Annotated in this window: 70 protein-coding genes (2 of these 70 running past the window's edge); 16 read left to right on the forward strand and 54 right to left on the reverse strand. The window is 35.3% G+C overall.

Features of this window, described 5'->3' with window-relative positions; translation table 11 throughout:
• The 11 genes from BUA89_RS04450 to BUA89_RS04500 form a co-directional block, all read right to left on the reverse strand.
• Positions 1–1015 carry the 5' portion of an NAD(P)-binding protein gene (locus BUA89_RS04450; protein ID WP_083531599.1) on the reverse strand. The gene continues 572 nt to the left of window position 1, outside the view, so only the first 1015 of its 1587 coding nucleotides appear in the window; its start codon is at positions 1013–1015; its stop codon lies off the left edge, out of view.
• Positions 990–2504: a polyamine aminopropyltransferase gene (locus tag BUA89_RS04455; RefSeq protein WP_072953513.1), complete on the reverse strand. Its 1515-nt coding sequence runs from the start codon at positions 2502–2504 to the stop codon at positions 990–992. Before BUA89_RS04455 ends, BUA89_RS04450 begins: the two co-directional genes overlap by 26 nt.
• Entirely contained in the window at positions 2497–2712 is a 216-nt protein-coding gene (locus BUA89_RS04460; RefSeq protein ID WP_072953515.1) for a DUF350 domain-containing protein, read from the reverse strand. Before BUA89_RS04460 ends, BUA89_RS04455 begins: the two co-directional genes overlap by 8 nt.
• 10 nt (positions 2713–2722) lie before the next feature.
• Entirely contained in the window at positions 2723–2920 is a 198-nt protein-coding gene (locus BUA89_RS04465) for a hypothetical protein (RefSeq protein ID WP_228420521.1), read from the reverse strand.
• Between the two features lie 3 nt (positions 2921–2923).
• Positions 2924–4396, reverse strand: coding sequence for a DUF4178 domain-containing protein (locus BUA89_RS04470; RefSeq protein ID WP_072953517.1), 1473 nt, complete (start codon positions 4394–4396; stop codon positions 2924–2926).
• A 2-nt stretch (positions 4397–4398) separates the two neighbouring features.
• Positions 4399–4758: an S-adenosylmethionine decarboxylase family protein gene (locus BUA89_RS04475; RefSeq protein WP_072953519.1), complete on the reverse strand. Its 360-nt coding sequence runs from the start codon at positions 4756–4758 to the stop codon at positions 4399–4401.
• A 26-nt stretch (positions 4759–4784) separates the two neighbouring features.
• Positions 4785–5708 carry a citrulline utilization hydrolase CtlX gene (gene ctlX / locus BUA89_RS04480; protein ID WP_072953521.1) on the reverse strand — a complete coding sequence of 308 codons (924 nt, stop codon included), beginning with the start codon at positions 5706–5708 and terminating at the stop codon, positions 4785–4787.
• A gap of 60 nt (positions 5709–5768) precedes the next feature.
• On the reverse strand, positions 5769–6164 hold the full coding sequence (locus BUA89_RS04485; protein ID WP_072953523.1) for a four helix bundle protein: 396 nt from the start codon (positions 6162–6164) through the stop codon (positions 5769–5771).
• 89 nt (positions 6165–6253) lie between these two features.
• Entirely contained in the window at positions 6254–7168 is a 915-nt protein-coding gene (locus tag BUA89_RS04490) for a dimethylarginine dimethylaminohydrolase family protein (RefSeq protein ID WP_072953525.1), read from the reverse strand.
• Positions 7169–7556: 388 nt separating this feature from the next.
• Positions 7557–8381 carry a hypothetical protein gene (locus BUA89_RS04495; protein ID WP_143152261.1) on the reverse strand — a complete coding sequence of 275 codons (825 nt, stop codon included), beginning with the start codon at positions 8379–8381 and terminating at the stop codon, positions 7557–7559.
• A gap of 264 nt (positions 8382–8645) precedes the next feature.
• Positions 8646–9713 (reverse strand): helix-turn-helix domain-containing protein, encoded by a 1068-nt coding sequence (locus BUA89_RS04500; protein WP_072953529.1) that lies wholly within the window; start codon positions 9711–9713, stop codon positions 8646–8648.
• A gap of 420 nt (positions 9714–10133) precedes the next feature.
• Between BUA89_RS04500 and BUA89_RS04505 the strand changes: the two genes are divergently transcribed.
• The 3 genes from BUA89_RS04505 to BUA89_RS04515 are packed head-to-tail and all read left to right on the forward strand — an operon-like array spanning position 10134 to position 12698.
• On the forward strand, positions 10134–11603 hold the full coding sequence (locus BUA89_RS04505; protein WP_143152262.1) for a hypothetical protein: 1470 nt from the start codon (positions 10134–10136) through the stop codon (positions 11601–11603).
• Between the two features lie 14 nt (positions 11604–11617).
• Complete coding sequence (locus tag BUA89_RS04510) at positions 11618–12148, forward strand: hypothetical protein (RefSeq protein ID WP_072953534.1); 531 nt, start codon at positions 11618–11620, stop codon at positions 12146–12148.
• Positions 12126–12698 carry a hypothetical protein gene (locus tag BUA89_RS04515; protein ID WP_072953536.1) on the forward strand — a complete coding sequence of 191 codons (573 nt, stop codon included), beginning with the start codon at positions 12126–12128 and terminating at the stop codon, positions 12696–12698. Before BUA89_RS04510 ends, BUA89_RS04515 begins: the two co-directional genes overlap by 23 nt.
• Before the next feature lie 34 nt (positions 12699–12732).
• Here BUA89_RS04515 and BUA89_RS04520 read toward each other — a convergent pair whose 3' ends face one another.
• The 6 genes from BUA89_RS04520 to BUA89_RS04550 all read right to left on the reverse strand — a co-directional run bounded on the left by BUA89_RS04520 (position 12733) and on the right by BUA89_RS04550 (position 18826).
• On the reverse strand, positions 12733–14019 hold the full coding sequence (locus BUA89_RS04520; protein ID WP_072953538.1) for a citrate synthase: 1287 nt from the start codon (positions 14017–14019) through the stop codon (positions 12733–12735).
• An 89-nt stretch (positions 14020–14108) separates the two neighbouring features.
• Positions 14109–15401, reverse strand: a complete 1293-nt coding sequence (eno, locus tag BUA89_RS04525; protein WP_072953540.1) for a phosphopyruvate hydratase — start codon at positions 15399–15401, stop codon at positions 14109–14111.
• Between the two features lie 142 nt (positions 15402–15543).
• Positions 15544–15867, reverse strand: a complete 324-nt coding sequence (locus tag BUA89_RS04530) for a hypothetical protein (RefSeq protein WP_072953542.1) — start codon at positions 15865–15867, stop codon at positions 15544–15546.
• 134 nt (positions 15868–16001) lie between these two features.
• A complete protein-coding gene (locus BUA89_RS04535) occupies positions 16002–16802 on the reverse strand; it encodes a sensor histidine kinase (RefSeq protein ID WP_072953543.1) in 801 nt (266 codons plus the stop codon).
• 621 nt (positions 16803–17423) lie between these two features.
• On the reverse strand, positions 17424–18188 hold the full coding sequence (locus tag BUA89_RS04545) for a hypothetical protein (RefSeq protein ID WP_072953547.1): 765 nt from the start codon (positions 18186–18188) through the stop codon (positions 17424–17426).
• Positions 18189–18193: 5 nt separating this feature from the next.
• The gene (locus BUA89_RS04550; RefSeq protein WP_072953549.1) at positions 18194–18826 is read right to left on the reverse strand and encodes a response regulator; all 633 of its coding nucleotides are present in this window, start codon (positions 18824–18826) and stop codon (positions 18194–18196) included.
• A 185-nt stretch (positions 18827–19011) separates the two neighbouring features.
• On the opposite strand from BUA89_RS04550, the gene BUA89_RS04555 reads away from it, so the two are divergent.
• Entirely contained in the window at positions 19012–19431 is a 420-nt protein-coding gene (locus BUA89_RS04555) for a hypothetical protein (RefSeq protein WP_072953551.1), read from the forward strand.
• 55 nt (positions 19432–19486) lie between these two features.
• On the opposite strand, the gene rplQ is transcribed toward BUA89_RS04555, so the two are convergent.
• The 29 genes from rplQ to BUA89_RS04700 form a co-directional block, all read right to left on the reverse strand.
• A complete protein-coding gene (gene rplQ / locus BUA89_RS04560) occupies positions 19487–20014 on the reverse strand; it encodes a 50S ribosomal protein L17 (RefSeq protein WP_072953553.1) in 528 nt (175 codons plus the stop codon).
• 6 nt (positions 20015–20020) lie between these two features.
• Positions 20021–21016 (reverse strand): DNA-directed RNA polymerase subunit alpha, encoded by a 996-nt coding sequence (locus BUA89_RS04565; protein ID WP_072953555.1) that lies wholly within the window; start codon positions 21014–21016, stop codon positions 20021–20023.
• 33 nt (positions 21017–21049) lie between these two features.
• Entirely contained in the window at positions 21050–21658 is a 609-nt protein-coding gene (gene rpsD / locus BUA89_RS04570; RefSeq protein ID WP_072953557.1) for a 30S ribosomal protein S4, read from the reverse strand.
• 19 nt (positions 21659–21677) lie between these two features.
• Complete coding sequence (gene rpsK, locus BUA89_RS04575) at positions 21678–22067, reverse strand: 30S ribosomal protein S11 (RefSeq protein ID WP_034694697.1); 390 nt, start codon at positions 22065–22067, stop codon at positions 21678–21680.
• Positions 22068–22079: 12 nt separating this feature from the next.
• Positions 22080–22457, reverse strand: coding sequence for a 30S ribosomal protein S13 (gene rpsM, locus BUA89_RS04580; RefSeq protein ID WP_002983260.1), 378 nt, complete (start codon positions 22455–22457; stop codon positions 22080–22082).
• A 7-nt stretch (positions 22458–22464) separates the two neighbouring features.
• Positions 22465–22581 carry a 50S ribosomal protein L36 gene (gene rpmJ, locus BUA89_RS04585; protein ID WP_007839480.1) on the reverse strand — a complete coding sequence of 39 codons (117 nt, stop codon included), beginning with the start codon at positions 22579–22581 and terminating at the stop codon, positions 22465–22467.
• Between the two features lie 64 nt (positions 22582–22645).
• Positions 22646–22861 (reverse strand): translation initiation factor IF-1, encoded by a 216-nt coding sequence (gene infA, locus BUA89_RS04590; RefSeq protein ID WP_029297754.1) that lies wholly within the window; start codon positions 22859–22861, stop codon positions 22646–22648.
• A gap of 3 nt (positions 22862–22864) precedes the next feature.
• Complete coding sequence (secY, locus tag BUA89_RS04595) at positions 22865–24244, reverse strand: preprotein translocase subunit SecY (protein WP_072953559.1); 1380 nt, start codon at positions 24242–24244, stop codon at positions 22865–22867.
• A gap of 9 nt (positions 24245–24253) precedes the next feature.
• Positions 24254–24703, reverse strand: a complete 450-nt coding sequence (gene rplO / locus BUA89_RS04600) for a 50S ribosomal protein L15 (RefSeq protein ID WP_072953561.1) — start codon at positions 24701–24703, stop codon at positions 24254–24256.
• 19 nt (positions 24704–24722) lie between these two features.
• Positions 24723–24899: a 50S ribosomal protein L30 gene (gene rpmD / locus BUA89_RS04605; RefSeq protein WP_029297759.1), complete on the reverse strand. Its 177-nt coding sequence runs from the start codon at positions 24897–24899 to the stop codon at positions 24723–24725.
• 10 nt (positions 24900–24909) lie between these two features.
• On the reverse strand, positions 24910–25431 hold the full coding sequence (gene rpsE, locus BUA89_RS04610) for a 30S ribosomal protein S5 (protein ID WP_047401284.1): 522 nt from the start codon (positions 25429–25431) through the stop codon (positions 24910–24912).
• Between the two features lie 20 nt (positions 25432–25451).
• On the reverse strand, positions 25452–25805 hold the full coding sequence (gene rplR, locus BUA89_RS04615; RefSeq protein ID WP_072953563.1) for a 50S ribosomal protein L18: 354 nt from the start codon (positions 25803–25805) through the stop codon (positions 25452–25454).
• Positions 25806–25820: 15 nt separating this feature from the next.
• Positions 25821–26366, reverse strand: a complete 546-nt coding sequence (gene rplF / locus BUA89_RS04620; RefSeq protein ID WP_072953565.1) for a 50S ribosomal protein L6 — start codon at positions 26364–26366, stop codon at positions 25821–25823.
• 17 nt (positions 26367–26383) lie between these two features.
• Positions 26384–26782 carry a 30S ribosomal protein S8 gene (gene rpsH, locus BUA89_RS04625; protein WP_039364085.1) on the reverse strand — a complete coding sequence of 133 codons (399 nt, stop codon included), beginning with the start codon at positions 26780–26782 and terminating at the stop codon, positions 26384–26386.
• A 147-nt stretch (positions 26783–26929) separates the two neighbouring features.
• A complete protein-coding gene (rpsN, locus tag BUA89_RS04630) occupies positions 26930–27199 on the reverse strand; it encodes a 30S ribosomal protein S14 (protein WP_029297771.1) in 270 nt (89 codons plus the stop codon).
• Between the two features lie 3 nt (positions 27200–27202).
• The gene (gene rplE / locus BUA89_RS04635) at positions 27203–27754 is read right to left on the reverse strand and encodes a 50S ribosomal protein L5 (protein WP_072953567.1); all 552 of its coding nucleotides are present in this window, start codon (positions 27752–27754) and stop codon (positions 27203–27205) included.
• A gap of 13 nt (positions 27755–27767) precedes the next feature.
• The gene (gene rplX, locus BUA89_RS04640) at positions 27768–28094 is read right to left on the reverse strand and encodes a 50S ribosomal protein L24 (RefSeq protein ID WP_072953568.1); all 327 of its coding nucleotides are present in this window, start codon (positions 28092–28094) and stop codon (positions 27768–27770) included.
• Positions 28095–28114: 20 nt separating this feature from the next.
• Complete coding sequence (gene rplN, locus BUA89_RS04645) at positions 28115–28483, reverse strand: 50S ribosomal protein L14 (protein WP_007839504.1); 369 nt, start codon at positions 28481–28483, stop codon at positions 28115–28117.
• A 2-nt stretch (positions 28484–28485) separates the two neighbouring features.
• Complete coding sequence (rpsQ, locus tag BUA89_RS04650) at positions 28486–28740, reverse strand: 30S ribosomal protein S17 (protein ID WP_034678021.1); 255 nt, start codon at positions 28738–28740, stop codon at positions 28486–28488.
• 12 nt (positions 28741–28752) lie between these two features.
• A complete protein-coding gene (gene rpmC / locus BUA89_RS04655; RefSeq protein ID WP_027381309.1) occupies positions 28753–28938 on the reverse strand; it encodes a 50S ribosomal protein L29 in 186 nt (61 codons plus the stop codon).
• Positions 28939–28950: 12 nt separating this feature from the next.
• Complete coding sequence (gene rplP / locus BUA89_RS04660; RefSeq protein WP_072953570.1) at positions 28951–29376, reverse strand: 50S ribosomal protein L16; 426 nt, start codon at positions 29374–29376, stop codon at positions 28951–28953.
• Positions 29377–29473: 97 nt separating this feature from the next.
• Positions 29474–30229: a 30S ribosomal protein S3 gene (gene rpsC / locus BUA89_RS04665; RefSeq protein ID WP_072883925.1), complete on the reverse strand. Its 756-nt coding sequence runs from the start codon at positions 30227–30229 to the stop codon at positions 29474–29476.
• An 8-nt stretch (positions 30230–30237) separates the two neighbouring features.
• A complete protein-coding gene (gene rplV, locus BUA89_RS04670; RefSeq protein WP_072953572.1) occupies positions 30238–30636 on the reverse strand; it encodes a 50S ribosomal protein L22 in 399 nt (132 codons plus the stop codon).
• Positions 30637–30638: 2 nt separating this feature from the next.
• Positions 30639–30917 (reverse strand): 30S ribosomal protein S19, encoded by a 279-nt coding sequence (gene rpsS / locus BUA89_RS04675; RefSeq protein ID WP_002983209.1) that lies wholly within the window; start codon positions 30915–30917, stop codon positions 30639–30641.
• A 2-nt stretch (positions 30918–30919) separates the two neighbouring features.
• Positions 30920–31741: a 50S ribosomal protein L2 gene (gene rplB, locus BUA89_RS04680; protein ID WP_072953574.1), complete on the reverse strand. Its 822-nt coding sequence runs from the start codon at positions 31739–31741 to the stop codon at positions 30920–30922.
• A 22-nt stretch (positions 31742–31763) separates the two neighbouring features.
• On the reverse strand, positions 31764–32054 hold the full coding sequence (gene rplW, locus BUA89_RS04685; RefSeq protein WP_042720941.1) for a 50S ribosomal protein L23: 291 nt from the start codon (positions 32052–32054) through the stop codon (positions 31764–31766).
• A 3-nt stretch (positions 32055–32057) separates the two neighbouring features.
• Entirely contained in the window at positions 32058–32687 is a 630-nt protein-coding gene (gene rplD, locus BUA89_RS04690) for a 50S ribosomal protein L4 (protein WP_072953576.1), read from the reverse strand.
• Positions 32678–33301, reverse strand: coding sequence for a 50S ribosomal protein L3 (rplC, locus tag BUA89_RS04695; RefSeq protein WP_072953578.1), 624 nt, complete (start codon positions 33299–33301; stop codon positions 32678–32680). The genes rplD and rplC overlap by 10 nt, the downstream gene beginning before the upstream one ends.
• A gap of 251 nt (positions 33302–33552) precedes the next feature.
• Positions 33553–34317 (reverse strand): DeoR/GlpR family DNA-binding transcription regulator, encoded by a 765-nt coding sequence (locus tag BUA89_RS04700; RefSeq protein ID WP_072954250.1) that lies wholly within the window; start codon positions 34315–34317, stop codon positions 33553–33555.
• A 115-nt stretch (positions 34318–34432) separates the two neighbouring features.
• Between BUA89_RS04700 and BUA89_RS04705 the strand changes: the two genes are divergently transcribed.
• The 9 genes from BUA89_RS04705 to BUA89_RS04745 all read left to right on the forward strand — a co-directional run bounded on the left by BUA89_RS04705 (position 34433) and on the right by BUA89_RS04745 (position 44612).
• Positions 34433–36022: a glycerol-3-phosphate dehydrogenase/oxidase gene (locus tag BUA89_RS04705; RefSeq protein ID WP_072953580.1), complete on the forward strand. Its 1590-nt coding sequence runs from the start codon at positions 34433–34435 to the stop codon at positions 36020–36022.
• Between the two features lie 19 nt (positions 36023–36041).
• Positions 36042–37538: a glycerol kinase GlpK gene (gene glpK, locus BUA89_RS04710; RefSeq protein WP_072953582.1), complete on the forward strand. Its 1497-nt coding sequence runs from the start codon at positions 36042–36044 to the stop codon at positions 37536–37538.
• Positions 37539–37553: 15 nt separating this feature from the next.
• Entirely contained in the window at positions 37554–38294 is a 741-nt protein-coding gene (locus BUA89_RS04715; protein WP_262487534.1) for an MIP/aquaporin family protein, read from the forward strand.
• Between the two features lie 18 nt (positions 38295–38312).
• Positions 38313–39113 (forward strand): hypothetical protein, encoded by an 801-nt coding sequence (locus BUA89_RS04720; protein ID WP_072953586.1) that lies wholly within the window; start codon positions 38313–38315, stop codon positions 39111–39113.
• Positions 39114–39264: 151 nt separating this feature from the next.
• On the forward strand, positions 39265–39687 hold the full coding sequence (locus BUA89_RS04725; protein ID WP_072953588.1) for a hypothetical protein: 423 nt from the start codon (positions 39265–39267) through the stop codon (positions 39685–39687).
• Positions 39684–40667, forward strand: coding sequence for a hypothetical protein (locus BUA89_RS04730; protein WP_072953590.1), 984 nt, complete (start codon positions 39684–39686; stop codon positions 40665–40667). The genes BUA89_RS04725 and BUA89_RS04730 overlap by 4 nt, the downstream gene beginning before the upstream one ends.
• 208 nt (positions 40668–40875) lie before the next feature.
• Positions 40876–43578 carry a hypothetical protein gene (locus tag BUA89_RS04735; RefSeq protein WP_072953592.1) on the forward strand — a complete coding sequence of 901 codons (2703 nt, stop codon included), beginning with the start codon at positions 40876–40878 and terminating at the stop codon, positions 43576–43578.
• Positions 43579–43662: 84 nt separating this feature from the next.
• Positions 43663–44097 carry a hypothetical protein gene (locus BUA89_RS04740; protein WP_072953594.1) on the forward strand — a complete coding sequence of 145 codons (435 nt, stop codon included), beginning with the start codon at positions 43663–43665 and terminating at the stop codon, positions 44095–44097.
• A gap of 23 nt (positions 44098–44120) precedes the next feature.
• Complete coding sequence (locus tag BUA89_RS04745) at positions 44121–44612, forward strand: DUF6843 domain-containing protein (protein WP_143152263.1); 492 nt, start codon at positions 44121–44123, stop codon at positions 44610–44612.
• A gap of 68 nt (positions 44613–44680) precedes the next feature.
• Here the strand turns inward: BUA89_RS04745 and BUA89_RS04750 are convergent, their stop codons facing one another.
• Positions 44681–45181, reverse strand: coding sequence for a low affinity iron permease family protein (locus tag BUA89_RS04750; protein WP_072954254.1), 501 nt, complete (start codon positions 45179–45181; stop codon positions 44681–44683).
• 170 nt (positions 45182–45351) lie between these two features.
• On the opposite strand from BUA89_RS04750, the gene BUA89_RS04755 reads away from it, so the two are divergent.
• Entirely contained in the window at positions 45352–46362 is a 1011-nt protein-coding gene (locus BUA89_RS04755) for a terpene synthase family protein (protein ID WP_072953598.1), read from the forward strand.
• A gap of 72 nt (positions 46363–46434) precedes the next feature.
• Here BUA89_RS04755 and rpsJ (BUA89_RS04760) read toward each other — a convergent pair whose 3' ends face one another.
• The 7 genes from rpsJ (BUA89_RS04760) to BUA89_RS04790 form a co-directional block, all read right to left on the reverse strand.
• A complete protein-coding gene (rpsJ, locus tag BUA89_RS04760) occupies positions 46435–46668 on the reverse strand; it encodes a 30S ribosomal protein S10 (RefSeq protein WP_083531600.1) in 234 nt (77 codons plus the stop codon).
• A 37-nt stretch (positions 46669–46705) separates the two neighbouring features.
• A complete protein-coding gene (locus BUA89_RS04765) occupies positions 46706–48727 on the reverse strand; it encodes a leucine-rich repeat domain-containing protein (protein WP_072953602.1) in 2022 nt (673 codons plus the stop codon).
• 117 nt (positions 48728–48844) lie between these two features.
• A complete protein-coding gene (gene rpsJ, locus BUA89_RS04770) occupies positions 48845–49150 on the reverse strand; it encodes a 30S ribosomal protein S10 (protein ID WP_002661363.1) in 306 nt (101 codons plus the stop codon).
• A 17-nt stretch (positions 49151–49167) separates the two neighbouring features.
• Entirely contained in the window at positions 49168–51285 is a 2118-nt protein-coding gene (gene fusA / locus BUA89_RS04775; RefSeq protein WP_072953604.1) for an elongation factor G, read from the reverse strand.
• Between the two features lie 6 nt (positions 51286–51291).
• Positions 51292–51768, reverse strand: coding sequence for a 30S ribosomal protein S7 (gene rpsG / locus BUA89_RS04780; protein WP_027371737.1), 477 nt, complete (start codon positions 51766–51768; stop codon positions 51292–51294).
• 23 nt (positions 51769–51791) lie between these two features.
• The gene (rpsL, locus tag BUA89_RS04785) at positions 51792–52205 is read right to left on the reverse strand and encodes a 30S ribosomal protein S12 (RefSeq protein WP_002983146.1); all 414 of its coding nucleotides are present in this window, start codon (positions 52203–52205) and stop codon (positions 51792–51794) included.
• Positions 52206–52297: 92 nt separating this feature from the next.
• Entirely contained in the window at positions 52298–53410 is a 1113-nt protein-coding gene (locus tag BUA89_RS04790) for a hypothetical protein (RefSeq protein WP_143152264.1), read from the reverse strand.
• 245 nt (positions 53411–53655) lie between these two features.
• Here BUA89_RS04790 and BUA89_RS04795 point away from each other — a divergent pair, with 245 nt between their 5' ends.
• Both BUA89_RS04795 and pncB read left to right on the forward strand, forming a co-directional pair.
• Complete coding sequence (locus BUA89_RS04795; protein ID WP_072953608.1) at positions 53656–54132, forward strand: Dps family protein; 477 nt, start codon at positions 53656–53658, stop codon at positions 54130–54132.
• Positions 54133–54308: 176 nt separating this feature from the next.
• Positions 54309–54917: the 5' portion of a nicotinate phosphoribosyltransferase gene (gene pncB, locus BUA89_RS04800; RefSeq protein ID WP_072953610.1), read on the forward strand. 570 nt of this gene lie beyond the right edge of the window; the window shows 609 of its 1179 coding nt (coding positions 1–609); the start codon lies at positions 54309–54311; its stop codon lies off the right edge, out of view.

Raw genomic sequence — 54917 nt, forward strand, 5'->3', positions numbered from 1 at the left:
TTGTCTTTTTTTGAATATGATCAAAACTTAAAACCTCAACTTTACTACCGATTTTCACATCAAAAACTAAATGATTCGGTGAAGATTTTCCTTGGGTATAGGGCAAAAAATGCTTCACTAATCTTGCATTTCCTTCCGGCCAGGTGAACACCTGATCCTTGTATTTTTTGCTCCAGTTGTTTTTTCTCCCTGAAAAATAATGAATTCCTGCCCAAGCCGAAACATAATCGATCCCCAAACCGTAATCGTCCCGACATGAGTAATCCAGAAGCCAAAGCAATTCTTCAGACATAAAATTCTCATGATGCAGCCAATCTTTAAAAACAATTTTCTCCAATTGTAAAATCTCATCACTCCGACTGGAATCATGAACCGGAATCGCAAACCAATATTTTCCTTCTGAATCTTTCTGATCCCGACAATGATCCATCATTTTAAAAAACCGATCTAGTTCTGCTTTAGTTTCCTGAGAAATCCCATTTTGCGGAACGATATCATTTTGCCATGAATTTTTGAAAAACAATCGTTCCTGCTGAGGAAAAGTCATTTGATATTCATCTAAAATCGGATCGCCGTTTTCATCATCACCTTGATAGACCCCGGATTCTTTCAGAAAATCGATGATTTCCGTATTTTCCTTATTGGGTAACGGTAAATAATGTGCACCCAGCGGAAATTTCGAAAACTTATTTTGTCCGTTGGATGAATTTCCGCCCAAATGATTTTCCATTTCCAGCAACAGATAGTCATTTTCATTATTCTGACTGAAAAATCTACATGCCGAAAGTCCGGAAATTCCCCCGCCAACAATAAGATATTTTGTATGGATTTCTTCCGTAGGCTTGGGAAAATCTTTAGCCCAAAGCTTATGGCCTAAAACGTGATTGGTACCTGAGATTTTAAGCAACAGTGATTTTGCTTTCTTACTGCAATATTGTAAAAAAGGGAGCATCAGACTGCCTAAAAATAATGTTTTCAGGAAATCTTTTCTACTGTACTTTTCCCCACTCTTCATCAAAATATCTCACTAAAATCTGGTTATCCAAACGGTTGATTTCAATATCTTTTGCCTTCATATCCTGTGTAAAATAAGAAAGCTGGGAAAAATTATAATCGTAGAATTTTAGGTTTGGAATTTTTCTGTAAATCTTATTGTTAATCGGTTCAAAAGAAGCCATCGAAAATCCCCATTCCCCAAACGATGGAACGTAGGTATGATACGCTGAAGTAAAAGGAAAAATCTGATTGATTGTTTTCTCGATACACCAGAAAGATTTTGGCGCAAAATATGGAGAAGTGGTCTGAACGATAATTTTTGTATCTAAAGTCGTTAATCTTTCCAACTCTTTGTAGAACTGTAAAGAATATAATTTTCCTAAGCTGTAATTGGAAGGATCCGGAAAATCGATGATAATGACATTGTATTTTTTCGTGTTCTCTTTTACCCAAATATAGGCATCTTTGTTGATAACTTTCAGTTTAGGATTGGAAAGAGAACTCTGATTCAGTTGACGCATCGTTTCATTGTTTTTGAAGAAATTGGTCATTTCTCCGTCCAGATCGACAAGCGTGATGTCTTTCACTTCTTTGTATTTCAAGACTTCACGAACAGCAAAACCGTCGCCTCCCCCTAAAATTAAAATATGATCAATCTTTTTAGCCATCGACATCGCAGGATGAACCAATGCTTCGTGGTAACGGTATTCGTCTACAGAAGAAAACTGTAAGTTATTGTTTAAATATAACCGAAATTCACGGTTGTTTCGGGTTAATACAATTCTTTGATACGGTGAACTTTTGGTATACACCACATTTTCACCATATAACTTCTCCTCTGAAAACGATAAAATTTTATCCGAAAAAATAAAAAGACCAACCAACAATACAAAAGCTCCGATGGATTTTACCTTTAAAGAAATCGGTTTCGAAAGCTCTTTTTTAAGATAGAAACATAAAAATATAGCAATCAAAATATTAATCAGTCCAAAAAACAAAGGTGTTTTTACAATACCCAACTGTGGAATTAAAACCAGCGGAAACAAAATGGAAGCCAACAAAGCCCCGATATAATCAAAGGCGAAAACATTTGATACGAGATCTTTGAACTGAACTCTATCTTTTAAAATATTCATCAGGAGCGGAATTTCTACTCCAACCAGACAACCTGTGAAGAAGACGAAAAGATATAAAACCGCCTCAAAATGTGCCAGGGTATTAAATAAGATGAATAGAACCACCGAACTGATTCCGCCGATAATACCAACCAGAATCTCGATCTCAATGAATTTATCAATTAAATTTCCTTTGATGAATTTCGCAAAATAAGAACCCACCCCCATAGAGAAAAGGTAAACTCCGATGATGAAGGAAAACTGTTTTACAGAATCTCCTAAAAGGTAGCTTGCCAAAGCTCCCGCAACCAACTCGTAGATCAGGCCGCAAGTCGCAATGACAAACACAGAGAACATCAAAAGCAGTTCAAGAGGAATCCTCTTTTTATCCATGAATTGCTGCGCTTATGATAATTGAAATCCCTATGATAAAAGCGCCGAAAATAATTGCCAAAGCAGTATTTTTATTCTGAGCGATCTCGTGCCATGTTTTTTCCGGTGTTAACTTTTCGATAATGACATAGCACACCAATAAAATAGCAATTCCCAAAAAAGAATAAATTACTGAATTGATGATGGGTAAAAAGTTGATCTGATCCATAGTTTATATTTTATTTGTGATAATATCTGTAATAGCCGACTCCTGAAGAATGATGTCTTCTTGTGGTTCCGTCGCGGTATGTCTCCGTTTTTTCGCAGTCGCAGAACTGGTTTCCGTTGTAAGTAAGGTAAGTGAACCAACTCAGAAAAAAGACTCCGATGAGGCACAGCATCCAGTTTTCTCTTATATAATTAATAATATTTGTCATGGTTTAGGATTGTGGATAAGGTGAATTTGAGCTGTTGGCCCATTTGTTCGTTTCAAAGATTTTTCTTCCCAGATAGCAGGCTCCTACGAAAATAATCAGTATAATCAGTACAATGGTAAAATTCCAGAAAGAAACGGGGAGCCACTCAGCTTTTATCTTTACTGTAGGATTGTTATCCGGTTTCATTTCATAATTGTATTCTGTAGGAATGGCATTGGAAAGAATCGAATCTATTTTCAGGATTTCTTGAGGTTTGCCGAGTATATTATTCATCGTCATCAATTCACTTTGCAGGAAAAATTTATCTGCATATGTTTTGATTTCAGAAGTCTTATTGTCTTTCATATAATAAGAGCCTTTACCATCCTGAATAACAGAATAATTGCCATTATCAAACTGATAGCCTTTCTTAAAAGGGTCTGAAGCATTTCCTTCTTTGTCCGCCGAAATTAAAAAGTGATATTTTCCAGGAGCAACACCACAAAAATTAAAGGTCTCATTTCCACTGCCCTCACTCCAGCTTTCTCCATCCTCATAACCGTGGTATTGTTCGATATCTTTGGAAGCGAAGGCAATTTCATTAGTTGCTTCGTTCACCAAGCTCAGCCCAACACTTGCCCAGGAATTATCAACATTTGAAGAAACCTCAACTTTCAAAGGAGCCGAACCTCCGGACAGTTCAAAGCTTTTACTCACCTTTTCTTTGTCTTTAACATCGGTAAAGTTAATTTCTTCCTCGAAAACTGATTTATTGGTTCTGGAAGTCACCACATACAATTGAATAAGGCAGATCATCAACGCTGCAACCGCCATGATATTGATGGTTTGCTTAAAATTAAAATAAAACGGCTGTACAATTCCCACTCCCGAATAATGAGGAAGGTGCGGGATCTTAAATGCCCTTTTTACTTTATATTTTGAAATATGCATGCCGAAAAAATATTCATTGGTACCTCCCGACTGTTCCTGGGAGATCATCTGGGTGGCATTGACATATTCTCGGTAGGTTGCCAGTCCGAAATTCAACCGGTCTTCAAAAAAACCGGCTGCAGCGTGGATGGTGCATTCCGTCGTCTCATACCAACGGTAATTTCTTCCGTGCAGTTCTGCCGCTTTTCCGTTGAGCTTTTTTTTGACATCCATCCCGTCGATTGAATGAAGAAAAACCCAATGGCCGTCACTTTCACTAAGAAAAGCATCTTCGCCTTTTTTATCTTTTAAGAAATATTCTCTCCAAAAAATGTGGGTTCCGTACTTTCTGATGATAATACCCGTGACGGTATATTCCACCTCATCAATCATCCCCTTCCGTCCCACCTCCAGCACTACACTTTCCACAGGTTTTTTTACAACTTTTGTAGAGGTATTTTTAGCTATATCAATGAGATTGGAACAAGATCGGCAAATGTATTCTTTGATCCGGAAATCTGCATCAATCTTATTCTCAGTTTTACATAAGGGACAGGTGAAATGCATTTTTATCTGTAAATTTTGTGTTTCTGTATGGTTTTAGCTTTAAAATATTCCACGACCTCATCAGCAATTTTTTCTACTTTCTCTGTATTATCCTGAGTATAGTTACAGAGAAAAACATCGAAAGTAAGCTGCCTGAATTCCGGCCAGGTGTGGATACACAGGTGAGACTCTTTAAGGCAAACTGCCGAAGTAAAGCTTTGATTTTCAAAAACATGATTGGTAACCCCTACAATCTCCACATCTTTTGTTGCAAGCATACTTTCGGTAAATGCCATAAAACCCTCACTGTCTAATAACAAAGCTTCTGACTCCGTTTCCAAAGTCAGAAGAATATGTAAACCTTTACTGGTTGATGTCTCCAATGGATTATATTTTTAGCAAATATAAATTATTTTTTTGGTAAGAAAACCTCGGCAAGCATACAACGTGCACTGCCTCCGCCATTTACTTCAATGGTATTAAGATCCGAATAAATGATCTCACAGTACTTTTCAATCGCTGAAACCTGTTCTTTTCTTAAAGATTTATAAGCTGTTTCGCTCATTACCAGAAATTTTTCCCCTTCGTTATTCTGAACCTGAAGCATATTTCCGGCAAACTGCTGCATCTGATCTTCAGAAATTTCAATGATTTCTTTTCCCGAATTTTTAATGGTTTCCGCAACATGTGCTCTTTCCGTTTCATCGTCGATACAATCCAGACAGATTACGACAAATTTATCCGCCACACACATCATCACATTGGTGTGGTAAATCGGAAGTCTTTCTGAACCAACTGTTTGGAAAGAATGAAAAACCACAGGCGTAAAACCATATTTTTCACAAAATTTTCTGAATAAATTTTCATCCAATCTTAAAGAAACCGAACCGTAAGCAATTTTGTTATCGTGATCAAAAATCATACTCCCCGTTCCTTCCAAATAATGTCCCTGAATTTCAGAAAGTGACCAGTCATCGATCTCCTCAACATCAAATCCCTGCTCTTTGATGGTTTCAATAATATCTTCTCTTCTTTCCACTCTTCTGTTGGAAGCGAACATCGGATATAAAACCACTTTTCCGTCATTGTGGAAACTTACCCAGTTATTCGGGAAAATTGAATCGGGAGTATGGGGATCTAAAGTATCTTTTATGGTGATAACATTAATTCCTTTGCTTCTTAACTTTTCAACAAAAGCTTTAAATTCAGTCAAGGCTTTAAATTGAATATCAAAACCTTTCTGTTCTACCTGAAAATAATTATTTTTTGCCGTTTCTTCATTAAAACCGAATGCGATCGGCTCTATCATTAATACTGTATCTGTTGTCTGCATAATGTTGAGTTTGAGGGTATTTTTTGGGTTTGAGAGTCTGAGTATTTTAGTGTAAAATTATTACTCCTTTTTATTTTGTGAAAAAGAACACCATTTTTCAGACTGACTCATCATGTTAACCAACATCCCGATTATTTGATTATAGTGAATGTTTAAATTATTAAACTGTTCTTCATTTATATAGTTACAGGCTAAAGCAAATTGCAGCCATGTCTGCGTTTCTCTTGCTTCACCTTCTGAATCTGTGAGTTTTGCTATAAAATATTTTTCATATTTTCTTTTTCCCCACGCTTCGCTGATATTGGCAGAGACCGACCTTGAAGATCTTCTGATTTGATCTGTTAGAGCATAAAGTTCTTCTTTAGGAAAAGACTTTGAAAGTTCAAAGATGATCATTGCAGTTTCGAAAGATTTTTGATAAACCTTCAAATCCTGATGAAATTTAATGGTTGACATATTTGTATTTTTATCTAAAATAGAAAAAATATCAACAACTCATCCTCAAACTCTACAGTTCTCCAACACAAAAAAACGCTCCGACTCGGTTATTCTCTTACCAAAGGCATAGTCGAGCATCTCAACAACCCTCCCATCTTGGAAATTTCTCTGTATGGGATTTCTTCCACTGTCATTCCCCATTCGTTTCTCAAATGATTATTCATTCTTGCGAAAGCTTTGTCGGAAACGACTACTTCAGGAGAAATAGAGAAGATATTAGGATTCATCTCAAACATTTCTTCGGCAGTTACGTGGAAACAGTTTTCTTCCCCGAAAATATCGATGATCAGACGATAATCGCTTTCATCCACAAATCCGTCTTTATAGATGATGCATTTATCTTTCCCGATCGGATTGAAAGTACAGTCCAAATGCAGAATTCCTTCATAAGGAATCTTGTCGTTTTTCTTCAGTTCAAGATCGATGATTCTTTTTTTAGGAAAATATTCCTTCAGAATTTCGATGGCATATTCGTTGGTTCTTGCTGTTTTATAGCTTCTGTAATCTTCACTGAAACATGTTCCGATAAATAGAAAGTCGTCCCAAACAATCACATCACCACCTTCGATATGCGCCGTTTCCGGCAGGTTGATAATTTTTCTCCATGCTACTTTTTCAAAAACGCTTTTATAAGCCTCCTGCTCGTCGGCTCTGTCGGCAATTACATTGGAAATAATCATTTTATCGTCGATGACAAAAGCGACGTCTCTCGCAAAAACCTGATTGTAATCTTCAATGATATCCGGACGAAAAACTTCTACATCGTATTTTTTCAATACCGCTTCAAAAGCATTCATTTCATCAATAATGTCTGATTCTTTCGGGTAGATATTATTTTCGATGGAGTAATATGATTTTGCGTCGTAGCTCTCTTCTAATGTCGGAACCGCTCCCATTGAATTGGGCTGGCCTAAAACTACTGACCTCAGCCTTCCCGTTTCGTTTTTTATATTTAGTTTCATAAAGATTTTATGCAATATTACAAATATAAGTAAAGGGCTGAATTTAGGAAACTTTTGCCGTATTTTTAGGGATGAGTCCAATATTATTCTATAAATTCTCCTGAATACAGTTTTCTATTTAAGTCGATTGACATAACAAACCTTTTATTCGCTTAAATAAAGAGATTTCGCAGATAATTTATTTACAACCTTTATACATTTAGAATTGAATTATCATTAAAATGACATTTATAAATGACAAAATTTTCCCTAAAATTTACACCCAAGTATATAAATCAACAACAGGAATCGAAATCTTAGTCAATGTTATTATTCCTATAAATAAAAAAACCTGACTATAAAGCAGGTTTTATTTCTAATTTTTAAAGTTCTTAATTTTTCAAATTTATCATTTTACTAAAACATCAGCCTTTCCCTGAACTCCCCAAACTGCCGCACCATTGCCATTTTGTTCACCTTCGCGGTGCACCAAAAGCTCAAATGTATAAGTTCCGGGCGGAAGATCATTAGCTGTATAGGTAACTGGAGCATTCCATCTTGGTCCTTCATTCGTATCAAATGCATTTACCCAACCACTCATCATGATACTAGGTATTTCTGTAGCCGTATTACTTCCCAACTGCTGTCTCACAGCAAAACGCAAATTGCCTTGTGAAGGCCCTGTATTTAGTCTAGATGTGCTACCCCAAACATCCCATCTTACAATCACTCTATTCTGAGAGTAATTCGCAGGCACAGTGACAACAAGTGTAGTACTGGTGATCAACTCATAAGGACCATTTCCAGGCTGTGCGGGAAGAATAAGATTTTGAAGTCCGTTAACTTTTGAAACTACTGCAGTATCAGCTAGCATCCAACTGTTATTACCAACTGCTGTCAACATTTTTTTCCAGACTGTACCATCAAAATAATAATATCCGGCAGCATTTACATTAATAGTTTGCCCAGAAAGTGTAGCAGAAGTATCTGTAATGTATACGATTGCACCAGTCTGTGCTGAAGTGTAGCTTTTAGCAGACAGCTGGCTGCCCAGTAATCTGGGAGCAATAACTCCTTCTAAAGATTGGGTATTGGTTGGATTTTTTGCCTGTATATCGAATGTTACACCAGGTGATGCAGTATTGACTCCAACTTGGGCAAATGTAATGGTACTGAAACAGAAAATAGCCATCGAAGCAATTCTGCTTGCTGTAGTGAAATTCTTTTTTTTCATATCACAAAATTTATGCAATACAAAAAAATAAAAAAAATAATACATATGTATTTTTTTTTCAAAAAAAACTATTAATCAAACATAAAAAACAATAAAATAATAAAACTAATTAAATTTATTCATAAATATTCGCAATTAAATATATTTTGCAACATCAGTCATGACATAAGCTTTTGGATAAAAAGCCAACGGGAGCTACAAATTTAAAAAATGTCTGAACAGAGGAAAAGCGGAACAATCATACAAGACTCTAATCTATCGTTTTTAATTTGAAAGCTCATTGTAGAACTTAATCTTTGTATTATCTTCTTTTTTTAAAAACTCAATATATTCTGTCGGTGTTTTCCCCATATATTCTTTAAATATTCTGTTGAAAGTGGATTGCTGAGAAAAGCCCGCCGCTTTATAAATATGTTCGATGGTAAATTTATGGTGGGCTCTGTTATCAAAATCAATTTTTACCTGCTGAATCCTGTAATCATTTATAATCTGACTAAATTTTTTATCCCCCACTTTATTCATTGCCTTAGACACGTAAGTAGTGTTGGATTGTACCATATCGGCCAGTTTTCTGATATTAAAATCAGGATCCTGATAAGGTTTATCTGTTTCAAGACAGCTTATTATTTTCTTAAAAAGAATATTATATTTTTCTTCATCTGTTAAGGATTCTGATTGATTTTTGAAATCAAATTCAAGGAGTTCATCATTCGTATTTGCTTTAGAAAAAGTTTTCGCGGCAGTTTCAATTTTAAGATGAAAAATTTTATCCGTATAATACAGTATAAGAAGCGAAAAATAAATCGCTACGGAATATCCAATATTTTCCTGAAGAACAAGATTTTGAGGATAATTTCTGTAAAAATCCGTATCCAGTGCCATTTTAAAATATACAGATATTTCTGATGCAAAAAAGTGATAGCAGAAAAGGATAAACGATACAATACCCGCAATTCTGAACGAGAAAAGAAAATTGATCATTAGTATTACAGGTACAAAAAGAAAAAATACAGCCTCTGTTACATTGGCAAGCAAGAGACTTATGTATGTTATAAAAATCGTAATACAGGTAACCAGAATACGAAAGATAATAATAAAATCGAATCTTGTCTTGGATATAATAAATCCTGTGTAAACCGTAAGAAAAAATGCAAATACCAAGACTCCGATTGGGACTATTACAAAATTTGGTATTACAAGGCTTAAAACCAGATACAGCAAAAAGACACCGGCAACAGAGAGAAAGAAAATTCTTCCAAATTGTTTTTTAAAAGAATCAACCGTGTTGCTAATATCTTTATAGGAATTATTCTTATAAAATATTCTCATCATTGTTATGTGTTTTTTGACTTAAAATAAAAAACTATCTGTAAAAAAATATATCAGCTAATGCAATTTTTTCCAAAATTACGCTCAAACATATCTTTTATTTTAAGTTATTTCAAAAATACAAAATTTACAATAAACACAAAATCAAAAAGATACAAAAATGAACATTTAATTAATCAAATCACTACTAATTCTCTGTTATCGTATATAAAAAAAAAGCAAAATTTGTAATTAATAAAACACACAATAATGAAAAATACATTCTTAAAGAAGACTGTTTCTATTTCGCGATCAAAAAAGATTTTGATTTATAGAAATAATTCTTAACGATTCCCACTAAAATTTATCACTTAACAAAAAAATTAAATTTCAAAATTATTGGGATGAATATTCCCTAATGCATAACTAAAAAAAAACACAACAATGAAAAAGATCTTACTATTTTTCTGCTTTTTGGCAGGAATTACAAAAACGTTTTCACAAGCAACTGTTCCTATATCCTGTACAGACAACAAAGCTTATCTTGTGATGCAGAATATCACCGGAACCAACGGTATCTCCGGCTTTTATACTTTCGATATGAGCACCGGACATGTCGCCTTGATTAAAAATCCCATCATTCCGGCTTCAACAGGTATTACCGCAAGAAGGATCAATTGTATCGGGCATAATAAGCTGGATGGCTTTATTTACGGATACAGAACCAATTCTAACCAAATTATAAAAATTGACGCCAATGGAAATTATGATCTGATAACGGTACCCGGCTTAAATGCTGCTACGGTAGGCTCTGCAACAGCAGGTGCTGTATCAAATAATCAGCTGCACATCTTTAAAAACAGTACAGCGACCATTTATAAAATCAATCTTAGTACTTTAGCTGTAACGACAGTTAATTTCTCTACTCCCATTCCTATTACGAATTTTCAGATCAATGATTTTACATTCGGTTCAAATGGAAATATTTACGGGATAACACAACCGTATGGCTCCAACAGTAGAAAGCTTTTTACAATAAATCTTACCACCAATACAATGCAGTTTTTAGGAGATGCCATTGGTACAGATATTAATTCAGAAACCGATAATTCCTGGGGAACAACCTTCAGAGATATTGCAGATAACCTGTATGTTGGAAATAACGGAAGCCGTAACGCTTATAAATTCACTTATAATTCGGCTACCCAGACCTATAATCTGAACGCCAGCCTTTTTTCTACAGCAGACTCTTTGGGGCAGGTTTTAGCCGACGGTGCCAGCTGTAACTTTACTCTTCCGCCTAATCCTAACAATGACCAGAGCTGTATTGCAGATCCTACTCTCTCACAGAATATTACCTTCAATGTATTAACAAATGATGTTGCCGGCACCTATGCCATTGACCCATCATCTGTAAGGTTAATTGATCCGTCAACTTCAGCACCATCAACATCAGTTACAATACCCGGACAGGGAACTTTTTCAGTGAACACTGTAAACGGTGAGATTTCATTCAGTTCATTAACGACTTTTACACAGCCGGTAACCATTCAATATACTGTCGCCGACACTTTGAGTAACGTATCTGCTCCTGCCAATATCACAATCGGCATCTGTTATTGTACCCAACCTGCGGCATCCGGAACTCCCAATAGCCATACCATGATCGGCATTACCGCTCAGCAAAAACAAGATGCATGGCCTCAAAATATACCCAATGGATTTATTGCACTGGAATCTAAAGAAAAAGGATTTGTCATTACACGTGTAAATCATGTAAGCACGGCCCCACAAAATGGCGATTCTATAGCAGAACCTAAAGAAGGGATGATTGTTTACGATATTCAGGATAAATGTGTTAAGCTTTTTAATGGGACCAGATGGAAATGTATTAACAGAAGTTGTAATAATTAAAAAAACATAAACAAATGAAAAAAATATTTTTCGGAGCTACCTTTTGCCTCACCGTAACAGTTCTAAACGGGCAGATAGCAATCGGCAAACCTAATATAGATGGCAATTCAACGATTTTAGATTTTGATAATATTGCTACCAACACCAGGGGGATTATCCTACCTGCAGTAAGCAATACAAATTCTACTCTGTCATCTACGCCTACCGCAAACAACGGCACATTTATCTTCGATTTGAGTGACAACAAAATCAAAATGTACGAAAACAATATTTGGAAAGATCTCAGTGATGCAGGTAATTCTTCAGCAGTTGCGGTAAACAGTACAGCGGAACTACCATCTCTGCAGGGAGTAATCATGGGATCCAGCGCCAGCGATGCGAAAGGAATTCTGGTATTGGAATCAGCAAATAAATCGATGATTCTCCCAAAAATTGCGAATCCTCATACAACCGTTAAGAGCCCATATCCCGGGATGATGTGCTACGATACAGCAGGAAAAGCAATTGCCGTATTCGACGGAAATGTGTGGAATTACTGGAAATAAATCTGTTAAAGATGACTATAAATCTGATTTTAAATATCTTACCATATCTGATACTTCCGGAGTTTTACAGCATGAAGAATTTTCTATTTTAAATCATAAAAGACATAAAGAAATGATAAAGATTAATAATGAAAAAGAAGTGAAAACCGTGACAACATTGATGTTTTTTATCCTAATCATCAACAGTCTAATCATTGCTGTATTATGTTTTGATATAATAGAACTAAAAAATGATTGGATCATCTTAGTGTTTTCAGCTTTAGCAGAACTTTTATTTTTAAAATTTATTTTCGATATTAAATATTTTTATTTTGAAAATAGCGGAGAGATTGTTTCGATTAAAAGTTATCCGTTCTGGACAATAAACAAGTTTCAGTGGTCTTTTGAACTTCCTAAAAATAAGATCAAGTCGTGCCATCACCAGAAAAAATTCTGGAAGGACATACTTATCTTAAAATTTGAAAAAAAAGAAGGCATCCATCAATTTGTTCATTATCCTATTTACTTTTTAAGGAAAAAGCAGATCCAGGACATATTAAATTCTTTCTAAAAAAAAAATAAACCGCCTGAAGGCGGTTTATTTTTTATCTGTTTACCAAATCGATGTAATCTCTTTTCTGAGCACCTTGGTATACCTGTCTTGGTCTTCCGATAGGATCTCCTTTCAGTCTCATTTCTTTCCACTGAGCTATCCATCCCGGAAGTCTTCCTAATGCAAACATTACTGTGAACATTTCTGTAGGGATTCCTAACGCTCTGTAGATGATACCTGAATAGAAATCTACGTTCGGATATAGTTTTCTTTCTACGAAGTATTCGTCTTCCAATGCTACTTTTTCCAACTGCATTGCAATATCAAGCGCTTTATCATGAATACCTAATGCGTTCAATAGGTCATCAGCAGCTTTCTTGATGATTTTTGCTCTTGGATCGAAGTTTTTGTACACTCTGTGTCCGAATCCCATTAGACGGAAGCTATCGTTTTTATCTTTAGCCTTAGCAACATATTTAGATACGTCACCTCCATCTTTTTCAATGAGTTCAAGCATTTCGATAACTGCTTGGTTGGCTCCACCGTGAAGTGGTCCCCAAAGTGCAGAAATACCTGCAGAAACAGATGCAAAAAGACCTGTGTGGGCAGAACCTACCATTCTTACCGTAGAAGTAGAACAGTTTTGCTCATGATCTGCGTGAAGAATTAATAATTTATCTAAAGCTTCAGTTACCACAGGATTGATCTGGAACTCTTCGTTTGGTAATCTGAAAGCCATTTTGTAGAAGTTTTCTACATAGTTTAGACTGTTATCTCCGTGGTTAAGCGGTAAACCCAAAGTTTTTCTGTACGTCCAAGCAGCTAAATGAGCGAATTTAGCGATAAGCAATTCTGCCGCTACATCCATCTCTTCCTTGGAATTCACGTTAACAGCCTTTGGATTGAAAGCTGTTAAAGCAGACGTTAAAGTAGATAGAACTCCCATTGGGTGAGCAGAACGAGGGAAAGCATCGATGATTTTTTTCATCTCCTCTGCTACGAAGTTATATTTTTTAATATTCCCGTTAAAGGTATTGAATTGGTCTTGAGTGGGTAATTCACCGTGTAGTAAAAGGTACATTACCTCTGTAAAGTTAGACTTATCAGCAATCTGCTCGATAGGATATCCTCTGTAAAATAATTCTCCTTTATCCCCGTCTAAGTAAGTGATGTCACTAAGTGTAGCTCCGGTGTTTTTGTAACCTAAATCTAAAGTGATAAGACCTGTCTGGTCTCTTAATTTTGAAATATCGATTCCTCTGTCTCCGATAGTACTATCCACGATTGGATATTCATACGAATTACCTGCGTAATTCAATATTACTTTGTTGTCTGACATTATTTATTATTTTGTTTCTAAATATACTACTAATTACAAAATACGGCAAACTAAAATTATCGCTTGCCGTTATTTATAAATTCGATTAATTATCTTTTGATTTTAAAAGCATCCAACCCCGGGAAAATTGCAGTTTCACCTAAAGCTTCTTCAATTCTCAATAACTGGTTGTACTTCGCCATTCTGTCTGATCTTGAAGCAGATCCTGTTTTAATCTGTCCGCAGTTCATTGCTACCGCTAAGTCAGCAATTGTAGAATCTTCAGTTTCACCAGATCTGTGAGACATTACTGACGTGAACTTGTTGTGCTGAGCCATTTGTACCGCAGCCATCGTTTCAGAAAGAGAACCGATTTGGTTTACTTTTACCAAAATTGAGTTCGCAATCCCTTCTTTTACTCCTCTTGATAATCTTTCTACATTTGTTACAAATAAATCGTCACCTACCAACTGTACTCTGTCACCGATTTTATCTGTTAACATTTTCCAGCCTTCCCAGTCATTTTCCTGCATACCATCTTCAATAGAGATAATCGGATATTTGTTCACCAACTCCGCTAAGTAAGAAACCTGCTCGCTGCTTGTAAACTGGGCCGCATCTGGAGTCTGGAATTTTCTGTAATCGTAGATTCCGTCTTTGTAGAACTCAGAAGAAGCACAGTCTAATGCGATCATTACATCGTCACCAGGCTTATAGCCCGCTTTTTCGATTGCCTGAAGCAAAGTGTCCAAAGCATCTTCAGTCCCGGTGAAAGTTGGAGCAAAACCACCTTCGTCACCTACCGCAGTAGAAAGACCTCTTGAATGAAGAATCGATTTAAGATTGTGGAAAATCTCAGTCCCTTTTCTCAATGCGTGAGAGAAAGAATCTGCTTTTACCGGCATTACCATAAATTCCTGGAAAGCAATCGGTGCATCTGAGTGAGAACCACCGTTGATAACATTCATCATCGGAACAGGAAGTGTATTTGCATTCACACCACCTACATATTTATATAAAGGTAATTTCAATTCGTTTGCAGCAGCTTTTGCAGCAGCCAAAGAAACTCCAAGAATCGCATTTGCCCCTAAGTTTCCTTTGTTGTTTGATCCGTCTAAATCAATCATAATCTGATCGATCAAATTCTGATCAAAAACAGGAAGTCCCACCAATTCCGGTGCAATTACTTCTCTTACATTTTCTACAGCCTTAGAAACTCCTTTCCCCATCCATTCTGAACCGCCATCACGCAATTCAACTGCTTCATGTTCTCCCGTAGACGCTCCTGAAGGTACCGCAGCACGTCCCATCGCACCCCCTTCTGTAAATACATCTACTTCAACTGTAGGATTACCTCTTGAATCCAAAATTTGTCTCGCTTCTATGTAAGAAATGTAACTCATTGTTCTTTTTTTATAGTTTAGACAAATTTAATGAATTTTTAACTTTTGAATGTAGTGAAGTGCTAATTTATACGTTTATTCTGAGTTAAATTTTAGTTAATATTGAGGTTGTTATAATTTTGAATGTGTCCTAACAAAATATTTATTTCTTAGGTGAAGGAGTTAATAATCCCGCAAGTGCACCAATTGCACCCGAAGAAATTGTTGCAAAAATTGTAATGAGCTGATTATTATCCGTTCCTTTATCTCTTAATGATAAAACAAAAAGGGCAATAATAATTGAAATAACCGCAAATCCAAGCATAATAACGATAATTCTATAAATCATAAAATCAGTTTCCTTAGTATCTTTTTTTTCAATATTTTTTGTGACTTCAAAATGATTAATTGTGTTTCCTTTTTCATTAGCAATGGCTGTTAAAGGAACTTCAACTTTTTCAATACTTTCATTAATTGTAGTTTCCATAATTATAAGTTTTTAGTTTTATGAATCAAAGTTCTTACTAAAAAATACTCATGTCAATTACACAAACGGGTGATTCTATCAACAAAAAACAGCACCATAAAAATGATGCTGTTCTATTTAATTTTAAAATTTAATTATAAATCTATCCTCAAAAACAAATGTGTTCCGTTTTCCGTAGTAACCTCACAATGACCGTTCTGTTCCTGCATTCGTCGTTTCATATTTCGGAGCCCGTTTCCTTCAGAATTTTTATTATTAATTCCGATGCCGTTATCGGAGATTTTCATCACGAACTCTTTTTCTTTTTGAATAAATGATAATTTTAATTGATTGGATTGGCTGTGTTTATAAGCGTTATTCAAGGCTTCTTTTAGACATAGAAATAAATTCCGCCTCTGGTCTGTTGTAATTATAGTTTCGGAAACAACATTTTCTTCTTCAATATTTAATTGAATTTCCGTTTTCTTGAGGAAATTTTGCGCATACATTTTTGAATAATCAACAAAGTTTCCTAAAGTATCATTTCCTGAATTCAAACTCCAAAGCATTTCCCGCATGGAAAGATTCATTTCTTCAGAAGTTTTCAGAAGTTCATCAATGTCACTTTTCAAATCGTCGCCTTCGGCTCGTTGTTTTAAAAATTCTGCCTGAAGTTTTAAAGCCGAAATTCCTGCTCCTAGATCGTCGTGCATATCGTGGGAAATTCTTTCACGTTCTGCTTCTATGGATTTTTGTTTTTCGAGTTCTTTTTGAAGGAGCTGATTTTGGTGTTCGGATTCTTTGAGTTGTTGTTCTTTGAGATAAAGGAGTTGTTTTCGGTTGTACATTAAGACAACAAAAATTATAAATACCACAAAGAAAAGTACTAGAAGTAAAGCTAAAATATAAGTACTTTTAATGATTTGAGGTAGTTCCTCTTTTAAAACTATACTCATATTTAGATAAAGAAATAAAAATTGATAAATACAGAATTATATTCACTACATCAAAATTACTTTTAATGAAGTTAGAAAACTCTTGATCATTGTTGTACAAATAATACATCGGTAAACATCTAAAAATCCCGAAACAACTCCATAGAAGTAAACCCGAACTAATCCAAAAATTAGGATCATTAAAAATTTCCTCTCTATTTACCGAAAAAAGTTTACTATAATACCACATAATTACATGAACTATTAAAAATAACATAATTGCAATTGCAATTTTTTCATCAAAATCTAATCCCAGAAATTTGGTGAAAAATATTATAAATATTAAACAAAGCAATAGTGATATTTTAGACAAGGTTTTAAGGATTTTATTACAAAAGCTTTTATAGTAAAAAAAATAAAAAAAAACAGTAACGAAGATCAAATATAAATTATACTATAATCCGATTAGTATACTCTCATCAACTATATCGACAACAAACGAATAACCTTCAACCAAAACTGTTACAAGAAGATAAAAAAATAAGTTATTCTGGGTAATAAAACCTTTTTTTTTACCCAGAATAAAGGATTTAATCAGAACAACAATTAAAAGAATGTTGTATATATAATGTATTATCAATATTATGGTTTTAAGTTTCCTAAATCATAATATCCTTCCATAACATTTTGTATTCTGCCTAAAGGCAATTGTACTATGTGATGAACTCTATCTTTATCATTAATCTTTACATCTAAACCTAATCTGATTTTGTCATTTTCATCTAAAGGCGCAACAAGTTCAAAATTAAGATCATGCTCAAAGCCTTTAAAATCTAATATGTCCAAAACTTTATATGTTATATAATCTGTGATAACAAAATCTGTACTTTTTGACTTTAAAAATGTACCTATTTCTCCATTTTTATAGTTATCACTCAATTCTTGTAATGATTTAGAAATATTAGTTTGTTCAAGGAAAGTACCGTTTGGCAACAGTTCATAAGCTGTTTCAACCCTTTCTCCAGATCTTTCGAAACTAAAGTCAAGATCATACATATTTGGTAAAAACTCCTCAACATCGGTGAATCTAAAAATTAATTTTAATATCATGGAATTCTGACTCTCCGTAATAAAAAATATGTGCATAAATGTTTTATTCCAATTTCTACCTACAATACTATTAATTTCCTTCTGAAGTATTTTAAAATTATTAAACTTATTACCATATAGACTATCATATTTTGCAAAATCTTTATCATGTTCCGATTGACATTTTGGTAACATCATAATATTCTTGCCAGTTTTAAATCTAAAGTGCTGAAAAAATAGATCTAGGTCTGGATTTTCTTTTAAAGCTAAGAGATATTCTTTGTACTCCGTGCAATTTGTAATTTTAACTGTTCCCATAATTCTTAGTTTTTAAAATGGCTAAATTTATTAATAGCCTCCACTTTATTATTGACGTGGAGTTTTCTGTAAATGTTCCCGACGTGTTTTTTTACGGTGTCGATGCTGATGAATTTTTTGTCGGCGATTTCTTTGTAGAGTAATCCTTGAGATAAAAGTTCCAAAACTTCTTTTTCTCTTTCAGTGAGTTCGTCAAAGCCTTTTATTTCGGAAAGTTTTCTTTCAAAATGGCTTAAAACTTTTCGGGCGATGGAGAAACTCATTGGGGCACCTCCGTTGTAGACATCGCGGATAGATGATAGAATCTTATCCATGCTTTCACCTTTTACAAGGTAGCCCATCGCTCCGGCTTTTAAAGAATTGAAGACTTTATCGTCATCCTCAAAACTTGTACACATGATGAATTGAGTTTCTGGCAATCCCTTCCTAAGCTTTTCAATAATTTCGATTCCGAGCATATCCTGTAGCTGGATATCCATCATCACAACATCCGGAGAAATATCCTGGAGATTTTGGATGGTATCCTTTCCGTTGAAAAACTGGGCAACCACTTTCATATCATCCTGATAATCGATAACCTTCTTCAACGCATTGTTGTAGTTTTTTTCGTCTTCTACTATGGCTATGGAAATGCTCATGTTTGTAATTTTGTTTAAGACAAATATCAACAGAAAACAAAGCAGAATCAATTACACTTTTGGGTAATTATAAAGTTTTGAGTTCATGGTTGTTGGTTTAGTTTTTGTTTTTATTAAATTTAATAAAAAATTCTCTTATTTTAGAAAAATAATTAGTCATCGATATATTAAATAAAATCAACATCATGAAAAAAGGGCTTTTAATCGCAGTTTCTGCAATTTCTTTATGGGCTGTAAGTTGTAAGAAAAGTGAAAGTGGAAACAAAAATGTTCTCAAAGCAGACAATTCGGGAGCAATTTTAGCTGACAACGGAAAAGTTGACTCAACCATCCATTACAATACAGACATCAACGGAAAGAAAACTATAAAGACCGATTATGTATATAAAGCAACCGACGGAACGTTGGTAAAAGTTGTTTTTAACTATGAAGAAAAAACCGTAAGTATAAGAAGCAACAATAAAACTTTTATCCTGAACAAATTGGATTCTAAAGGAAACGAAACCGTTTATGAAAAAGAAGATATGAAGGCAACCGTGAAAAGGGACAGCCTGATCCTAAACCAGGGAAGCAATATTATAGAACTGGTAAAAACCAAAATTTAAAGCATAAAAAAACCGCTCAGAAATCTGAACGGTTTTTTTATATATCTGATGAATATTATTCTTCAGTTTTTTCCTCTGTAGAATCAGCAGCTTCAGCCGTTGGCTCAGCAGCTTTTTCTTCTACTACAGGAGCTTCAGCAACTACAGCTTCTTTCTTAGTAGCTGTTGCAGATCTTCTGCTTCTTCTTGTAGTTTTCTTCTCTTCAGCATTAGGGTTGTAAAGCTCGTTGAAGTCTACCAATTCGATAAGAGCAGTATCAGCAGCATCACCTGGTCTGAAACCTGTTTTGATGATTCTTGTATAACCACCGTTTCTCTCAGCGATTTTAGGAGCTACAGTTCTGAACAATTCAGCAACTGCCTCTTTATTTTGAAGATATGAAAAAACAATTCTTCTGTTGTGTGTAGTATCTTCTTTTGCTTTTGTTAATAGAGGCTCAACATATACTCTTAAAGCTTTAGCTTTAGCTACAGTAGTGTTGATTCTTTTATGCTCAATTAGAGAACAAGCCATATTAGAAAGTAAAGCGCTTCTGTGAGAAGCTGTTCTTCCTAAGTGATTGAATTTTTTACCGTGTCTCATTATTAATTAATTATCAGCGTCTAATTTATATTTTGCAACGTCGAAACCGAAGTTAAGACCTTTTGAATGCACTAATTCTTCTAGTTCTGTCAAAGATTTTTTACCAAAATTTCTGAATTTCATCAAATCAGACTTACTGTAAGAAACAAGCTCACCAAGAGTTTCTACTTCAGCCGCCTTCAGACAGTTAAGGGCTCTTACAGAAAGATCCATATCTGCTAATTTAGACTTCAGTAATTGTCTTGTGTGAAGAGTCTCTTCATCGTACTGGATAGATGCTTTCACCGCTTCGGTCTCCAACGTGATTCTCTCATCAGAGAACAGCATGAAGTGATAAATTAATATCTTAGAAGCTTCTGTTAAAGCATTCTGAGGGCTGATAGACCCGTCAGTTTCTATATCTAATACAAGTTTTTCGTAGTCTGTTTTTTGCTCTACACGATAATTCTCAATACTGTACTGTACTTTCTTGATTGGAGTGAAAATAGAGTCGATCGCAATAGTACCTACAGGTGCATTGTTTGACTTATTTTGTTCCGAAGGAACATATCCTCTTCCTTTCTCTATATTGAAAGTGATCTCGAAAGTTACATCACTGTTTAGGTTACAGATCACCAAATCCGGGTTTAACACCTCAAATCCAGTCATTGATTTACCTAAATCACCAGCAGTAATAATTGTCTGACCCGAAACTTTAGCAACAACCTGCTCATTCGACTGGTTTTCTGCCGTAGCTTTTAATCTCACCTGCTTAAGGTTAAGAATAATTTCGGTAACATCTTCGATTACTCCTGGAATAGTTGAAAATTCGTGCTCTACACCTTCTATTTTGATAGATGAAATAGCGTATCCTTCCAGAGAAGAAAGCAACACTCTTCTCAAAGCATTACCGATTGTAAGCCCGAAACCTGGTTCTAGTGGTCTGAATTCGAACGAACCTCTAAATTCATCAGAGTTAAGTAAAATTACTTTATCGGGTTTTATGAATTGTAAAATTGCCATATTATTGGGTTGAGCAAAAATTTGATTAAAAAATTATTTAGAGTAAAGTTCGACGATAAGGTTCTCCTTGATGTCTTCCGGAATCTGGATTCTCTCAGGAGCAGAAATGAAGGTACCTTCTTTCTTCTCATCGTTGAATTGTAACCACTCATAATTTGCTTTAGAAGCCAATGCAGTAGTAACCACTTCAAGAGATTTAGACTTTTCTCTTACAGCGATTACGTCACCAGCTTTTACCAAATATGAAGGGATGTTAAGGATTTCTCCGTTCACAGTAATGTGTCTGTGAGAAACCAATTGTCTAGCTCCAGATCTTGTTTTAGCAAAACCTAATCTGTATACTACGTTATCCAATCTAGACTCGCAAAGTTGCAAAAGAACTTCACCAGTTACACCTTTACTTCTGTGTGCTTTGTCGAATAGGTTAGCAAACTGTCTTTCTAAAATACCGTAAGTATATTTAGCTTTTTGTTTTTCAGCTAACTGAACTGCATATTCTGATTTTTTAGCACCTCTTCTTTTGTTAGGACCATGTTGTCCTGGCGGTTGGTTTTTTCTTTTCTCGAAGTTTTTGTCATCTCCGTAGATTGCAGCACCAAACTTTCTAGCAATCTTAGTTTTAGGTCCAATATATCTTGCCATAATGGGTAAATTCTAAAAATTAAACTCTTCTTCTTTTTGGTGGTCTACATCCGTTGTGTGGCATAGGAGTCACGTCAACGATTTCTGAAACTTCAATTCCTGAATTGTGAATAGATCTGATGGCAGATTCTCTACCTGCACCTGGTCCTTTCACAAACACCTTTACTCTTCTTAATCCAGCTTCGTGAGCTACAGCAGAGCAATTTTCAGCTGCCATCTGAGCAGCAAATGGAGTATTCTTTTTAGAACCTCTGAAACCCATTTTACCGGCAGAAGCCCAAGAGATAACCTCTCCGTTTTTATTTGTTAAAGAAATGATGATGTTATTGAAAGAAGCCTGAATATGAGCTTCACCAATAGCTTCAACTTTTACTTTTCTTTTCTTAACTACTTTAGTTTGTTTTGCCATAATTCCTAACGATTATTTACTAGCTTTTTTCTTGTTAGCAACAGTTTTTCTCTTTCCTTTACGGGTTCTAGAGTTGTTTTTCGTTCTCTGGCCTCTTAAAGGTAATCCAAGTCTGTGACGTATTCCTCGTTGGCATCCTATGTCCATCAATCTCTTGATGTTCAATTGCACTTCAGATCTAAGCTCTCCTTCTACTTTTACGTTTTCTGAGATATATGTTCTGATGGCAGCCAATTCATCGTCATTCCATTCGTTGACTTTCTTGTCTTCGCTGATACCGGCAGCTTTAAGGATTTCAGAAGAAGTACTTCTTCCAACTCCGTAGATGTAAGTTAAACCGATAACTCCTCTTTTGTTTTTTGGTAAATCAATACCTGCAATTCTCGCCATAATTTAATTAACCTTGTCTTTGTTTAAATTTTGGGTTCTTCTTGTTGATCACGAATAGTACACCTTTTCTGCGTACGATTTTGCAATCAGCGCTTCTTTTTTTAATTGATGCTCTTACTTTCATTTTGATAGTATTTATTTTTTAACAATAGCCAAATGGAAAAAATATTCCATTTGGCATTTTGTTTTTAATATCTAAATGTAATTCTCCCTTTTGATAAATCGTAAGGAGACATTTCTAATTTCACCTTATCACCAGGTAAAAGTTTAATATAATGCATTCGCATTTTACCGGAGATATGAGCAATAAGGACATGCCCGTTTTCCAGCTCTACACGGAACTGGGCGTTCGAAAGTGCTTCCGTTATAACGCCGTCTTGTTCAATATGTTTTTGTTTTGCCATAAATTAATATCCAGTCGTTCTAGACAGTTTAGACTGCATTAAGCCATCATAGTGATGGTTCAGCAGATAGGTGTTAATCTGTTGAACGGTATCTAAAATTACTCCCACCATAATCAATAGTGATGTTCCCCCGAAAAATAGGGCGAACGCATCTGTCTGAACAAAGGTTCCATGCACAATTGCCGGAAGGATTGCAAAGATAGACAAAAATATTGCACCTGGCAAGGTAATTTTTGATAAAATATCATCTAAGTAATCTGCCGTCTCTTTTCCTGGTCTTACTTTCGGTACTAAACCTCCGTTTCTCTTCAAATCATCAGCCATCTGGTTCACCGGAATTGTAATTGCAGTATAGAAAAACGAGAAGATAATAATTAATAGCGCGAACAATACATTGTACTGCCAGCTAAAAACATTCTTGAAACCTGCAAGAAAAGTGTTAGACTCATCTACTTTTGTTAATAACCCCGGAACGAACATCAATGCTTGAGCAAAGATGATCGGCATTACACCGGCAGCATTTACTTTCAATGGAATCCACTGTCTTGCTCCCTGCATAAGATTTCTGTTTACACCTCCTCTTGCCTGAGCTCTGCTTACATACTGAATAGGGATTTTTCTAACAGCAACGGATAATACCACTGCCAAAAGAACAACCAACATCCAGAAAATTACTTCAATAAGGATCATGATTGATCCCATCCCTCCTTTTCCGTTCTGCACTGCCATCTCCTGAACGAATGCTTCCGGTAATCTTGAAAGGATCCCCACCATAATTAGGATAGAGATACCGTTCCCGATACCTTTGTCGGTGATTTTTTCACCCAACCACATTGCGAATACTGAACCAGCTACCAAAATAACAATACTTGGCAACCAGAACATGATAGAATTTGGCTCTACATAATATGCAGATGAGAACTGAGCATAAGGTAAAAACAATTGAGTAATAGAGGTTAAATAAGAAGGCGCCTGTACAAGACAAACTCCGATCGTTAACCATCTAGTAATCTGATTCAATGTATTTCTACCTGACTCTCCATCTTTCTGAAGCTTCTGAAGATAAGGAATAGCCATCCCCATCAACTGAACAATAATAGAAGCAGAAATATAAGGCATGATACCTAACGCCATTACGGAAGCGTGGCTGAAAGCTCCTCCCGTAAACGACGAAAGCAAGCCAAGGAGACCTGCTCCTTGCTTGTTACCGCCTTGATTTTTATAATGCTCTAAGAGATCTCCTACTTCTGCAAGGTTAATCGCAGGTAAAGAGATATAAGATGCGAATCTATACACAAGAATAATACCTAAAGTGAAGAGAATTTTATCTCTAAGCTCTTTAAGACTCCAAATATTTTTGAGGGTTTGTATAAATTCTTTCATTAGTAATTGTTATAAGGTAATTGCTTTTCCACCTGCTTTAGCAATAAGCTCTTCAGCAGATTTAGTGAATTTGTCAGCTGAGATAGAAACCGCAGATTTCAACTCTCCTCTACCCATAACTTTCACTAATTCGTTTTTAGTAATTAGACCGTTCTCAATCATTACTTCTCTTGTAATATCTCCAGTGATAGATTTATTTTCAATTAAAGTCTGGATTGTATCAAGGTTAACTCCTCTAAACTCTTTTCTGTTTACGTTTTTGAATCCGAATTTCGGTAATCTTCTTTGTAAAGGCATCTGACCTCCTTCAAAACCGATTTTCTGAGAATAACCAGCTCTTGCTTTCTGTCCTTTGTGACCTTTAGTAGCAGTACCTCCTTTTCCGCTACCTTGTCCTCTACCAATTCTTTTTGAATTGAAAGTAGATCCTGCAGCTGGCTTTATGTTGTTTAAATTCATTTTAAAATTATTTTAAAAATTATTTTTGAACTTCAAGTAAGTGACTAACTGCAGCTATCATTCCTAAGATAGAAGGAGTAGCTTCGTGTTCTACAACTTGGTGAAGTTTCTTTAATCCTAATGCTTCAAGCGTTCTCTTTTGGGTTTTTGTTCTTCCAATAGCGCTTCTTACTTGCTTTACTTTGATTGTTGCCATTGTTTATATATTAACCGTTAAACACTTTACTTAGTGAAACTCCTCTCATTCTAGCAATTTCTTCAGGTCTTCTGATATCCAATAACGCTTTGAAAGTAGCTTTCACCACGTTGTGAGGGTTAGAAGATCCTTTAGATTTTGAAAGGATATCGTGAATACCAGCAGACTCCAATACCGCTCTTACCGCACCACCGGCGATAAGCCCTGTACCGTGAGAAGCAGGTCTTAAGAAGATATCTGCACCACCGTATCTAGCAGTAGTCTGGTGAGGAATAGTGTGGTTCATTACAGGAACTTTCACAAGGTTTTTCTTAGCGTCTTCTACCGCTTTAGCAATTGCAGAAGCAACCTCTTTAGATTTTCCTAATCCGTAACCGATAACACCATCTTCGTTACCTACTACAACGATAGCAGAGAATCCGAAGGCTCTACCTCCTTTAGTTACTTTTGTTACTCTGTTAACAGCTACGAGACGATCTTTAAGTTCTAATCCTCCCGGTTTTACTCTTTCTATATTATCTAGTCCTAACATATTTTCCGAAATTTTAATGATTAGAATTTAAGTCCTCCTTCTCTCGCACCGTCAGCTAGAGCTTTTACTCTTCCGTGATATACGAATCCGTTTCTATCAAATACAATATTTTCGATTCCTGCAGCGATAGCTTTAGCAGCGATAGCTTTACCAACAGCAGCAGAAACTTCTGATTTTGTTCCGTTAGCATCTACACCTTTCTCTCTAGAAGAAGCTGATGCTAAAGTTTTTCCACTATTATCATCGATTAACTGAGCGTAAATTTCCTTATTACTTTTGTATACAGATAATCTTGGCAATTCAGAAGATCCAGAGATTTTTCCTCTTACTCTTCTTTTGATTCTTATTCTTTTTTCTAATTTACTTAATGCCATAATACTTATAATTTATTAAGCAGATTTACCAGCTTTACGTCTAACAATTTCTCCTACGAATCTTACACCTTTTCCTTTGTATGGTTCAGGCTTTCTGAAAGAACGGATCTTTGCAGCTACCATTCCTAGAAGTTGGTTGTCGTGAGACGTTAAAGTAATAATTGGGTTTTTACCTTTTTCAGTCAATGTATCAACTTTCACTTCGTTTGGAAGTTCTAGTACGATACCGTGAGAGAATCCTAAAGCCAACTCAAGTTTTTGACCTGCGTGTGAAGCTCTGTATCCTACCCCTACTAATTCTAGTTTCTTTTCGAAACCTTGAGAAACACCAACAATCATGTTGTTGATTAACGCTCTGTATAAACCGTGAAGCGCTTTGTGTTGTTTAGCATCAGATGGTCTGTTAACGTTAAGTTCGCCATCTTTCTGTTCTATAGTAATTCCTGCTGTAAGCTCCTGAGAAAGTTCTCCTTTAGGACCTTTTACAGTTACCACACCATTGTTTTCAGTGATTGTAACTCCTGCTGGAATTGTTATAATTGCTTTACCAATTCTTGACATTTTCCTTTGATTAAAAATTAATAAACATAGCAGATTACTTCACCACCTACTTTTTCTTCTCTAGCTTTCTTGTCAGTCATTACTCCTTTAGAAGTAGAGATGATAGAAATACCCAAACCGTTTAGTACTCTTGGAAGCTCAGCTGAACCTTTGTACTGTCTCAAACCTGGTCTAGAAGCTCTTTGGATAGATTTAATAGCCGGTTTGTTAGTTTGCTTATCGTACTTCAAAGCGATTTTGATTGTTCCTTGAACAGCGCTATCTTCAAACTTGTAGTTTAAGATATACCCTTGATCAAATAAGATCTTAGTAATCTCCTTTTTGATTTTCGATGCAGGAATTTCCACCACTTTGTGGCCTGCGCTTTGTGCGTTCCTTACTCTAGTTAGGAAATCTGAAATTGGATCTGTTACCATTTTTCTTTTATAAATTATTGGTTAAAGAACAATCAGTATTGTAAAGACTTGAAGAATAAAATATCAGACTTCAGAAAACTTCGGTCTGATATTTTTATCTTTAGTATCTGAACAACTTAATTGTCCCGATTTTTTAATTAGTAATTATTACCAACTAGCTTTTTTAACTCCCGGGATAAGACCGTTGTTTGCCATTTCTCTGAAAGTTACTCTGGAAATACCGAACGTTCTCATGTATCCTCTTGGTCTACCTGTTAGTTTACATCTGTTGTGTAATCTTACAGGAGAAGCATTTTTAGGCAATTTTTGAAGTCCTTCGTAATCACCAGCTTCTTTAAGAGCCTGTCTTTTAGCAGCGTATTTAGCAACTAGTGCTTCTCTTTTGCGCTCACGCGCTTTCATTGATTCTTTAGCCATTTCTTAGTTCTTTTTAAATGGTAAACCGAAGTGAGTTAATAATGCTTTAGCTTCTTTATCTGTTTTCGCAGTAGTAACGAAAGTGATGTCCATCCCCTGGATTTTTTTCACTTTGTCGATTACGATCTCAGGGAAGATGATTTGTTCAGTGATACCTAAGTTATAGTTACCTCTACCATCAAATCCGTCAGCTTTAATACCAGAGAAATCTCTGATTCTTGGCAATGCAGAAGAAGTTAATCTGTCTAAGAACTCATACATTTTATCAGCTCTAAGAGTAACTTTAGCACCTACAGGCATACCTTTTCTCAATTTGAAAGCAGCTTCGTCTTTCTTAGAGATCGTACCAACAGCCTTTTGACCAGTGATATTTGTAAGTTCTTCTACAGCATAATCGATGATTTTTTTATCAGCAGTAGCGTCTCCTAAACCTTGAGATAAAATGATTTTCTCAAGTTTTGGTACCTGCATTACTGATTTGTATCCGAATTCTTCCATCATTGCTGGAACAATCGTTTCTTTATATGCTTTTTTGGGTCTTGCTATATATTCCATGTGTTATTTAAAATTATAAAGTTTCACCCGTTTTTTTGTTGATTCTTACTTTCTTATCTCCTTCGATTTTGTAACCTACTTTGATAGCTTTTCCGTCTTTACCAACTAAAGCTACGTTTGAGATATGAATAGAAGCTTCCTTCTCAGTGATTCCTCCTTGAGGGTTAGAAGCTGAAGGCTTAACGTGTTTTTTAACGATGTTAAGTCCTGCAACGATAACTCTAGGGTCTCTTCCTTCTTTTTTGATCACTTCAATAACTTCACCAGTACTACCTTTAAGACCTTTCTTACCTGTAGTTACGATTACGTTATCTCCTCTTTTTATTTTTAACTTTGACATTTTTTTTAAAATTTTAAATATTAAAGTACTTCAGGAGCTAATGAAATGATTTTCATATATTCTTTGTCTCTCAACTCACGAGCAACTGGTCCGAAAACACGTGTTCCTCTCATTTCTCCCGCTGCGTTTAGTAATACACAAGCATTGTCTTCGAATTTGATGTATGAACCATCTTTTCTTCTCACTGCTTTTTTAGTTCTTACTACTACAGCTTTAGATACCTGACCTTTTTTAGCGTTTCCTGATGGTGTAGAATCTTTGATCGTAACAACGATTTTATCACCAACTGAAGCATATCTTCTTCTGGTTCCTCCCAGAACTCTAATAACTAGTACTTCTTTCGCACCTGTGTTATCAGCAACTTTTAATCTTGATTCTGTTTGTAACATTATTACTTAGCTTTTTCAATGATTCTTACTAATCTCCATCTCTTGCTCTTGCTCAAAGGTCTAGTTTCAGAAATTAAAACTGTATCTCCTTCGTTGCACTCGTTGTTCTCGTCATGTGCAGTATATTTTTTCGTTTTCAAAACGAATTTACCGTACATCGGGTGCTTTACTCTTGTAGTTTCGCTAACAACAATAGTTTTTTCCATTTTATTACTGGAAACCACTCCGATTCTTTCTTTTCTTAAATTTCTATCCATTGTAAAATGAAATTATTGTTTGTTAGTTAACTCAGTATTTAGTCTAGCGATTGTTTTTCTCAAATCTCTGATTTGGATCGGGTTTTCAATTGGGCTGATTGCATGAGCCAATTTCAATTTAGAATATTGAGCTTTTGCTTCAGTTAATTGAGCTTGAATATCACCCGCGCTTAAATTTTTAATATCAGCTTTTTTCATTGTATTCAAAGATTAAAGAGGTTTAACAAAATCGTTAGCAACGATGAATTTAGTAACTACTGGTAATTTTTGTGCAGCAAGTCTTAAAGCTTCCTTAGCGATATCGTAAGGTACCCCCCCGATTTCGAACATAATTTTACCTGGTTTTACTACAGCTACCCAATATTCCACAGCACCTTTACCTTTACCCATACGTACTTCCGCTGGTTTTTTAGTAATTGGCTTATCCGGGAAAATTTTGATCCATAGTTGACCCTCTCTCTTCATATATCTTGTCGCAGCGATACGAGCAGCTTCAATTTGTCTTGCAGTGATCCAAGCACCTTCTGTAGCCTTGATTCCGAAAGTTCCATAAGCAAGTTGACTACCTCTTTGGGCACTCCCCTTCATTTTCATCTTATGAACTCTACGGAACTTGGTTCTTTTTGGTTGTAACATAATTTCTAAATTTTAGATTTTAGATTTTAGATTTTAGATTTTTTTTATTTTAAAAAAGTAACGGTAATTTAAAATTCAAAATTTCTATCTAAAATTTTTAATTATTATTGTTATTATTGTTATTGTTCTTTCTAGGTCTTCTGTTGTCTCTGTCTCCTCCTCTGTTATCTCTTCTGTCTGACTGACCTCCTTTTTTCTGCTGTCCCACTAATGGAGAAAGTTCTCTTTTACCGTAAACTTCACCTTTCATGATCCAAACTTTTACACCTAGCTTTCCGTACTGAGTAAGTGCTTCACCGATGTGGTAATCGATATCTGCTCTGAAAGTAGACAATGGAATTCTTCCTTCTTTGAAAGATTCTGATCTTGCCATTTCAGCTCCGTTCAATCTACCAGAGATTTGAACTTTGATACCTTCTGCACCCATTCTCATTGTACCTGCCATAGCCATTTTAACAGCTCTTCTGTAAGAGATTCTGTTTTCAATTTGCTTAGCAATGCTGTCTGCAACTAATACTGCATCTAGCTCAGGTCTTTTGATTTCGAAGATGTTGATCTGAATATCCTTTTTAGTCAATTTTTTCAACTCTTCTTTCAGTTTATCAACTTCCTGACCTCCTTTACCGATGATAAGTCCCGGTCTAGCAGTAGTAATTGTAACTGTTACTAATTTTAATGTTCTTTCAATATAAATTCTTGAAATCCCACCTTTAGATAATCTAGCTTCAAGGTATCTTCTGATTTTGTAGTCTTCAGCGATTCTGTCTCCATAATCGTTTCCACCAAACCAGTTAGAATCCCATCCTCTGATGATACCTAATCTGTTACCAATTGGATTTGTCTTCTGTCCCATACCTTGATTTAGTTTTCTTTATTACCTAAGATTAATGTAACGTGGTTAGATCTTTTTCTGATTCTGTACCCTCTACCTTGCGGAGCTGGTCTTAGTCTCTTCAATTGTCTTGCGCTATCCACGAAGATTTCTTTAACGATAAGGTTTGCTTCTTCGATATCCGCACCTTCGTTTTTCACCTGCCAGTTTGCCATAGCAGAAAGAAGTAATTTCTCTAACTTGTTAGATGCTTCTTTTTTAGAATATTTTAGGATATAAAGAGCTTTATCTACCTGCTCTCCTCTAATGATATCAGCAACTAATCTCATTTTTCTCGGAGATGATGGGCAGTTATTTAATGAAGCTTTTACAACGTCTTTGTTAGCTTCTTTTCTTGCGATTGAACTATCTTGTTTTCTAGATCCCATGATTATCTGCTTCCTTTGTTTTTGTTACCACCATGACCTCTGAAAGATCTTGTTGGAGAAAATTCGCCTAACTTGTGACCCACCATGTTTTCTGTAACATATACAGGGATAAAAGATTTCCCGTTGTGTACAGCAATAGTTTGTCCTACGAAGTCCGGAGAGATCATAGATGCTCTAGACCAAGTTTTGATAACTGTCTTCTTACCAGACTCTATATTTGCCTGAACCTTCTTATCTAAAGTATGATGAATGAACGGTCCTTTTTTAAGTGATCTTGCCATAATTATTTTCTTTTAGATACGATGTAACGGTTAGACACTTTGTTTTTCTTTCTAGTTTTGTAACCTTTAGATGGTTTACCGTTTCTAGATCTTGGGTGACCTCCAGAAGAACGTCCTTCACCACCACCCATTGGGTGATCTACAGGGTTCATTACTACCGCTCTTGTTCTTGGTCTTCTACCTAACCATCTGCTTCTACCAGCTTTACCTGATACAGTTAATTGGTGATCAGAGTTAGAAACTGAACCAATCATTGCCATACATTCAGTAAGAATCATTCTAGATTCTCCTGAAGGCAATTTAATGATTGCATATTTTCCGTCTCTTGAAGTTAATTGAGCTGAAGAACCAGCACTTCTTGCTAAAATTGCACCTTGACCAGGCTTCATTTCAACACAAGAAATTACAGTACCCAATGGAATGTTTTTCAATTTCATTGCGTTTCCTACGTTTGGCTCTACGCTTTCACCTGATACTACTTTTTGGTCTACTTTAATACCGTTTGGAGCGATGATATATCTCTTCTCTCCGTCTGCGTACTCTAATAAAGCGATAAATGCAGTTCTGTTTGGATCGTATTCTACAGATTTTACAGTTGCTTCAACGTTTGCTTTGTTTCTTTTGAAGTCAATAATTCTGTATTTCTTTTTGTGTCCACCTCCGGTGTAACGCATGGTCATTTTACCTGTTTGGTTACGTCCACCTGACTTTTTAATACCAACTGTTAGAGATTTCTCTGGTTTGTTGGTAGTAATTTCCTCAAAATTGTTTACAATTCTGAATCTCTGTCCCGGGGTGATAGGTTTTAATTTTCTAACAGACATTACTATTATTTATAATTAATAATTAATTTACAGCAAAAATATCGATAACCTCACCTTCAGCAAGTTTGATTACCGCTTTTTTCAATTTGTTTGTCTTTCCTACTTGAAGACCTTTTTTAGTGTATTTCGAAGAAACCTTCGGAGCATAAATCATTGTGTTAACGTCTGCTACTTTTACACCGTAAGCTGCTTCAACAGCCTTTTTGATCTGGATTTTATTCGCCTTAGTATCTACTAAGAAAGAATAAGAACCTCTTAAATCTGTAAGGTAATTAGCCTTTTCTGAAATAACTGGTTTAATAATAATAGACATGACTTATTTCTTTAAATTTTCTTGGAATTTCTCGATAGCACCTTCTAAGAATACGATCTCACCTGCATGGATTAGGTCATAAGAACTAATTTCGTTGTAAGTAAGAACTTTAGTCTTAGGTAGGTTTCTTGAAGATAAATAAACATTTTTGTTTGCTTCATCTAAGATGTAAAGAGATTTTTTACCTTCGAATCCTAAAGCGTTATTGATGTTGATAAACTCTTTAGTTTTAGGAGTTTCGAAATTGAAAGCCTCTAATACTTTAATACTGTTATCTCTCAATTTTTGAGATAGAACAGATTTTTTAGCTAATCTCTTAAGCGCTTTGTTCAATTTGAATCTGTAGTCTCTTGGTTTTGGCCCGAATACTCTACCTCCACCTCTGAAAGTTGGAGATTTAATATCACCATATCTAGCAGAACCAGATCCTTTTTGCTTCTTAAGTTTTTTAGTAGAAGCAGTGATTTCGCTTCTTTCTTTTGCTTTATGAGTCCCTTGTCTTTGTGCAGCAAGGTACTGTTTAACTTCTAAGTAAACCGCGTGCTGATTTGGCTCAATTCCGAATACTGTTTCGTCTAGAGTTACTTTTCTTCCGGTCTCTTTTCCTGATGTATTTAATACTACTAGTTCCATTTTCTGATAATTACATAAGAATTTTTAGCTCCCGGAACAGCACCTTTTACTACTAAAAGATTTTGTTCTTGATCCACTTTTAATACCTGAAGGTTTTGTACAGTTACCTGCTCACCTCCCATTCTACCAGCCATTCTCATCCCTTTGAATACTCTTGAAGGGTCAGATCCAGCACCGATAGAACCTGGAGCTCTAAGTCTGTTGTGCTGACCATGAGTTGCCTGCATTACACCTCCAAATCCGTGTCTTTTAACAACACCTTGGAAACCTTTACCTTTAGAAGTTCCTGTTACATCTACATATTCACCTTCGATGAATAGATCAACTTTTACTTCCTCTCCTACTTTAGCATCTGCGAATCCGTCGTGGAATTCAACTAATTTAGCTTTAGGAGCAGAACCAGCCTTTTTGAAATGACCAGCTAACGCTTTACCAACGTTCTTCTCACTCTTGTCATCGAAACCCAATTGAACAGCAGCATAGCCGTCAACTTCTAAGGTTCTGACCTGTAAAATCGAGCATGGACCAGCCTGAATAACTGTACAAGGAATGTTTTTTCCTTCTTCGTTAAACAAAGACGTCATACCGATTTTTTTACCAATAATACCTGACATTGTTTATATTATAATAAAATTTATCCTTTATTTATCCCCATTTTTCGGAGGTCTGAAGTAATTTCTACTTTTGATATAGGCATACTACGCCCCTAAAATGAGTGTGCAAATGTATGAATAATTTTATAACTGACAAATATTTAAGGTAAAATATTTTGATTTTTAATCAATTAGATCATTTTGGGAAAATTTAGGCTAAATTTTCAAGAAAATATTTTTGAATTACGGAAAATTTAAAAACGACTCGGATTTTAATTAATAATTACACTCACTCCAATTTCTTCGAGATTATTTTTGTCTTCTTCTAAAATACCTTTATCTGTGATCAGATAATCTATTTTATCCAATGAAGCGATTTTTCCAAAGCCTTTTACATTTAATTTTGAAGAATCCGCAAGAATTACAACCTGCTCGGAACATTCAATCATTAATTGATTTAAATGAGCTTCCGCAGCGTTTGAAGTACTGATTCCGAAATCCATATCGATTCCGTCCACACCAAGGAATAATTTATTACAGGAGAATTGTTTCAGAATTGTTTCAGAAATAGAACCCACAATAGAAGTAGAACTTTTTCTCACCTCGCCTCCCAATTGTATAATATTAATATTAGGATTATTGCAAAGCTCGATCGCAACACGCAAAGAAGATGTTAAAACCGTCAACGGACCGAAATTCACAAGCATTCTCGCCAAATAATGCATCGTCGTACCGGAAGCCAAAATAACACAATCGTTCTCCTGAATTAAAGACAATGCCGATTTGGCAATTTCCTGTTTCGCTTCTACATTGATGCTTTCTTTTTCTCCAACATTCTTCTCGTACGCATATCTTACATGCTTGCTCGCTCCTCCGTGATTTCGGAAAAGCAGACCTAAACTTTCGAGATAATTTAAATCTTTTCGAATCGTAACCGACGAAACATTGAACTTATCACACAAATCCTGTACAAGCACATGATCCTTTTCATCCAGCTCTTTTAGTATATCATTGTGTCTCGGTAACAGCTTTTCCATTTCGTTTCGTTTCATCAAAAATACCAATTTTATTTGGATTCGAAAAATTTCATTTATTTTCTTTTTAGTTTCGTTTTTAATTTTTAACTTTGAAAACGAAACATAACGAAATATTATGAAACGAAACGAAGAACTCAGCAAAATAACCACGGTAAAAGAATGGGACTTCCTAATTATCGGTGGAGGAGCGAGCGGTTTAGGTTCGGCATTGGATGCAGTAAGCAGAGGATTTAAAACGTTACTGTTGGAATCTCACGATTTCGCGAAAGCGACTTCCAGCAGAAGTACTAAGCTAGTGCATGGTGGAGTACGATATTTGGCACAGGGAGATATAGGTTTAGTAAAAGAAGCATTAAAGGAAAGAGGACTGTTGTCAAAAAACGCAGCACATGTTGTTAAAAATCAATCTTTTATTATTCCAAATTATACTTGGTGGGGAGGAATTTATTATAAAATAGGACTTTCGGTTTACGATTTTCTTGCCGGAAAGCTAAGTTTAGGAAGAACAAAATACATCAGCAAATCAAAAACCGTTGAAAAACTTCCTACTATCGAACAAAAAGGTTTGGCAAGCGGAGTGGTTTACCAGGACGGACAGTTTGATGATGCTAGACTGGCAATTAATTTAACTCAAACGATTATTGAAAAAGGAGGAACAGCCGTTAATTACGTTAAAGTTATTAATTTAATTAAAAATGATTCCAATAAAATCATCGGAGTTATTGCAGAAGATCAGTTCACGAAAGAGCAATTCGAAATCAAAGCGAAGGTGGTCATCAACGCAACTGGAGTTTTCACGAACGACATATTAAATATGAATAATCCGAAACACGGAAAATTCGTAGTTCCAAGTCAGGGAATTCATTTGGTTTTGGATAAATCTTTCTTAAAAAGTGATGACGCCATCATGATTCCGAAAACATCAGACGGAAGAGTTTTGTTTGTCGTTCCATGGCACGACCGCGCTTTGGTTGGAACAACTGATACTTTATTGGAAAACGAAAGTTTCGAACCGAGAGCTTTGGAAGATGAAATTAAATTTGTTTTAAATACGGCAAGACAATATTTATCTAAAAAACCAACCCGCGAAGATGTAAAATCTGTTTTCGCAGGACTTAGGCCTCTTGCCGCTCCAAAAGACGGAAGCAAAAGCACGAAAGAAGTTTCAAGAAGTCACAAAGTCGTAACATCCGATACTGGATTAGTTTCCATCATCGGTGGAAAATGGACCACATACCGTAAAATGGCAGAAGACACTATCGATGAAGCAATGAGGGTTCATAAATTGGGAACGACAACTTCCAAAACAGAACATCTTTCGATTCACGGAAATGTGAAACCTGAAACGGTGGACAGAACCAATCATTTATACGTTTACGGAGCAGATATTCCGGAAATCAAAAAATTACAGCAAAACAATCCTGAGTTTTCAGAAAAGATACATCCTGATCATCCATTTACAGTCGCAGAAGCAATTTGGGCTATCCGAAGCGAAATGGCACAAACCATTGAGGATATTTTAGCACGAAGAGTCCGACTTTTATTTTTAGATGCAAGAGCAGCAATCGATAGTGCGCATAAGATCGCCGCAATTATTGCAAAAGAAAACGGGCATTCCGCAGAATGGGCAAATGAACAGGAACGAGAGTTTATCGAATTGGCGAAAGGATACTTATTGACTCCTTATTCTCCAAGATCCATCTAACCTTAATTACTATCACAGCATGAGTGAAAAGTTAATTCTCGCTCTGGACCAAGGTACGACTTCGTCAAGAGCCATTTTATTCAATCACAGCGGAGAAATAGAATTTGTTTCTCAGAAGAGTTTTGAACAGATATTTCCTACCCCGGGTTGGGTAGAGCATGATCCTAATGAAATTTGGTCTTCTCAGGTTTCCGTAGCGGCGGAAGTTATTGCCAAAGCCGGAATTTCCGGAAGAGAAGTTGCAGCAATCGGGATCACCAATCAGCGTGAAACGACCGTCGTCTGGGATAAAGAAACGGGAGAACCGGTTTACAATGCGATTGTTTGGCAAGACAGAAGAACGTCTAAATACTGCGACGAATTAAAAGAGCAAGGTCATGCTGAAACGATTAAAGAAAAAACAGGTCTTGTATTGGATGCTTATTTCTCAGCAACAAAACTAAAATGGATTTTAGACAACGTAGAAGGCGCAAGAGAAAAAGCAGAGGCAGGAAAACTATGTTTCGGAACGGTTGATACTTTCCTAGTTTGGAAACTAACACGTGGAAAAATGTTCATCACGGATGTTTCGAATGCAAGCAGAACCATGCTTTTGAATATCCACACATTGGAATGGGATAATGATTTATTGGAATTATTCAATATTCCAAAAGCTATTCTACCGGAAGTAAAACAAAGCAGTGAAATCTACGGAGAAACTGCCACCACTCTATTTTCCACAAAAATTCCGATTGCAGGAATTGCGGGAGATCAGCAGGCAGCGTTATTCGGACAAATGTGTACCACTCCCGGAATGGTAAAAAACACTTACGGAACCGGATGCTTCCTTTTAATGAATACAGGAACCGAAGCCGTTGCTTCTAAAAACAATTTACTGACAACTGTTGCCTGGAAAATTAATGGAGAAGTGAATTACGCTTTGGAAGGAAGTGTTTTTGTAGGCGGAGCAGCCATTCAATGGTTGAGAGACGGTTTAAAATTAATTCATTCCGCAGAAGAAGTAAATACTTTGGCTCAATCTGTTGAAGATAACGGCGGAGTGTATTTTGTTCCTGCACTGACAGGCTTGGGTGCTCCTCACTGGGATCAGTACGCTCGCGGAACAATCGTTGGTGTAACCCGAGGAACCACAAACGGACACATTGCAAGAGCAACTTTAGAAGGAATAGCTTTTCAGGTATATGATATCGTAAAAGCGATGGAAGCAGATTCGGGAAGGGAAAGTTTGGAATTAAGAGTTGACGGCGGAGCTTCTGCCAGTGATATTCTGATGCAGATTCAGTCTGATATTTTCGGATTTAAAATTACAAGGCCCAAAACTTTGGAAACAACAGCTTTAGGAGCAGCCTATCTTGCCGGACTTGCCGTTGGATATTGGGAAAGCATCGATGAAATACAGTCTCAGTGGATTGTTGACAAAGATTTCCATCCTCAACTGGAAAGAGAAAAAGTTGAGAAAATGGTCAACACTTGGAACAAGGCGGTTCAGCGTTCTCAAAACTGGATCGAAGATTAATCACCTTTAAAACAAATTAAAACTATGACTCCATTTGTAGCAGAAATAATCGGCACGATGCTGATGATACTTTTAGGAAACGGCGTAGTGGCCAACGTTGTTTTGAAAGATACCAAAGGAAATAATTCAGGATGGATCGTGATTACCACAGCATGGGCTTTGGCGGTTTTCGTGGGCGTGACGGTTGCAGGACCAGTCAGCGGTGCTCATCTGAATCCGGCAGTAACTTTAGGTTTGGCTTTTGCAGGAAAATTTTCATGGGACTTAGTTCCTACTTATATCGCAGGAGAAATGATCGGGGCGATGTTGGGAGCTTTTCTTGTCTGGTTATTTAATAAAGATCATTTTGCCATCACAGAAGATGAAGGTGCTAAATTGGCTTGTTTCAGTACAGGTCCCGCAATCAGAAAACCTATTTCAAATATCATCAGTGAAATTATCGGGACTTTCGTTTTAGTATTTGTGATTTTCCATTTTACAGATCCTAATCTTAATGTGCATAATGATCCAAGTGCAAAAATCGGTTTAGGAACCATCGGAGCTTTACCTGTTACGTTTTTAGTATGGGCAATTGGTTTGTCTTTGGGCGGAACTACAGGTTATGCTATTAATCCGGCGAGAGATTTTGGGCCAAGAATTATGCATGCCATTCTTCCGGTAAAAGGAAGCAGTGATTGGGGTTACGCATGGATTCCCATTGCAGGGCCCATTATCGGGGCGGCTCTTGCAGCGTTATTGCATGTAGCATTAAGTTAACCACAGACAGTTTACACAATGAAAAAACTCTTTTATATATGCCTGGTTTTACTAGGCACAGGGAATTTTTTTGCCCAGGAAAATACGGAAGAAAAGGAAGACAGCAGGTTGGATTTCACAGCGAATATTCAGAATAATCACCTTTGGAGAGGTTTGATTATTACCGATAAACCTGTTGTGATGGGAAATCTTTCCTACGCATTAGATAAAGATAAAAAATGGAAAGTCGGAATCTGGGGTGCTTCAGCTTTAGCGGATGACAAAGATGATACGCATTACAAAGAAATCAATTATTATGTTCAGTATTCCAATGGCCGTTTGTACATCGGTTTGTGGGATTTATTTAATTCAAGAAACATCAATACGGCAGTTGCTTCGGATGATATTTTTAATTATTCCAACAGAAGAACAGCGCATATTATTGATTTAAGAACCAATTATACTTTTGGACCTTCTTTTCCTTTAAATATTGAAGCAGACATTATGCTGTACGGTGGAGCCAATGCAGGAGAGGTCGTTTTAGAAGATGATGGAACGTATAAAAAGAATAAATATTCGACCTATGTTCAGGCGAGTTATCCTGTGATTAAAGATAAAAAAGTGAATCTTGATGCATTTGTAGGAGCCGGTTTTGCTTTGAATGACAAAAGATTCCTTTACGGAAACGGAACCAACAGTTTCGATATTGTAAATGTCGGAGTAAAAGCAACAAAATCTTTAAAGATTACGGAACATTACAGCCTTCCCGTCTCGATGATGGCAATGTGGAACCCTGCGAATAAATTTGCAAGAATTCAGCTGGCGGCAACGGTTTTTTAAAATTAATAATTGTTAGTAATTTACAAACCATCTCTTTTGAGGTGGTTTTTTGTTTTTTTGAATGATCCAAAAGTGCATTCTAAGAGCAATCACCGTGATTTTACGGTTTAATTTTTGCTGAGTTATTTTTACTTTTGAAAAAATTTTAATTATGAAAAAGCTTTTTTGTGTATTCGTTTTGTGCATCAGCTTATTATCTTTTGCTCAGTCTAAAGTACCGTTTGTCGGGAAAAGATTTTATGATATTGTAGAAGGATTCAGCGGCAGCGGAACGCCGGCATATTATGTTGACATTAAGAAAAACGGAGATGTACATTTCGGATATGTTCAGGTAAATCAGGCGGACGGAACTGAAACAGCAGAAGAAATCAATGTAGGGAAATACAATCCTAAAATGATGACCGTACATTTTAAAAAATTCAACGAAACTTTTAATCTTAAACTTGAAAAAGATAAAATTTATTTAACCGATAAAAACGGAAATATTCAAAAAACATCAGACTGCTGTTCGGTGGCAGAAAGCACGGATCCTGACACGAAATGCTCTTGTGAAAGCGGATTATACGAATCATGAGACATTTAAGATTTTTTATTTTTCTGATTCTTTTTGCCGTGATTTCCTGCGGGAAAAATGAAAATCACCCTTATACTTTCTATTACTGGAAAACGAAACTGGCTTTAGACAAAACTGAAAAAGACATCTTACAAAAGGTTACTTCTCCTTATTTATACACAAGATTTTTTGATATTGATAAAATTGACGGAAAATTTCAACCTGTCGGAGTTATTACCAAAGACAAAAGTTTTGAGACCGATAAGCCAATTGCTCCAACCGTTTTTATTACTAACCGAACTTTGTTCAGCATTACCGATGAGGAAATTAAATTTCTTGCGGAAAACATCGACAATTTAATCCAAAAGAAAACTTCCGAATATCATCTAAAACTCAACAACGAAATACAAATCGATTGCGATTGGACTGCCGGAACGCGTGATGATTATTTTAAATTTTTAAAAAAATTAAAAAAAGTTTCAAAGAAATCAATCACCTGTACACTACGTCTTCATCAGGTAAAAGATAAAAATTTGATGGGAATTCCGCCAGTCGATAAAGTTTATTTAATGTGCTACTCCACTTCATCACCTTTGGAAAACTCAGATAAAAATTCGATTCTTGATGTGAATACGTTGAAGAGTTATCTTTCAAAACTGGAAGATTATCCTTTGAAAAATATTGAAGTGGCATTGCCGATTTATTCCTGGGGAATTGTGACGAATCATTTGGGAAAGCACAAACTGATTAATGCTTTGTCTGAAAAAGATCTGCAAAATCCTAATTTCAGGAGAATTTCGGAAATGGAAGTTGAAATTCAGAAAGATGGCTTCTATTTCGGACATTATCTGAATAAAGGATTTAAGATTAAAATTGAAGAGATTTCGGACAATCAGTTACAAGAGGTTGTGAATTTCCTGGAGAAAAAAATAAAGCATTTCAATATCGTTTATTATCAATTAGATAGTAAATTTGTTGCAGGACAGAATTTTAACTTTTAATATTAAAATTATTTTTTAATTTTTTCTCTCGCTGATTTTACAGATTACGCAGATGACTGAGTTAAAAAATCTGCGCGATTTGCTCAATCTGCGAGATATTTTTCCCACAGATTTCACAGCTTTTCAGGGATGATTGAGAATAAAAATTTATTTAACCATAAATAATAATTTCATTAAAACTATAAACTCAAAAAAACACCATAATAATATGAAAAAGTACATCCTTTCACTTGCCGTTTTATCGCTTTTGTATACCAAAACGGAAGCTTGTGCATGGTCTGATCCGGATTATGAATACTTTAATTTATTCACACAAAGTATTATTAAGGACAAATCTTACCTGCCATTTCTTCACAGTTATTCGACGAGATTTTATACAGATTTTAAAGCTTCGCAGATTCCTGATGAGAATATTGATGCCTGGAAAAAGTTCTTTAATAATCAGCTGAATTATGCAGAAACCGACTATCTGGTGAATAAAATGAACATCAATGATCTGAATGCATTAAAGAAAGGAACTCCGACCAATCAGCTATTGATAAAATTAGGCGCAGGTTTTTATCAGAAATACAGTGAAGCCATTGATTATCTGATTGAAGCAAAATATCTGGAACCTTATATGAGGATCAATTACGTGGAAAGCCCGGATTCTTTTTATTATGGTGGGCCACAAAACGCTAAAAATGCAACTCAGCTCGATTATAGCAAAACAATTGCAGCATTAACCTCTTTGTACAATGCGGCGAAAAACCCTGAAATCAAGCAACGCTACGGATATCAGCTGGTGCGTTTCAATCATTATACGAGAAATTATGACGCGGCAGCTCAGGCTTTCAAAACATATGTAGAACCTATCAGATTGAAAGGGGCACCATATATTATGGCTCTGGATCAGCTTGCAGGAGCGCAACGAGGTTTGGGAATGAACAGTGATGCCAACTGGAATTTCTTTCAGGTTTTCAAAGACAGTAGAAGTCGTAAGGAATCGGCATTTGTTTCAATGAAACTTTCGGATACCGCTTCTTTCAATAATATTTTGAAAAGAGCCGGAACGAATGAAGAGAAGAATATGGCGTATTTTCTTTTAGGCTATGAAGATTTCAACAACCCGATTCCGATTATGGAAAAAATGTTTGACATCAATCCTGATTCGGAGATTCTGAAATTGATGGCAGTGAGAAGTATTAATGAACTGGAAAGAAGCTATCTTCCGATTTATTATTACAATAACAATGATAATAATTCAGCGGTTCAAACCAATTCTAATAAAAACTCAGATCAGTCAAAAGCTGAAACTGCGGAAGAACCTAAAAAAGAAGAACTTTCTTTTTGGCAGAAAATTGTACGATTCTTCAAAAGGCTTTTTGGGATCAAAGATAAAACTCCTGAAGAAGCGAAAGCTGATCAAAGTGATGCTGAACTATTAGACAATCCGGACAGAATCCCGGTCTTTACCAAAAACAATTATTGGTATGATGAAAAAACAAAAGACTTTTTGGATGATTTAGAAAAGTTCACCAATAAAACCAAAGAAAAATCGAAGGATGAATATTGGCAGATTGCAGATGCTTATTTGAAATTTTTAAAGAAAGAGTACAAAGAAAGCACCGAAATTTTAAATGACATTCAAACTTCTAATCCGGAATATCAGGAGCAGATCAAAAGAATGAAAGTTCTGAACGACATTGTTTCTCAACCCAAAATTGATGCGGAATACGAAGATCATCTGATGAAAGATTACGCAGAATATTTTGTGGATAAACCTGAACCGAAAAAAGACAGCACTGAAAATAATAACTACGATTATTACGGTGCAGTTCCTTCTACGAAGGACTTTTTGAAAGATGTTCTGGCGAATCGCTATTTCTTACAGGGTGAAGACGGAAAATCTTTTCTGATGAACAATACTCTTTCGGATCTTCAGTATAATCCAAATTCAAATCTGGTAAAAAGCGTGGAAGAGTTTTACAGAAAACCGAATAAGACTCAGTTTGAAGAACAGATTATTGCGAAAAACATTAATTCTGTCGGAAATATTGATGCTTTCTTCGCTGTAATTTACGGCGACCGGGCAATGAGACAGGCAGATTTCGAAAAAGCAAAGTCGTATTATGCAAAAGCACAAAGTTTTACGGGAATTCCAAGATCAGAATGGAATTATGATGCTAATAAACAGACTCCGTTAAAATATGCTTCTAATGTTTATAATGGTTTCAGCAATATTTCGGATTTGGTTTTCGGACATAATGTTTGGGAGAGTTACCAAAGTTCTGAGAATGAAAGTATGGAAGCAGATGATTATTCATCATTCCCTTTTATTAAACCGACGATGAATAAACTGGAATTGGCGGATGCTTTAATTCAGTTGAAAAAAATCGGAGCCGGAAAAGACGGAAAATCTGCAACTGCGAATCAGCTGATTGGAAATCTACTGTACAACACATCTATTCTGGGATATTACAGGCAATTATTCGTGATGGATATTGACAATAGCAATGGTGGAAAATATGATTTCTGGAGCACCGATCGTTCAACTCCTTATCAATATTATTATAAAAACTTTACCAATACTACTTTTATAGAACCTGATAATTTTAATCTGGCGATTACTTATTATAAAAAAGCTTTAGAAACATCAGCCAACAATGAACAGAAAGCAAGAGTTCTTTTCCAGATGGCCAGTGCGGAGCAAGGAAAGTATTATCAGTATGAGGCGAAGAATCCTTCAAAAGTAAGCTATTCAGATCCGCAATACAGTGAAAAGAGTGATGCTTACCAGAAGAATTTAGATCAGATTAAAAATCAAAAATACAGAACCTATTTTGCGATGCTGAAAACTCAATATGCGCAGACTGAAACGGCGAAAAGTCTGATGGGAAGCTGTTCTTATTTTAGTTATTTTATGAAGTAATCATCATAAAAGAGGCTGTCTTAAAATTTTGAGCAGCCTCTAATTTTTTTCTAGTACAGCTAAAAAATCACTATACAAAAAAATATGACAAATAATAAATTTATAAATATTGGTTTAGTAATTATTGTAGTAATAGTCACTGCCTGTTTATTCAATTATAATACTTACAGTAAAAAAGAATTAAAAAAGTATTTACCCGGTAAATATCTATATACCTTTCCTTCTGGAGAGACTTCAATATTAATGATTAATTCAGACTTTACCTTTAACAATAAAGTATATTCTAAAGATAAAAAACAAGTGTTGTATAAAACTAATGGTACGATAGAACCAGAAGACGGGAGAAAAATGATATTTTATAATTTCTTGTTGTTTTCTGATCACAATGAGTCGGATATGGTATTCTCAAAACCTGACATTGGTGCTTCGACTGCTTATTGGGAAAAACCTGAAGATAGTAAAGGTGTTTTAGAAATTGAATTTAACGTATATAATTACATATTTACAAAAATAGAATAATTGAAAAAATGGGACTTTTTAATATGAAAACAGCCATTAGTTTAGTCTTATTTATCTTGATATTAAATTCATGCAGAGGAAGCAGACCAGAGCCGGAAATATATCTAATTCCCACTAGCTACAGAGGAAAAGTTAATGTAATTTTTAATCAGGCAAAAGGGCAGGAAATTATGTATGAAGGAGATAAAAGAGTGTATAGAATCCCAGAAAACGGAATTCTGCTAACAAAGGCTAAACCCGAATATGGCTTTATACGGCATGAATATCACTTTGTAGATTCTTCTGGTAAAAGAACCTTGATTAAAATATTATTTGATAATCATGAGAACACAGAAGAAATTGGTATCTATAGAGATGGTACTGTCGGAATATATGGAAACAGTGATGATATTCAAAACTTAAAATATCAGGAATTTTATGTAACTGATAAAAAATCTTTGGACAAATATTTCTCCATTCAATATGACACTAATTTTTTAAAAGCTGTCCAGCAGCTTACAGGAATTGATTTTTAAATTTCTTATTTGCAAACTATTCCCGTATTTCCGGAAATAGATTTTCGAGGTACTTAAATAAAAAGAGCTTAATTCGATCCCTTTTTTTGTTGCTGTTTCTGAAGCCACTCTTCATGTTTCTTTTTAAAGAACTCATGTTTATAATCCTGATTTCTGTGTGCTGCATCTATAGAATGTGAAGTGTGAATATCATCATCTTCTTCTGCAAAATCTGCAAGCTTTTCATAATAACAATGAAGCTGATCCAATTCTTTTTCCGTTAAATCTTCAATATCTACAATTCGGTTGCTGGCTTTTTCGTTAGCAGCAATCAATTCATTTAATTTAATCTGAATCGCTTTTGAATCTTTATTCTGAGCTTTCTGAATTAAGAAAACCATTAGAAAAGTAATGATTGTTGTTCCTGTATTGATCACCAGCTGCCATGTTTCGGAATAATTGAAAACCGGCCCAGAAGCTGCCCAGATAATAACAATTAAAGTAGCTCCTATAAATGCATACGAACTTCCGGTAAATTTTGTCGCCCAATCTGAAAATTTTTCGAAGATACTTTTATCTGAATTAGCCATTTCATTTAGTTTTAATCTGTAAGTAAACATCAAAAACTCCGCCGAAACAAAGAGTTTAAATTAATGTGACATGTGTCGGATTAATTTAAAACAACAAAAGTAAATTTTTATAAAATATCTCATTTTTTTGATTTAATTTTAAAGAACATTAACCACAAAAAAATTTGATCATGAAAAACTCTATGACAGATGCTGAATTCTATGTAGGTCTGCAGCATTTACCCAAACCAATTTATCCGTTCCCAGATTTTATACATCCCGATTTTCAGAAGCAACGTGAAGAATACTACCAATGGATTGATACAGAATACATCATTCACAGTAAAGAAGCACGGGAAAAGCATAAAAAACATCATTTAACAGATATTGCAGCACGCGGATGCCCATTTTTAGAAACAATTGATGAATTGCGCCCTTTAGCGAACTATACTGCAAACGGAGCTATGATGGATGACTATTTTGATAGATGTACACGTAGGGAAATGTACGAAATAACGAATAGAATAATTTCTTTATTAAACGGATCAGAATCTGACGAGCCGGCTGAAAACGGGATATTTCATTTGTTTTGGGTCTTAAGGCAAGATGCCTTAAAATGTGCAATTCCTGAAAAATTGTACAATAGATTTGTAAAGTCAATTCAAGATGTTTTGATAGGCTATTCTGAGGAAAAAGTATACTACAGATCCAATACAATTCCGCCTCTTTCCGTATACTTATTAATAAGAGAAGCAACAAGCGGAGTACAGCCTTATTGCGACTATGTAAGGATGCAGAAAAACTATAACCAAATTCCTGATGAAGTTTTTGATCATCCTCATATCAGACGCATTTATACTCTTTGTGCTTTAATGATAGGAATTCATAACGATATTATTTCTTTACCTAAAGAAATACACAGAGAAGGGGATACGATGAATATTGTAAAAGTTTTGCAACAGGAAGACCAATCCACTTTGCACGAAGCGTATATGAAAGCAATTGAATTGCACGACCTTTATTTAAATGAATTTCTAATTCTCCAAAAACATCTTCCTCCCTTTGAAGATTATGAGGAAATGGTTTACAATTATGTGGAAGACTTAGGGATTATGGTTTCCGGAGTTTACGCATGGCATACGAATGACACATCACGCTATGTTAACGGAGGCTATGTACAAGGAGAATATGCAAGTCAATAATTTTATTTAAATAAAAAAAATCCGTTCCTCGAAAGGAACGGATTTTATATAATCATAGCTTAGTGCTCGTTATCACACTTTAATTTCTACGTCAACTCCTGAAGGAAGTTCTAATTTCATTAGAGCATCAACAGTTTTAGAAGAAGAAGAGTAGATATCCATTAGTCTCTTGTGAGCTGATAATTGGAACTGCTCTCTTGCTTTCTTGTTTACGTGCGGAGATCTCAACACCGTGAAGATTCTCTTGTTCGTTGGCAATGGAATTGGACCGTTTACAACAGCATATAAAGGTTTTTTGTTAACCATTCTGTGAGTAGCAACTATTAGGATATATGAATTACATCTAAAATAAATTCAGACAACTTTTAACAGCCATACATATTGCAAACAAAGTAATTATGGCTATAGTACACAAAATGGCGTTTGATCCTTTTCCATTCTCTTTTTTCTTATCAGAAGATTCCGGGTGATCAAAATGAGCATATTGATAATGCTTATCAAAATAAGAGTTTGAAAAATACACTTTATTTTTAGGAATATTGCTCTCGTCCAGATTCTGTATTAATGAACGATAATAATCGTGTTCTTTTCTTTCCTCTTCCGTATAAGCAAAATTCATTTTTAATACATTTTCAATTTTGTGCAAAAGCGTAAAATAAAATGGTGAACTTCTTTTTTTCAGAAGTTTTAAATAGTATAGATTGGTCATCAATTGATCCCTTTTCACCGAAATGCTCCCTTTAATAAACAACAATTCATCACTTATAAAAGGATTAGAAATTTTTTCTTCATAGAAATGAAAATCATAATAGTTAAAGTTAAAAGCTACTCTTTTCTTTTGCCTTAATTTATATAAAATTTCCAGCATAGAAGATCTTTCTGGCTCTTGCACTGAATCAATCTTGGAATAAATATGGTTATAATTTTCTTCTGTAAGAAAATCTAAATTATCATAAAACCGAAGGAAATTGGTAACTATGGAAAAGTAATATTTAATGTAAACCACTTCCGAAGATGCCGTACCCAAAATTTTTTGAAGATAGATATGAAAAACTTCGGGATACTTATTTGAGTCCTTATTTTCGTAATAAAAATAAGCTAAGGCTTCGTCCATCATTCCTTTATTGTAATAATAATCTGCATTGAGTTTGGCAAGATCAGACATTAATCCAATTTTTTGTCCGTTCAGATCCTGACCTCCATACCTACTAAACATTTGATTTCCGAAAGGATTTCCGGTAAGATCAATCTTTTCAAGATCAGAGAAATAATGGATAGGAAAGTTTTCCGAATTATTATTTGACTTGAGATAAATCTCTTTAAGGTTGTTTTTCCCTTCCAACGAGGAGAAATGTCTGATCGAATTATTATTAAGAATTAGGTGTACAATTTTATGCTGATTGAGAAGAAAAGAAATATCTTTGAGTCCGGAGTTTTCAAGATGGAGATAAGTAAACTGTGATGCAAATTCTATTTTTCCGATATCTTCAAGCGGATTATTTCCTGTGTAAAATATTTTAAGGTTTCTATGATTTTTGATAGGCGCAATCTCTTTAATCTTATTTCCTGAAATATTTAAATGTTCCAATAATTCTACATTTTCCAATGCTGAAATGTCTTCAATTTTGTTATTCGCCAAAGACAGATCTCTAATCTTCTGAAAATTCTTTACAACTGAAATATCATCAACCTCGTTATTATTAATATTCAAATATAGAATATCCACATTTTCTTTAACGGAATCAATATTTTTTATTTCATTAAAACTCAAATCCAGATGTCGGATAGTTTTAAATTCAGAAAATACCGATATGTCTTCAATATTATTGTGCTGTAAATAAAGAACTTTGAGATTTTTCAAGTATTTTAAAACAGAAATATCCTCAATCTGATTATGGAAAATCCCCAATTGATCCAAACCGATCAGTTCTTTTAAGGGATTGAGGTTTTTGATTTTACTATCTCCTAAGAAAAGATGAGTGAGTTTAGAATGTTTCTCTATGCCATTTAGATCAGCAATTTGAGAACTTTGAAGATACAAATGTTCCAGATCTTTCATTTGAGTTAAAAAATTGAGATTTTTCACTTCTGTATCACATTCAATATGTAAAGTTTTAAGATATTTTAAATCTGAAATTTCATGTAAATTCTCAATCAGAAAATCACTTAGTGCAATTTCCAGTAATTCAAGATGTTTAAATGAGGAAACAAATTTCAACAGATGGATTTTAATAAAACTCAGCGAATAATCATATTCAGGTTCAAAAATTTCCAGTGAAATCACTTCTCCCAAATCATTTGTTTTATAAGAATACTGATCATCTGTAATTCCCAATGAATTTGCTATCTGCTCTATTTTACTCATTTCAGCAATTTGTACTTATTAAAAATCAAATTAACGATTTTAATCTTAGAAATAAAAAAATCCCTCTTCTTTCGAAAAGGGATTTATATCAATATGATAAGCCAAAAGGCTCATTTATCACACTTTAATTTCTACGTCAACTCCTGAAGGAAGTTCTAATTTCATTAGAGCATCAACAGTTTTAGAAGAAGAAGAGTAGATATCCATTAGTCTCTTGTGAGCTGATAATTGGAACTGCTCTCTTGCTTTCTTGTTTACGTGCGGAGATCTCAACACCGTGAAGATTCTCTTGTTCGTTGGCAATGGAATTGGACCGTTTACAACAGCACCAGTAGCCTTTACCGTTTTTACGATTTTCTCAGCAGACTTGTCTACCAAGTTGTAATCGTAAGATTTAAGTTTTATTCTGATTCTTTGTGACATTTCTTGTACTTTAAAAATTAACCTTTTGCTTTAGCGATGATCTCGTCAGCAACGTTTTGAGGAGTAGCCTGGTATTTCTCTAATTCCATAGAAGAAGTAGCTCTTCCTGATGAAAGTGTTCTTAGAGTTGTAACATATCCAAACATTTCAGAAAGTGGAACTGAACCTTTAATTACAACAGCACCGTTCTTTTCTTCCTGACCACTGATCGTACCTCTTCTCTTGTTAAGGTCACCAATGATGTTACCCATATATTCTTCTGGAGTTACAACCTCCAATTTCATAATAGGCTCCATAATTACCGGCTTAGCAGCACGTCCCGCTTCTTTGAATCCTAATTTAGCAGCCATTTCGAAAGAAAGTGCATCAGAATCCACCGCGTGGAAAGATCCATCTTTAAGAGTAACTTTAATACCTTCAACTTCGAAACCAGCCAATGGACCGTTCTTCATTGCAGCTTTAAATCCTTTTTCAATTGCAGGAACAAATTCTCTAGGAACGTTACCACCTTTGATCTCATTGATGAATTCTAAACCAACTTTACCTTCGTCTGCAGGTCCTAGTTCAAATACGATATCAGCAAACTTACCTTTACCACCAGACTGCTTTTTGTAAACTTCTCTGTGGCTGGCAACTTTTGTTAAGTTTTCTTTGTACTCTACCTGAGGTTGTCCTTGGTTTACTTCAACTTTGAATTCTCTCTTCATACGGTCAACAATGATATCTAAGTGAAGCTCACCCATACCAGAGATGATCGTTTGTCCAGAAGCCTCGTCAGTTCTTACCGTAAACGTAGGATCTTCTTCAGCCAATTTAGCTAGAGCGTTACCCATTTTATCCTGGTCAGCTTTAGTTTTAGGCTCAACAGCGATACCAATTACCGGATCAGGGAAAACCATCGATTCAAGAACGATTGGGTTTTTCTCGTCACACATTGTATCACCAGTTTTGATAGATTTGAATCCAACAGCAGCACCAATATCTCCAGCTTCAATATATTCTACCGGGTTTTGTTTGTTAGCGTGCATCTGATAGATTCTTGAGATTCTTTCTTTATCTCCTGAACGCGTGTTCAAGATATAAGAACCTGCATCTAATCTTCCAGAGTAAGCTCTGAAGAATGCTAATCTTCCTACGAAAGGATCGGTAGCAATTTTAAATGCTAATGCTGCGAAAGGCTCATCTACAGATGGCTTTCTTGTGATTTCAGCATCAGTTCTTGGGTCAGTACCTTTAATATCATCTTTATCCAATGGAGAAGGCAAGTATTTACATACTGCATCCAACATAAACTGTACTCCTTTGTTCTTGAATGAAGAACCACAAGTCATTGGAATAATAGATAAATCGATAGTAGCAGCTCTCAATGCAGCATTGATTTCTTCTTCTGTAATTGAATCCGGATCTTCGAAGAATTTCTCCATCAAAGTTTCGTCATATTCAGAAACAGCTTCTACTAATTTCTCTCTGTATTCAAGAACTTCATCCTTCATATCTTCCGGAATTGGAACTACCTCGAAAGTAGCACCTTGTCCAGCTTCATCCCAGATGATCGCTCTGTTTTTAATTAAGTCAACTACACCTTTGAAATCTTCTTCAGCACCGATTGGTAAAACGATTGGAACTGCGTTAGATCCTAACATTTCTTTAACTTGGTTTACCACGTTAAGGAAGTCAGCACCTTGTCTGTCCATTTTGTTTACGAATCCCATTCTAGCAACTTTGTAGTTGTCAGCAAGTCTCCAGTTTGTTTCAGACTGAGGCTCTACTCCATCTACTGCAGAGAATAAGAATACCAATCCATCCAATACTCTCAAAGATCTGTTTACTTCTACTGTGAAGTCAACGTGTCCCGGTGTATCGATGATGTTGAAGTGGTAAGGTTTAGTTTCCGGAAGTGGTTTTCCCTGGTCTGTTGGGAAATTCCAAGAACAAGTAGTTGCAGCAGAAGTAATGGTAATACCTCTTTCTGCTTCCTGCTCCATCCAGTCCATTGTAGAAGCACCATCGTGAACTTCTCCAATCTTGTGGTTTACACCTGTATAGAATAAAATTCTTTCTGTAGTGGTAGTTTTACCTGCATCGATGTGAGCAGCAATACCAATATTTCTTGTAAATTTAAGATCTCTACCCATTTCAGATTAGAATTTAAAGTGTGAAAACGCTTTGTTAGCTTCCGCCATTTTGTGAGTATCTGTTTTCTTTTTGAAAGCAGCACCTTCTTCTCTTGAAGCAGCTACTACTTCATTAGCCAATTTCAAAGCCATAGACTTATCATTTCTCTTTTTAGAGTAGCTAATTAACCATTTCATTGCCATAGAAATTTTTCTATCAGCTCTGATTGGCATAGGAATCTGGAAGTTAGCTCCACCTACTCTTCTAGAACGTACTTCTACGTGAGGCATAACGTTTGTTAATGCATCTTTCCAGATTTCAAGGGCTGTTTTCTCAGTTTCTCCTTTTTTAGTTTCTACGATATCCAATGCATCATAGAAAATTTTGAATGCGATTGACTTCTTACCGTCAAGCATTAGGTTGTTTACGAATCTCGTTACCAATTGATCATTAAACTTTGGATCTGGTAACAACGGTCTTTTTTTCGCTTTCGTCTTTCTCATTGTTTCTGTACCTTATTTAATGATTATTTTTTCTTTCCTTTTGCAGGAGCTGCAGCAGCTTGTCCTGGTTTAGGTCTCTTAGCACCGTACTTAGATCTTCTCTGTGTTCTTCCATTTACACCAGCGGTGTCTAATGCACCTCTTACGATGTGGTAACGTACTCCCGGTAGGTCTTTCACCCTTCCGCCTCTAACCAATACTATCGAGTGCTCTTGAAGATTATGTCCTTCGCCCGGGATATAGGCATTCACTTCTTTACCGTTAGAAAGTCTTACCCTTGCTACTTTTCTAAGTGCAGAGTTTGGTTTCTTCGGTGTAGTAGTATATACTCTCGTACATACACCACGTCTTTGTGGACAAGAATCAAGGGCAGCCGATTTGCTCTTCTTGGCAAGCGTGGCTCTTCCTTTTCTTACTAATTGTTGAATAGTAGGCATTTAATTGCTTTTTATTTTAGGGTGCAAAAATAGTAATATTTTTTTAATTAACAAGCAGTTGTACAAAAAATTAAAGTTAGTGTAATGTCTAATCAAGTCAATATTTTTTTGATCAAAATAAAGAGAGTATCATGCTGCAAGTGCAGAAAAATGAATAAATAAAAAAAAACAGATACTATTAAATAGATAGGTTTGATCATAATATTTTTATTAAATTGAATTCCTTTTAAATCATTAATTTCAAGACAGGAACAGGAAAAAATAACGAATAGCAAGCTCGAATAGATATAAACCCATCTGAACCAGTCAATACCAAGATAAAACAACGGTGCCACCCAGAGAACACAAATCACATTACCTATTATATAAGTATTAAAAAAAGTTCGTTTAAATAGATAGATATAATATCCCATCTGGAAAATAATAATAAAAAGTTCTGCAATATGAATTAAAAAAGAGATTTTATGCTTTAAAACAAAATTAAAATCAAAAAAATATTCGAGTTCAAAAATATTCTCCTTATTAAAGACAACTCCCCTCTCTTTTAAAATACTCAGACTTTCACCATTATTGATATCACTCCCAAGAAAATAAATCAAAACAACAGTCAATAAAGTAGAAACTATAAGACAAAGAAGATATTTAAAATTAATTTTGTTCCATTTTAAATAATTAACCCATACCAAAAAAGGCAAATAGAAAAAACCTAATTCATGAACAAGCAAGAAGATAAGATAGAGAAGCAACAAGATGACATCATTACTTCTACTTTTTTTAGCCAGAGAATAGCCAATCACTAAAAGGATAAGCAAAATCTCTCTCCGTCCTCCACTCCTTATAGTAAGAGCAGGAAAACAAAGAATATATGGGCTTATCATTATCAGAAGGTAAAAAAAATCAACTTTATACTTTTTAGTAAATAAAAACATCCCAAATAAAATACCCGAGAGCACCAGAATCTGAAGTAAAAGAATCTGAACTTGTAATTTCATTCCAATATAATCTTGGATTAAGAAAAGAAAACCTCCCAAGAGCCCCCTTCTTTTAAAACCACCGTCTTCATAATTGATAAGCCAGTCCGAAATGGTCCATTCGGAGAACGGCAATATTATTTTGTAATATAAAGCAATAAAAACACTTATATAAATCAGTGCAATACCAATCCAAAATACCCTTATCAGACTCTTATGCGTATCGATAGACATTTTAATAACTTTATTGGCAATCATTAATTAAGGTATCTCGAATTGTTTTTCAATTTTCTATAAAGACTTAACTTTTCTTTAACCTTACAATTACAGAAAATTGACTTTTTATATAAACAAGTAAAATAAACCCTATTTTTCGCATACATTATAAAAATCTCAAAGATAAGAATCATCAATCAGTAATTAGAAAATTCGGCACTATATTTACCTAAATTTGTATCAGAAATAAACTACCATACAATATGAAAAATTCCAACATTATCGGCCTTAAAGAAGCCGACTGTAAAAAAATCGCAGAAAAACTAAATGTCCTTTTGGCAAACTATTCCGTATTTTACCAGAATACAAGAGGCTCCCACTGGAATATCAAAGGTGAGCAATTTTTCACTCTTCACCCTAAATTTGAAGAGCTGTACAATAACTTGGTATTAAAAATCGATGCAATAGCCGAAAGAATTTTAACTTTAGGGGCAACTCCTGCTCATAATTATTCAGATTACCTGAAAGTTGCGACAATCAAAGAAAGCCAGGAAGTAAGCGACGGCACGAGAAGTGTAGAGATTATCTTAAACTCATTCAAAGTAGTAATTGATCTTCAAAGAGAACTTTTAGACATCACAGACGAAGCCGGAGATGAAGGTACTAACTCTCAAATGAGTGACTATATTACGGAACAGGAAAAAGAGGTCTGGATGTATAACTCATATCTTGGAAAGTAATAAATATGGCCGGAAGCATGAAGCCGGATGCTATGAAGTTCTAATAAACTTCCATCACCCCTTCTTTTAGCTACCAGCTATCATGAAACAAAATTTATCAGAAAAATTAAAAAAATCACCTTACATTTAGGTGATTTTATTTTTAATTATTAAATTTGCGTATAAATTACACAATTATGCACAACGTACGATTAAACTCTATTTTAGATAACGACTTTTACAAAATTACCATGCAGAACGCTGTGGTAAAATTATTCCCAAGTTCTGTAGTAAAATATGAATTTATCAACAGAGGAAAACATCAGTTTCCGGAAGGCTTTGCTTCAGCTTTAAGAGAGGCTGTCGACAAAATGGCAGAGCTGAAACTGACAAAGGACGAAAAAAAATTCATGGCAAAAACCTGCCCCTATATCGATCTTCCTTATCTGGATTTTCTTGAAGGTTATCATTACGATCCGTCTGAAGTGAAAATACACCAGGAAGGAACAGAACTTTCTGTAAGTGTTGAAGGACTTTGGTACAGAACAATTCTTTGGGAAGTTCCTTTATTAGCCTTAATCAGCGAACTTCATTACGAAATGAACCACATGGAAAGAGATTCCAATGAAGTGGTAATGAATAAAACTTTGGAAAAAGCCGATGCATTGGCAAAATTAGGAGTCAATTTCGCGGAATTCGGAACACGAAGAAGACATTCTCACAAAGTCCAGAATTTGGTGATGGAAGCTTTAACACAAAAAAAAGACTCTACATTTATCGGAAGTTCAAACGTACATTTTGCCATG

It is taken from the genome of Chryseobacterium arachidis (assembly GCF_900129245.1).
GTDB classification, from domain to species: Bacteria; Bacteroidota; Bacteroidia; order Flavobacteriales; family Weeksellaceae; genus Chryseobacterium; species Chryseobacterium arachidis.

What these genes read in the sequence shown, in the direction of transcription:
- BUA89_RS04455 (WP_072953513.1), bottom strand. Translation starts at nt 2,504, where the DNA reads ATGGATAAAAAGAGGATTCCTCTTGAACTGCTTTTGATGTTCTCTGTG.
- BUA89_RS04460 (WP_072953515.1), bottom strand. Translation starts at nt 2,712, where the DNA reads ATGGATCAGATCAACTTTTTACCCATCATCAATTCAGTAATTTATTCT.
- BUA89_RS04465 (WP_228420521.1), bottom strand. Translation starts at nt 2,920, where the DNA reads ATGACAAATATTATTAATTATATAAGAGAAAACTGGATGCTGTGCCTC.
- BUA89_RS04470 (WP_072953517.1), bottom strand. Translation starts at nt 4,396, where the DNA reads ATGCATTTCACCTGTCCCTTATGTAAAACTGAGAATAAGATTGATGCA.
- ctlX (WP_072953521.1), bottom strand. Translation starts at nt 5,708, where the DNA reads ATGCAGACAACAGATACAGTATTAATGATAGAGCCGATCGCATTCGGT.
- BUA89_RS04485 (WP_072953523.1), bottom strand. Translation starts at nt 6,164, where the DNA reads ATGTCAACCATTAAATTTCATCAGGATTTGAAGGTTTATCAAAAATCT.
- BUA89_RS04490 (WP_072953525.1), bottom strand. Translation starts at nt 7,168, where the DNA reads ATGAAACTAAATATAAAAAACGAAACGGGAAGGCTGAGGTCAGTAGTT.
- BUA89_RS04495 (WP_143152261.1), bottom strand. Translation starts at nt 8,381, where the DNA reads ATGAAAAAAAAGAATTTCACTACAGCAAGCAGAATTGCTTCGATGGCT.
- BUA89_RS04500 (WP_072953529.1), bottom strand. Translation starts at nt 9,713, where the DNA reads ATGATGAGAATATTTTATAAGAATAATTCCTATAAAGATATTAGCAAC.
- BUA89_RS04505 (WP_143152262.1), top strand. Translation starts at nt 10,134, where the DNA reads ATGAAAAAGATCTTACTATTTTTCTGCTTTTTGGCAGGAATTACAAAA.
- BUA89_RS04510 (WP_072953534.1), top strand. Translation starts at nt 11,618, where the DNA reads ATGAAAAAAATATTTTTCGGAGCTACCTTTTGCCTCACCGTAACAGTT.
- BUA89_RS04515 (WP_072953536.1), top strand. Translation starts at nt 12,126, where the DNA reads ATGTGTGGAATTACTGGAAATAAATCTGTTAAAGATGACTATAAATCT.
- BUA89_RS04520 (WP_072953538.1), bottom strand. Translation starts at nt 14,019, where the DNA reads ATGTCAGACAACAAAGTAATATTGAATTACGCAGGTAATTCGTATGAA.
- eno (WP_072953540.1), bottom strand. Translation starts at nt 15,401, where the DNA reads ATGAGTTACATTTCTTACATAGAAGCGAGACAAATTTTGGATTCAAGA.
- BUA89_RS04530 (WP_072953542.1), bottom strand. Translation starts at nt 15,867, where the DNA reads ATGGAAACTACAATTAATGAAAGTATTGAAAAAGTTGAAGTTCCTTTA.
- BUA89_RS04535 (WP_072953543.1), bottom strand. Translation starts at nt 16,802, where the DNA reads ATGAGTATAGTTTTAAAAGAGGAACTACCTCAAATCATTAAAAGTACT.
- BUA89_RS04545 (WP_072953547.1), bottom strand. Translation starts at nt 18,188, where the DNA reads ATGGGAACAGTTAAAATTACAAATTGCACGGAGTACAAAGAATATCTC.
- BUA89_RS04550 (WP_072953549.1), bottom strand. Translation starts at nt 18,826, where the DNA reads ATGAGCATTTCCATAGCCATAGTAGAAGACGAAAAAAACTACAACAAT.
- BUA89_RS04555 (WP_072953551.1), top strand. Translation starts at nt 19,012, where the DNA reads ATGAAAAAAGGGCTTTTAATCGCAGTTTCTGCAATTTCTTTATGGGCT.
- rplQ (WP_072953553.1), bottom strand. Translation starts at nt 20,014, where the DNA reads ATGAGACACGGTAAAAAATTCAATCACTTAGGAAGAACAGCTTCTCAC.
- BUA89_RS04565 (WP_072953555.1), bottom strand. Translation starts at nt 21,016, where the DNA reads ATGGCAATTTTACAATTCATAAAACCCGATAAAGTAATTTTACTTAAC.
- rpsD (WP_072953557.1), bottom strand. Translation starts at nt 21,658, where the DNA reads ATGGCAAGATATATTGGACCTAAAACTAAGATTGCTAGAAAGTTTGGT.
- rpsK (WP_034694697.1), bottom strand. Translation starts at nt 22,067, where the DNA reads ATGGCAAAACAAACTAAAGTAGTTAAGAAAAGAAAAGTAAAAGTTGAA.
- rpsM (WP_002983260.1), bottom strand. Translation starts at nt 22,457, where the DNA reads ATGGCGAGAATTGCAGGTATTGATTTACCAAAAAACAAAAGAGGAGTT.
- rpmJ (WP_007839480.1), bottom strand. Translation starts at nt 22,581, where the DNA reads ATGAAAGTAAGAGCATCAATTAAAAAAAGAAGCGCTGATTGCAAAATC.
- infA (WP_029297754.1), bottom strand. Translation starts at nt 22,861, where the DNA reads ATGGCAAAACAAAAACATATTGAACAAGACGGCGTTATAACGGAAGCA.
- secY (WP_072953559.1), bottom strand. Translation starts at nt 24,244, where the DNA reads ATGAAAGAATTTATACAAACCCTCAAAAATATTTGGAGTCTTAAAGAG.
- rplO (WP_072953561.1), bottom strand. Translation starts at nt 24,703, where the DNA reads ATGAATTTAAACAACATAAAGCCAGCTGCAGGATCTACTTTCAATTCA.
- rpmD (WP_029297759.1), bottom strand. Translation starts at nt 24,899, where the DNA reads ATGGCAACAATCAAAGTAAAGCAAGTAAGAAGCGCTATTGGAAGAACA.
- rpsE (WP_047401284.1), bottom strand. Translation starts at nt 25,431, where the DNA reads ATGTTAGGACTAGATAATATAGAAAGAGTAAAACCGGGAGGATTAGAA.
- rplR (WP_072953563.1), bottom strand. Translation starts at nt 25,805, where the DNA reads ATGGCATTAAGTAAATTAGAAAAAAGAATAAGAATCAAAAGAAGAGTA.
- rplF (WP_072953565.1), bottom strand. Translation starts at nt 26,366, where the DNA reads ATGTCAAGAATTGGTAAAGCAATTATAACAATTCCAGCAGGAGTTACA.
- rpsH (WP_039364085.1), bottom strand. Translation starts at nt 26,782, where the DNA reads ATGGTAACAGATCCAATTTCAGATTTCCTAACTAGAGTAAGGAACGCA.
- rpsN (WP_029297771.1), bottom strand. Translation starts at nt 27,199, where the DNA reads ATGGCTAAAGAATCAATGAAAGCGCGTGAGCGCAAAAGAGAAGCACTA.
- rplE (WP_072953567.1), bottom strand. Translation starts at nt 27,754, where the DNA reads ATGGAATATATAGCAAGACCCAAAAAAGCATATAAAGAAACGATTGTT.
- rplX (WP_072953568.1), bottom strand. Translation starts at nt 28,094, where the DNA reads ATGTCAAAGTTAAAAATAAAAAGAGGAGATAACGTAATCGTAACTACA.
- rplN (WP_007839504.1), bottom strand. Translation starts at nt 28,483, where the DNA reads ATGTTACAAACAGAATCAAGATTAAAAGTTGCTGATAACACAGGTGCG.
- rpsQ (WP_034678021.1), bottom strand. Translation starts at nt 28,740, where the DNA reads ATGGATAGAAATTTAAGAAAAGAAAGAATCGGAGTGGTTTCCAGTAAT.
- rpmC (WP_027381309.1), bottom strand. Translation starts at nt 28,938, where the DNA reads ATGAAAAAAGCTGATATTAAAAATTTAAGCGCGGGTGATATTCAAGCT.
- rplP (WP_072953570.1), bottom strand. Translation starts at nt 29,376, where the DNA reads ATGTTACAACCAAAAAGAACCAAGTTCCGTAGAGTTCATAAGATGAAA.
- rpsC (WP_072883925.1), bottom strand. Translation starts at nt 30,229, where the DNA reads ATGGGACAGAAGACAAATCCAATTGGTAACAGATTAGGTATCATCAGA.
- rplV (WP_072953572.1), bottom strand. Translation starts at nt 30,636, where the DNA reads ATGGGATCTAGAAAACAAGATAGTTCAATCGCAAGAAAAGAAGCTAAC.
- rpsS (WP_002983209.1), bottom strand. Translation starts at nt 30,917, where the DNA reads ATGGCAAGATCACTTAAAAAAGGACCGTTCATTCATCATACTTTAGAT.
- rplB (WP_072953574.1), bottom strand. Translation starts at nt 31,741, where the DNA reads ATGTCTGTTAGAAAATTAAAACCTATCACCCCGGGACAGAGATTCAGA.
- rplW (WP_042720941.1), bottom strand. Translation starts at nt 32,054, where the DNA reads ATGTCTATTATTATTAAACCAGTTATTTCAGAAAAGGCTAATTACCTT.
- rplD (WP_072953576.1), bottom strand. Translation starts at nt 32,687, where the DNA reads ATGGAACTAGTAGTATTAAATACATCAGGAAAAGAGACCGGAAGAAAA.
- rplC (WP_072953578.1), bottom strand. Translation starts at nt 33,301, where the DNA reads ATGTCAGGTATTATTGGTAAAAAAATCGGTATGACGTCTTTGTTTAAC.
- BUA89_RS04700 (WP_072954250.1), bottom strand. Translation starts at nt 34,317, where the DNA reads ATGGAAAAGCTGTTACCGAGACACAATGATATACTAAAAGAGCTGGAT.
- BUA89_RS04705 (WP_072953580.1), top strand. Translation starts at nt 34,433, where the DNA reads ATGAAACGAAACGAAGAACTCAGCAAAATAACCACGGTAAAAGAATGG.
- glpK (WP_072953582.1), top strand. Translation starts at nt 36,042, where the DNA reads ATGAGTGAAAAGTTAATTCTCGCTCTGGACCAAGGTACGACTTCGTCA.
- BUA89_RS04720 (WP_072953586.1), top strand. Translation starts at nt 38,313, where the DNA reads ATGAAAAAACTCTTTTATATATGCCTGGTTTTACTAGGCACAGGGAAT.
- BUA89_RS04725 (WP_072953588.1), top strand. Translation starts at nt 39,265, where the DNA reads ATGAAAAAGCTTTTTTGTGTATTCGTTTTGTGCATCAGCTTATTATCT.
- BUA89_RS04730 (WP_072953590.1), top strand. Translation starts at nt 39,684, where the DNA reads ATGAGACATTTAAGATTTTTTATTTTTCTGATTCTTTTTGCCGTGATT.
- BUA89_RS04735 (WP_072953592.1), top strand. Translation starts at nt 40,876, where the DNA reads ATGAAAAAGTACATCCTTTCACTTGCCGTTTTATCGCTTTTGTATACC.
- BUA89_RS04740 (WP_072953594.1), top strand. Translation starts at nt 43,663, where the DNA reads ATGACAAATAATAAATTTATAAATATTGGTTTAGTAATTATTGTAGTA.
- BUA89_RS04745 (WP_143152263.1), top strand. Translation starts at nt 44,121, where the DNA reads ATGAAAACAGCCATTAGTTTAGTCTTATTTATCTTGATATTAAATTCA.
- BUA89_RS04750 (WP_072954254.1), bottom strand. Translation starts at nt 45,181, where the DNA reads ATGGCTAATTCAGATAAAAGTATCTTCGAAAAATTTTCAGATTGGGCG.
- BUA89_RS04755 (WP_072953598.1), top strand. Translation starts at nt 45,352, where the DNA reads ATGAAAAACTCTATGACAGATGCTGAATTCTATGTAGGTCTGCAGCAT.
- rpsJ (WP_083531600.1), bottom strand. Translation starts at nt 46,668, where the DNA reads ATGGTTAACAAAAAACCTTTATATGCTGTTGTAAACGGTCCAATTCCA.
- BUA89_RS04765 (WP_072953602.1), bottom strand. Translation starts at nt 48,727, where the DNA reads ATGAGTAAAATAGAGCAGATAGCAAATTCATTGGGAATTACAGATGAT.
- rpsJ (WP_002661363.1), bottom strand. Translation starts at nt 49,150, where the DNA reads ATGTCACAAAGAATCAGAATAAAACTTAAATCTTACGATTACAACTTG.
- fusA (WP_072953604.1), bottom strand. Translation starts at nt 51,285, where the DNA reads ATGGGTAGAGATCTTAAATTTACAAGAAATATTGGTATTGCTGCTCAC.
- rpsG (WP_027371737.1), bottom strand. Translation starts at nt 51,768, where the DNA reads ATGAGAAAGACGAAAGCGAAAAAAAGACCGTTGTTACCAGATCCAAAG.
- rpsL (WP_002983146.1), bottom strand. Translation starts at nt 52,205, where the DNA reads ATGCCTACTATTCAACAATTAGTAAGAAAAGGAAGAGCCACGCTTGCC.
- BUA89_RS04790 (WP_143152264.1), bottom strand. Translation starts at nt 53,410, where the DNA reads ATGTCTATCGATACGCATAAGAGTCTGATAAGGGTATTTTGGATTGGT.
- BUA89_RS04795 (WP_072953608.1), top strand. Translation starts at nt 53,656, where the DNA reads ATGAAAAATTCCAACATTATCGGCCTTAAAGAAGCCGACTGTAAAAAA.